The sequence below is a fragment of the Streptomyces sp. NPDC093225 genome (genome assembly GCF_044753805.1).
In the GTDB taxonomy this organism is placed as follows: domain Bacteria; phylum Actinomycetota; class Actinomycetes; order Streptomycetales; family Streptomycetaceae; genus Streptomyces.
Map to the genome: position 1 here is coordinate 129,826 of NZ_JBIVNX010000010.1, position 57,671 is coordinate 187,496.

Consider the following 57,671-nt stretch of genomic DNA (forward strand, 5'->3'; position numbering starts at 1 on the left):
GTGGACCACCCGTACGTCATCGGCGGCCTCTACAACGGGCAGGACAAGCCCTCCGCGCACGAGGGTCCGCTGGTCGACTCCACCAGCGGGCGGACCAACCGCCGTTCCCTGGTGTCCCGCACGGGCAACCGGCTGGAGCTGCTGGACGCCGCGAACGGGCCCAAGGGCGTGCGGCTGGCCACCGGTGACGGCAAGCTGACGCTGCACCTGGACCAGAAGGCGACGACCGTCACCGTGCACAGCGACGGCACGGTGGAGATCACCGCCAAGGAGAAGGTCACCGTCAAGGCCGAGTCGGGCATCAGCGTGGACGCGGGCACCGGGAAGCTCGAGCTCACCGGCCAGTCGGTGTCCGTGACCGCGAAGACCGGGGTGGAGGTGGACGGCGGCAGCGGCGCGCTGAACCTCAAGACCAGCGGCCAGGTCGACGTCAAGGGCGCCACGGTCGGCGTCAACGGCCAGGCGAGCACCGAGATCAAGGGCGGGGCCAGCTGCTCGATCAGTGCCGCCCTCGTACGCATCAACTGACCCGCACGACCCGCATCGCACAGAGGAGTGGTACGAGATGCCGCCTGCCGCACGCGTCGGCGACCCCACCGGGCACCCGGGGGTGATCGGGCCGCCCGGCGTCCCCACCGTCCTCATCTGCGGCATGCCCGCGGCCGTCGTGTCGACCCCGCACGTCTGCTCCTTCCCGCCCCCGGCGGTGCACCCGCCCACGGTGATCGCCCCGCCCGGCTGCCCGACCGTCCTCATCGGCGGCATGCCCGCGGCCCGCATGGGTGACCTGGCCGCGTGCGGCGCGCCGATCGTGATGGGCGCGCCGACCGTACTGATCGGCGGGTGAGGGGGCGGTGGCCGAGCAGTTCATCGGCTCCGGCTGGGCCTTCCCGGTCCGTACGGACGCCACGGGGGCGGTCGCACTGGTGGGCGGGGACGTGGAGATCGAGGAGAGCATGCGGCTGATCCTGGGCACGGCGCCCGGGGAGCGGCCGATGCGCCCGCAGTTCGGGTGCGCGATCCACGACTTCGTCTTCGCCCCGGCGGACGCGGCGACCGCCGCGCAGATCGCGTACGAGGTGCGGCTGTCGTTGGAGCGGTGGGAGCCGCGGATCGACCTGGTCGACGTGACGGTGACGTTCGACGCGGGTGACGAGGGCACCCTGTACATCGACATCCGGTACGCGCCGCGGGGCAGCAACGACCCGCGGAACCTGGTGTTCCCCTTCTATGTGATCCCCGGGCACGACGCACCCGACGACGACGACGGCGTGCGGGCCGGCGGGGCGCAGGGCGGGGGCGCGGGATGAGCCTGCCGCGGCCCAACCTGGACGACCGCCGCTTCCAGGACCTCGTGGACGAGGCCAAGCGGATGGTGCAGCAGCGCTGCCCCGAGTGGAGCGACCACAACGTGTCCGACCCCGGGGTCACGCTCATCGAGGCGTTCGCGCACATGACGGACCAGCTGATCTACCGGCTCAACCGGGTGCCGGACAAGAACCACCTGGCCTTCCTCGACCTGATCGGCCTCCAGCTGCACCCGCCGGCGGCGGCCCGTACGGACGTCACGTTCTGGCTGTCGGCGCCGCAGGCCGACGCGGTGCGCGTACGGGAGGGGACGGAGGTGGCCACCCGCCGGACCGAGACCGACGAGGCGGTGGTGTTCTCGACGGTCCGCGAACTGGACATCGTGCCGGTGGAGTTGGTGGTGGTGGCGACGCGCGCCGCCGATCCGCCGGGGTCGGGCGGCGTCCGGCTCCCGGCCGCCGGTGCCCAGGCCGCGCCCGCCGCTCCGGCGCGTCCCGCGACCGACCGGCGTGCGGAGCTGGCGGACGGGCGCGGGGTGCCGTGCTTCCAGCCCGTGCCCCGCCCGGGGGACGCGCTGCTGTTCGGCCTGTCGCGGCCCGCGCCGTCCTGCGTGGTGGCGCTGCGGTTGGACTTCCCCGTCGCCGGTCACGGCATCGACCCCGAGCACCCGCCGCTGGCCTGGGAGGCGTGGACGGGCGAGGAGTGGACGCGGTGCGAGGTGGACCGGGACGGCACCGGCGGCTTCAACCGGCCGGGTGACGTGCTGGTGCAGCTCCCGCCCGCGCACACGGCCTCCGCCGAGGCGCGTACGCGGGGCGGCTGGCTGCGCTGCGTCGTCCAGGACACCGCGGCGGGGCAGCGGGCGTACTCGGCGACCCCCGAGCTGCTGGCGGCCGAGGCGTTCACGATCGGCGGCACGGCCCCCGTCGTGCACGCGGAACGTCTCGGCGAGGAGCTGCTGGGCGTCTCCGAGGGGGTGCCCGGGCAGGAGTTCGTCCTCGACCGGGCGCCGGTCGCGGCCGGCGGGCCGCCGTTCGTGGTCGAGACGGCCGGTCCGGGCGGCGACTGGGAGGCGTGGAGCGAGGTCGGGCACTTCGCCGAGTCCGGTCCGCAGGACCGTCACGTCCGGCTCGACCGGGCCACCGGGGAGGTCGCGTTCGGGCCGGCCGTACGGGAGCCCGACGGGCGGCTGCGCCAGTACGGGGCCGTGCCGCCGAAGGGGGTGCCGGTACGGGTCCGCTCCTACCTGGCGGGCGGCGGGCGGCGCGGCAACGTGGCCCGCCGGGCGCTGTGCGTGCTGCGCAGCTCCATCCCGTACATCGCCCGGGTGGAGAACCGGCGGCCGGCGGGCGGTGGCGTGGACGGCGAGGACCTCGCGGACGCCCGGCTGCGGGGGGCGCTCGCGCTGCGCACCCGCGAGCGGGCGGTGACGGCCGAGGACTACGAGTACCTGACCCGGCAGGCGGCGCCGGAGGTGGCGCGGGTGCGGTGCGTGGACGCGGGTGGTGGCGGGGTGCGGGTGCTGCTGGTGCCGGCGGCCGAGGACGACGCCGGCGGCGAGGGGCGGCTGGAGTTCCACCGGCTGGCCTGCCCCGAGGAGCTGCTGGCGCGGGTCGGCGGGCACCTGGACGCCCGGCGGATGCTGGGGACGCGGCTGGTGGTGGAGCCCCCGTACTACCAGGGGGTGACGGTGGTGGCCGATCTCGTGGCGGTGCCCGGGGTGACCCAGGCCGGGCTGCAGCGGGACGCGCTCGGCGCGCTGTACGGGTACCTGCACCCGCTGACGGGCGGGCCGGACGGGCAGGGCTGGCCGTTCGGGCGGGCCGTGCACGGCGGGGAGGTGTTCGCGCTGCTCCAGCGGGTGCCGGGGGTGGAGGCGGTGGAACGGGTGCGGTTGTTCCCGGCGGACCTGGAGACGCACCAGCGGCAGGCGATGGCGGAGCGGATCGTGCTGGACGCGGGTTCGCTGGTGTTCTCGTACGACCACCAGGTCCGCGTCAGCGGCGGCCGCATCGGGGGGCCGCGGTGAGCCGGCGGCTGGTCCCCGGGCTGCCCTCGCGCTACCCGCTGGGCCTGCAACTGCCCGCCGTGTACGCGGAGGACGACAACGCCCAGCGCATCACCGAGGGCCTCGACGAGGTGCTCGCCCCGATCCTGACGGTCCTCGACAACCTGGCCGCCTACTTCGATCCGCGGCTGGCCCCGGCCGACTTCGAGGCCCTGCTCGGCGCGTGGGTGGGCGCCGAGGGGCCGGCCGCGCCCGGCACGGTGCTCGCGCACGCCCGGCGCGGGACGGCCGCGGGCCTGGCGGAGGGGGTGCGGGCGGCCTTCGGGGTGCTCCCGGAGATCGAGGAGAGCGGGGCCACCACCTGGTCGGCCACCGCCCGCACGCCGCTGCCGGGCGCGGCGGCGCCGGGCGTCACGGTGCGGCTGCGGGTGCCGGACCCGGCCGCCGTGGACGCGGCGGCCGTGACGGCGTACGTGGCGGGCGCCCGCCCGGTCCACCTGCCCTTCCGCGTCGAGGTCGTCCGCACCGACCCGCCGCCGCCCGAGCCGGGCCCACCGCCCCCGGCGCCCCCGCCGCCGCCCGCGCTCCCGTCCCAGCCGGGCCCGCCGGCCCCCGCGCCCCCGCCCGAGCCGGGCCCGCCGGACTCCCCGCGCCCCGTCGACCCGCGCAGCCGGTAGCACGAAGCCCCCTCCCGCTGAAAAAACGTGCCCCGCTCGTACAACCGTGCGGGGCTCCGGCGTGTCTCCCTTGCGAAAACGATCGAATCCAGCCACGGGGAGACCATGCGCCGCTCCTTCACCGTCCGTTCCCGGCGTTCGCTGGCAACACTGGTGGCCCTGGCCGCCGTTGCCGGCGCCGCGCCCGTCCTCGCGGGGCAGCCGGCCGCCGCGGCGGGCCTGGGGCCCTGGGTGGCCACCAAGACGCTCGCCTCGGCCCTGACCGACCCGCAGGACCTGGTCGTCACCGGCAACGGCACGACGGTCGCCCTCTGGAACCAGAAGGCCTCGGTCGACGCCCCCGAGCGCAAGCTCTTCGCCGAGGCGATGCCGGCCGGCCAGGGCTACTACACGGGACCGGCGAAGCTGCTCGCCACCACCCCCACCGAGGTGGGCGACGCCTCCCTCGCGGTCGCGGGCGACGACAAGGTCGTCGCGACCTGGACGGAGTTCCCGGAGAACACCGACCCGGGCGAGGACGGCAAGACCGCCGGCCGCATCATGAGCGCCACCCTCACCGGCTCCTACACCTGGTCGGCGCCCCAGCCCGTCCTCGGCACGGACCGGAACCGGTACGTGCTCGACCTGGACACCGCGGCCGCCGCCGACGGCCGGGTCCTGGCCGTCTGGGCGGACCGGGCCGTCGACTCGTCGCAGTGGGAGGTGTGGTCCGCGCTGCGCGGCACCGACGGCACCTGGTCCGAGCCGGTCCAGGTCAGCGCGGCGGAGGCGGACGGCCAGCGCGCCACCGCGCCCGAGGCCGCCTTCGACGCCAAGGGCACCGCCGTGATCGCCTATCGCCAGGAGGGTTCCTGGGGCGCGGACCCCAGCATCCGTACGGTGACCCGCGCCGCCGGCGCCACCGCGTGGTCCGCGCCGAAGCCGGTCGTGGCCGCCGCCACGGTGAGCGGCCTGCCGCGGCTGGCCGCCGGTACCGACGGGTCCGTCGGGCTGACCTGGACGGAGCGGGCCGACGAGGGCGCCGCCCCCGTGGTCCACACGGCCACCACGCCCGACGCGGCAGCCGCCGGCTGGAGCACGGGCAAGCCCCTCCCGGTGGGCGACAGCCTCACGGAGACCCCGGAGCCGCTGATCGAGCCCGACGGCGACCTGACGCTGGTCTGGGTCGACGCCGCGGGCGGCTTCGGCACCCGTACGGCCACTCGCGCCAAGGCCACCGGCGCCTGGACGGCCGTCAAGACCCTCTCCACCCAGTACGTGCCCGAGCAGTTCGACGCCGCCATCGGCAGGGACGGCAGCATCCGGGTGCTCTGGACCCAGGACAACGCCGCCGGAACCAGCCGCTACGTGTGGTCGGCCGGTCGCAGCGACGACACCTGGACCACGTCCGCCGTGATCCAGAACTCCGGCACGCAGTACGCCGTTCCGCAGGTCGCGGTGGGCGCCAAGGGCCAGGGCGGCGCGGTGTGGGCCGGCGCCCGCAGCGACTCCGACCCGAGCCTCTTCTACTCGTTCACCACCGCCTACGTGCCGCCGCTGGCCGTGGCGTCCGCGACCGTCCCCGCGACGATCGCCCTGGCCGGCACGACCAGCACCAGCAAGGCCTGGACGCCGGTGTGGCAGCTCAACCGCCCGGTCTCCTCCTGGACGCTGACCGTCACCGGTACGGACGGCAAGGTGCTGCGCACCCTGACCAGTGCGCGGGGCGCCGCCGCCTCGCAGACCGTCGCGCCCGCCTGGACCGGCCGCACCACCGACGGCGCCGTCACCCCCAACGGCCCGGTGAAGTGGACCCTCACGGGCGTCGCCGAGGGCGAGACCGCCACCGTGAACCTGGCCTCGGGCTCCGCCACCGTCACCGGCGGCGGCGCCCTCTTCCGCGACTACGGCAGCGCCACCGGCTCCCCCGACGGCACCGGTGACGCGCTCGTCCTGACCACCAACGGCGGACTGCGCTCCATCTACGGCGACCGCGCCACGGGTGCCTTCAAGGGCACGGCCACCGGCTACGGCTGGCCCGCCGGCACCCTGCCCGTGCCCATGAAGGACATGAACGGCGACCGCTGCAACGACCTCGTCGTGCGCAACAAGGCCGGCGAGCTGCGCCGGTACACCCCGGCCTGCGGCAAGACGGCCACGCCGGGCACCACGAACAAGCTCATCGGCGGGGGCTGGAACGTCTACGACGTCCTGACCTCGCCCGGTGACGTCACCGGCGACGGCCGGGCCGACCTGATCGCCCGCAACCCCGCCAACGGCTACCTGTACGTGTACGCCCGCACCAGCGCCGGCGTGTTCGCGCCGCGCGTGCAGATCCCCGGCGTCTACAAGCACTACAAGCGGATGGTCGGCGCCGGCGACCTCAACGGCGACGGCAACGGCGACCTGTTCGTGCAGGACACGTACAACAACGCGTGGATCATGTTCGGGATCGGCGGCGGGAGGTTCGGCACCCCCGACTACGTCGGCGCGAAGTGGGGCGCGACGTACAACGCCGTGGTCGCGGCCGGTGACATGAACGGCGACAACAAGGGCGACCTCCTCGCCCGTGACACCTCCGGCGCCGTCTGGCGCATCCCCGGCACCACGACCGGCGTCGGCTTCAAGCTCGGCGCACCCGTGAAGATCGCCACCGGCTGGCAGGTCTACGCCGGCCTGTACTAGGCCCCCGGTCGCCCGGTGCCGCCCCGCTCGCGGGGGGCCGGCACCGGGCAGGGCGGCCGGCGCCGGGGCGGCAGGCCCGCCCCGGCGGTCGCGCCCCGGCGGTCGCGCCCCGGCGGTCGCGCCCCTCAGAGGAACTCGGCCAGCCCGTCCAGCGCGCGCAGCACCTCCGGCTCGTCCGCCGCCGGCAGCTGCGCCACCACCTCCTCGATGCCCAGCTCCGCGTAGTGGTCGAGCTTCCCGCGCGAGGGGTGGATGGCGTACGGGACCACCTGGAGCGCCTTCGGATCCCGGCCGGCCTCCTCCCACGCCCCGCGCAGCACCGGCAGGCTCTCGGTCAGGCCCCGCCCGCCGATCGGCATCCAGCCGTCGGTGAACTCCGCGATGTGCGCGAACAGCTTCGGCCCGGCCGACCCGCCCAGCAGCGTGCGCGGCCCGTGCAGCGCCCGGCCGGCGCCCAGGTCGCGCGGGGCCCGGGCCGGCTTGGGGTGCGCCGAGCTGGCCCGTACGGACCCGAACTCGCCGTCGTACGGCATCGGTTCCGGCGCCCACAGGGCCCGCATCAGCGCCATCCGGTCGCGCACGAGAGCGCGCCGGGTCGACCACTCCACCCCGTGGTCGGCGGCCTCCTCGCGGTTCCAGCCGTAGCCGATGCCGAGCGTGAAGCGGCCGCCCGAGAGGTGGTCCAGGGTCGCGACGCCCTTGGCCAGGTCGATCGGGTCGTGCTGCGCCACCAGGGTGATGCCCGTGCCGAGGGCGAGCCGCTCGGTGACCGCGGCCGCCTGGCCGAGCGCGACGAGCGGGTCGAGGGTGCGCCCGTACTGCTCGGGCAGGTCCCCGCCCATCGGCGCGGGCGTCTCGCGGCTGACGGGGATGTGGGTGTGCTCCGGGAGATACAGGCCGTGGAACCCGCGCCGTTCCAGCTCGTGCGCGAGCCGGACGGGGGAGGGGGTCCGGTCCGTCAGGAAGATCGTCACGGCGATCCGCATGTGCTGACACCTCCGTTGAACGTCGTCGAACGTCGTCGAACGTCATCAAACGCCACCGGCTTTCACCCGGCCACGTCCTACCGGGTCCGACTGCTCCGGACGGTCGGAAACGGCCGCACTTCGAACCGTCTCCGGTCGGTCACCGGTCCGTCCCGGTCGGCCTGCGCCGAACATCGTCGAGTGCGGCACTCAACCTACGGCCCGCGCGGTCAAATGCCGAGGGGGGCACGGATGTTGCCAGCCAGGCCACGATTCGGTAAGCAGTAACTCGTTCATTGCGGAGAGTGAGCACCGATCCTTGTCCTGCTCGGTTGCAGGGGGGAGCATTCATGACCGTGCGGGACCGAATCGTGCCCGGACTGATCGGCGGGCCCGGACCGCTGGCACTTCTGGTTGCGCCGGCGGGCTACGGGAAGACCACCGTCCTCACCCAGGCCGCGGCCGCCTTCGAGGGCAAGGTGCTGCACTGGCACCCCAGCCGCGACACCCGTGGTGCCCCCGCCCTGCTCGGCCGCCTCGGCCGGCGGCTGCACATCGCCGTCCCGTCCGGCCCGGCCGAACGGGACGGCGGGGTGACGGTGGAGGCCGTGCTGCTCGCCGTCGAGCGCCACGCCGACCCCGTCCTCCTCCTCGTCGACGACGTGCACCTGGTCCACGGCAGCCCCGCCGAGCTGGTGCTGGAGGAGCTGGCCCTGCTCGCCCCCGCCAACCTGAGGCTGGTCCTGGCCGGCCGGCGGATGCCCGCCCTCAACCTCGCGCGCGCCGAACTGGCCGACACCTGCGTCCTCACCGCCCGCGAACTGCGCCTCGGCGAGGCCGAGATCGCCCGCGCCTTCCCCGACGCCGGCCCCGACCTGGCGGAGCTGACCGGGGGGTGGCCGGCCGTGCTGCGGCTGGGCGCCCCGCTGGTGCTGGCGGGGCGGGACCCGCTGGACTCGGCGGCCCTGCGGACGTACCTGGACCGCGAGGTGCTGGGCGCGCTGCCGCCCGGCTGCGCGCCCACCGGACCGGAGGCGGCCGAGGAGTACGGGATGGTGGACGTCCCGCTGCTGCGTGCCCACACCGCCCGCCGCCGGACCCCGGCCGCCCACCGCGTCCCCGCCCCGGTCGCCGCCGGGCCCGGCGGCGCGGCACCCGGCGCCGACGGCGCGACCGGGGGCGCGTACGGGCCCGGGGTCGGATCCGGGGTCGGATCCGCTGGTGCTGGTGCTGGTGCTCGTGTTGGTGTTGGTGCAGGTGTGGTGCCGGCGGGGGGTCCGCTGTCCGTGCGGTGCTTCCGGCGTTACGAGGCCACGGTGGGCGGACAGGCCCTGGACTGGTCCGCGACCCGGCCCCGGGTGCGGACGCTGGCCCGACTGCTGTCGGTGCACGCCGGGCGCCCCGTGCACCGCGAGGAACTCATGGCCGCCCTGTGGCCCGAGAGCCCGGCCCGCACCGCCGGGCGCGGGCTGCAGGTCGCCGTGTCGGCGCTGCGGACCTTCCTGGAACCGGGCACGGACCGCGGGCGGGCGCAGGTGCTGGTGCGCCAGGGCGAGGCGTACATGCTGGTGCTGGCCCCGGACGGCAGCAGCGACGTACAGCGCTTCGAGGCCGCCCTCGCCGAGGGGCTGCGGGCGGCAGCGGGTTCCGACGCGGACCGGGCCGTCTCCGCCCTCCAGCAGGCCCTGGCCCTCTACACGGGCGAGCTCCTGCCGGAGGACGGGCCGGCGGAATGGGTGGTGCCGATCCGCGAGCGGTACCGCGCCCAGGCGGTGCGGGCCGCGCACGTCCTGGCCGAGGTGGAGCTCGGCCGGGACCGCGCCGCGGCGGCGGTGACGGCGGCGTCGTTCGCGCTGTCGGTCGACCCGTTCCAGGACGCGGTCTGGCGGCTGCTCGTCGCCGCCCACCTGCGGGCCGGCGACCCCGTCGCGGCCCGGCACGCCGAGCGGCGGCACGCCCGTATCCTCGCCACCCTCTCGGCCCCTGACCCGGCCTGAATTCCCGCGGCCCGAATTCCCGGCGCGCGGGGGCGTGCTCGCCGCGTACGGAAAAGGCGCTTAACACACCGTGATTTCCCGCGACTTCCCGCTCGGGCCCCCGGCGTGTGGCGTCCGGCGTCCGGCGTGCCACTGGATACGCTCACCGCGTCGTACACGCCCGCTCACGAATTCGAGGCACGTATGAGTCTGACCAGCGGGAAGGATGCCGGCGGACGGCGCGGGGCCAGGACGGCGGCCTTCGTGGTCGCGGGGGCCGCCACCTGCGCCGCCCTCGCGTGGACGGCGGTCGCCCTGACGGACAGCACCGCCACCGACGCCAAATCCGCCTCCACCTGCACCTATACGCCGACCGGCAGTGCCACCAAGTCCGTGGGCGTACCCGCCTTCGACACCGTCACGGCCCGCCGGCCCGTCATGTACAGCCTCGTCACCAGCGAGGGGACGGTCACGATCCAGGCGCTGACCACGCAGGCGCCGTGCACCACCAATTCGTTCTCCTTCCTCGCCGGAAAGAAGTACTTCGACGGCAGCGAATGCCACCGCCTCACCACCCAGGGGATCTTCGTGCTGGAATGCGGTGACCCCGCCGGCAAGGGCACCTCCGACCCCGGTTATTCGTATCCGGACGAGAATCTGTCCGGGGCCGCCTATCCGACCGGCACCGTGGCCGTCTCCAAGGCCCAGCCGGGGCGCAACGGCGGCCAGTTCTTCCTCACCTACGGCGATCCCACGCTCCGGATGCCGCCCCAGTGGACGCCGTTCGGGAACGTCATCGACGGGCTGGACGTGCTGCGGAAGATCGCGGAGAAGGGCACGGTGAACGGATCGACCGACGGCAGGCCCAAGGAGCCGGTCGTCATCAAGTCCTTCACGGTGCAGGTCCTGCCCGCCTGACCTCCTTCCCCACCCCCACCCCGCCCCCCTCGCACGAACACGGGTGCCACGTCGCCGCTCGCGGCGCGTGGCACCCGTGTTCGTGCGGGCCGGTACCGGCGGGAGCCCCCGCCGGTACCGGCGGAGGGGTCAGCCGGTGCGGGCGGCCGTACGGCTCAGCAGGACGAAGCCGTCGCGCTCCACCACCGTGCGGTAGCCGTGGGCACGGGCGTCCTCGAGGGCGTACGACTCCTGCACCACCGACATCGGCCACCGCCACTGCGGCGCCACCTCGGTGTCCACCATGATCCATTCCGGGTTGGGGCGGCTGTCCCCCCAGCCGTAGAGGCTGACGCTCGTCCGGTCGGCGAGGTGGGGCACCAGGTAGTGCGACGCCTGGACGGTGGCGTCGTCCGGGATCTCGGCCATCACCTGGCGGGCCACCGCGGTGCGCGGGTGGTTGCGCCACGTGTCCGCCTTGACCAACTGCCAGAAGGGGAAGTGCGGCAGAAGCAGGAGGGTGACCCCCGCGCAGCCCGCCAGGTACCGGTACAGGCTGCGGCCGCCGGTGCCGCGCCGGTGCAGGGCGTCGACGAAGGCCACGAAGACGATCGGCATGACGAGCAGGGAGTAGTGGTAGCCGGTCCCCCAGTGGGGCGGGTAGTTGGAGGCGAGGCGCCACAGCACGGACGGCACCAGGACCAGGGCCAGCGGCGAGCGCAGGGCCAGGAAGAGGGTGGGCGCGAAGATCAGGATGAGGGTGGTGACCTTCTCGCGGGGCTCGATGAGGCCGATCGTCAGCCGCTCCAGCATGGCCGGCAGGCCGCCGCCGGCCGCGTCCTGCGGCCCGGCCGGGGCACCGCTGCCGGGGTTGTGGGACCCGAAGTAGCCCTCGAAGCCGCCCGGGTGGAAGGAGCTGAGCACCAGCAGCGAGAGGGCCACCGCCAGCACGCCGGCCGCCGCGGTGAGCAGTCCGGTCCGGCGGTTGCCGCGGCCGCCCTGCCAGGCGATGACCACGCCGATGGCGGCCACGGTCAGGCCCATGTCCTCCTTCACCAGCACCAGGGGCAGGGCCCAGGCCGCGGCGGCGCGCAGCCGGCCGGCGCTCAGTGCCGTGAGGGAGAGGGTGAGCAGCGGGAGGGCGAAGGCCCACTCGTGGAAGTCGGACTCGACGCCGCTCGCGAGCCCCCACGACAGGCCGTAGCAGGCGCCGACGACCGCGGCGGCCGGGGCGCCCAGTGCGCGGCGCGCCCAGAACGCCAGGGGCACCATGCTCCCGGCGACCAGTGCGGCCTGCGCCACGAGCAGCATCTTGACCGAGGGCCACAGCCAGTACAGGGGCGCGAGCAGGGCCAGGACGGGGGAGAAGTGGTCGCCCAGGACCGGGAAGTCGGGGCCCTTGACCTCGGAGACGGGCAGGTGCCAGGCCGCGTACGAGCGCACGACCTGGACGAAGATCCCCAGGTCGAAGCTGCGGGAGAGCAGGCGCTCGTGGACGGAGAGGGAGAGGATCGAGTAGCCGAGGAACAGCGCCGCCGCCATGGCCCAGATCCACCACGTGGTCCCGGGACGGGCTCGCGCCGCGGGTTCCGGCGCGGTTCGTGCCGCGGTGCCGGTCTGCTGCGGGGGGAGCGTGGCGGGGGCGTCGCCGGTGGGTGCGTGCATGGCTCCCCAAGATGCCAGCAACCGCGCTGGACGCCGCCGGAGTTGGCTCCCGGCCGGGCAGATTCCGTCGAATGGCGCACGTCAACGGGTGCCCGCGGGCGGGGAGACCGGGTCTGTCGGGTGTCGTGCCGGGGCGTGGTTCGGTGCGCTTGGGGGTGCTGGGGCGTTCGGGCGGGCTTGGGGGTGGCGGGGCGTTCGGGCTGGGTTGGGGGTGGCGGGGCGTTCGGGCCGGCCTGGGGGTGGGGTCCGATCGTGCCGGCCTGGGGTGCTGGCTTGGGTGTGCCGGCCTGGGGTGCTGGTTTGGGTGTGCCGGCTTGGGGTGCAGGTTTGGGTGTGCTGGTCCGGCCCGTGTCCGTTAGGAGCGCTTGAAGAACTCCAGTTCCGCTACGGCCACATGGCGGCCCGCCGCGGCGCCGGATGCCGACTCGATGGTGACCCGCACCCGCACGGCGTCGGACACCGGCACGTGGAAGCGGTGCGGGCCGGGCTCGTCCGGCACCCGGACCGTCTTCCGCGTCACGCGTCCGTCCCCTGCGGTGACCGTCACCAGCAGGGTGGCCGGCCGGGCCTGGGTGAGGAACTTCTCCGCCACGGGTGAGATCCCCGGGTGGACGACCACGTCGAGGAGCCGTACGGGTCCGGCGAACTCCGCCTCCAGGAACTGCCCGTGCGCGTCCCCCGTCGCGGCCGGCGCCCAGTACTTGTCCGTGGTGCCGTCGACGGCCAGGGCGGCCGCGTGCCCGGCCCCGGCGCTGGAGGCGGTCAGCCGTACCGCGTGCACCTGTTCGGCCTTGCCGATCCGGTCGCGTACGGACTCCACGGCCCCCGGGACCTGGCCGCGCAGCGCGTACCCGGCGCCGGCGAGGACGGCGAGCAGGACGAGCGGAACGAGGCAGGACGGGCGCCGCCACCGGCGCGGGCGTGGACGTTCACCGGCCGCCGGCGCCGCCTTCGGGCGGCGGGTGAACAGCCGCTTCCACCAGGGCGGTCGGGGGGCGACACGGGCGTCCTGCAGCGAGGAGCCGCAGCGGCGGCAGAAGCGGCGGGTGGGCACGTTGCCCGCCCCGCACTGGCCGCAGACGAGGTCGCCCGCCTGGGGCGGCGGCTCGTCGGGCTCGTCCCGGACCCGGACGGCCGGGCCCCGGTGCGGTTCGGCGCTGGGCTGGACCGCCCGTACCGGGTCCCGTCCGGGCGGTGGTGGTGCCGGGGTCCGCGGTACGGGGACCTGGCCGGCGGGCGGGGCGGCCTGCGCGGGCGCGCCGGGCGGTTGCGAGGGCGGGACCGAAGGTGGCACCGAGGGCGGCGGGGGCGCCGGCACCGAGGGCGGGATCGCGGGTGGTGGCGGGGCCGGCACGGCGGGCGCGGGCCGCCGGCCGGCGGAGGCGGTCTCCGCCGCGGGGGTGGGTGGGGAGACGGGGGTGGGGGTGGGGGTGGGTCCCGGGGTCTGGGTGGTCGGGCCAGGGGCGGCTGGGGCGGGGGCGCCTGAGCTGCTGTGCGCGCTGCTGCTCGTACTGCTTCCCGTGCCGCTGCCCGTCCCCGCACCTGCCGTCGGTGCCTCGTCCCACTCGATGAAGGCCCCGCAGTTCCCGCAGAACTGTTCCCCCGGCTCGCACCGGTGCCCGCACACCGCGCAGTTGACCAAGCCTCGCTCACCCCTCTCCCGGGGTTCATGCTCCGCCCCGCGGCCCTTCGGAGCCATGCCCGTAAGGGCAGCCGACACCCGGGCTTCCCTTGCCCTTTCGGGTCACCGCGCAGGCCGGGGGCGGGGCGCTCGGTCGACCGGGGTGGGGGTGGGTTCGCGTGGGTCGGGGTGGCTTCGCCGGTGTCGGGGTGGGATCGCCGGTGTCGGGGTGGCTTCGCCGGTGTCGGGGTGGGATCGCCTCCGGCGTCGGGGCGGGCACGCTTCGTGGGGCCGCCCCGTGGTGTGCGGGTCCCCTCGGCGCTTGACGCGGCACGGCCTGCAGGCCCTGCGGCAGGCCCACCCCTGGGGCTTCGGGGCTTCGCCCTGGCCTTCGGCCACCCCAGGCCCGGGCCTGCCTCCGGACCAGCTTGCCATGCCGCGTCAAGCGCCTCCCCCACACACCACGGGGCGGCCGGCTCCCGGGACACCACGGGCGGGCTTCCGATAGGCGTGCGATGGGGCGGTGGCTCGCGGGACATCACGGGCGGGCTTTCGGTACGCCATGGGGCCGGTGACTCCTGAGACACCTGGGGCGGGACTCCGCACGTCACGGGGTGGTGGCTTTCGCGGAGCGCAGGACCCCCGGGGGCCCGGAGGCCCGGAGGTCAGGACCCCAGGACCCCAGCAGGTCAGGAGCGCGGGTAGCGGGCCAGCCAGCCGGTGGAGGTGACGGTCGGGCCGTGCAGGGCCGGTCCCTGGGTCATCTCCATCGCGAAGTCGTCGGCCAGCTCCAGGATCGTCGCCCGCCCCTCCAGTTCGGCCAGCCAGGCCGGCGGCAGTGCCGTCTCGCCGTGCAGGGCGCCCAACAGGGCGCCGCACAGCGCGCCGGTGGCCGTGGAGTCGCCGCCGTGGTTGACCGCCAGCCGCAGGCCGTGCCGCAGGTCCTCGGCGACCAGGGCGCAGTACACCGCCACCGCAAGCGCGTCCTCGGCGTCCCGCCCGTCGCCGGGGGACAGGGACTCGACGAGCTTGGGGGAGGGCAGTCCCTGCCGTACGGCGCCCAGGGCGCGTTGCAGGGCGTCGGTGACCGGCTGGTGGCCGGGCCGGCCGCCGAGCATGCCGAGTGCCCGCTGCACGGCGGCGTCGAGGCCGTCGCCCCGGGTCAGCCCGTGCACGATCACGGCGAACGCGCCCGCCGACAGGTAGGCGGTCGGGTGCCCGTGGCTCTGGGCGGCGCACTCCACGGCGAGCTGGAGCACCAGCGCCGGCTCCCATCCGACCAGCAGCCCGAAGGGCGCCGAACGGCCGGTCGCGCCCGCGTCCCGCGCGGTGGGGTTCTTCGGCTTCTCGAGGGTGCCGAGGATCTCGTCGCCGAACCCCGTCATGCAGGCCCGGTCGGGGCCGCGGCGGGCGTACAGCCACTCCTCGCGGGCCAGCCAACCGTTGTCCTTGCGGCGTTCGTCCGGGCCCCAGTCGTGCTGGGTGGCGGCCCAGCGCAGGTACGCGCGGTGGACGTCCGTGGGCGGGTGCCAGGCGCCGGTGTCGCGCCGTACGTGGGCCCGTATCAGGCCGTCCACGGTGAACAGGGTCAGCTGGGTCGGGGAGGTGACGCTGCCGCGCCGTCCGTAGGCCGGGGCGAGCTCGGTCAGGCCCTCCAGGCCGTGCTTCTCGCGGATGCCGACGAGGGAGAGGCCGGCCACGGGCGCGCCGAGGGCGTCCCCGATCGCACCGCCGAGCAGGGCGCCGCGGACCCGGCTGCGGAAGTCCTGCTGCTCGGTCCTGCCCCAGACGGGCGTCGTCACTGTCGCTGAGCTCACGGAACCCCCCACTGGATCCCTCCTGGATCCGGGTCGGCACTGTAACGGACAGAGTCGATCGAATCCGGACGTGGTGGGCCACGAGGCGCGAAGGTGAGCGGAGAACGGCTGGAATGCGAACTCCAGCCATCCGTACACCGCTTCGGCGGCCCTTCCGGCGGTGGGTTCGTCCCCCGTAGGCGACGGCGGTCCGGCCGGCGGCGTCGCCGTCGGCCGCGTCCGCACCGGTCGGCGGCTTGGTCGGCGCGTTTCGCCCTGGTGGCATGCTTTGCCATTTGTCGTCATCCAGCCTGTCTCTTTCGGCCATGTTCCGTTCAGGGCCAGTTGTTCCGCGACTCGGAACCTCCCTTCCATGAAGACCGCAGCCCTCGCCACCGCGCTCGCCGGCGCCACGGCGCTCGCCCTCTCCCTCACCGCGGCTCCCGCCGTGGCCACCGACGCCCACGGCGCGCGGCACTCCCACCCCGCCATCCCCTTCACCGCCGCCGCCGTCACCGCCCGCGCCGACGGCTCGTTCACGCTCACCTGGGCCGCCGAGCGCGACGTCCGCCGCGTCGAGATCCGCGCGGGCGGCAAGGTCGTCGCCCGCGGCGGAGCCCGCGGCGAGGCCGTCGTCACCGGCCTGCCCGCCGCCGACCGCCAGTGGTTCGACTTCCGCGCCGACCACGGCCGGGGCCTGCGCCTGGCCGACCGCCTGGTCAAGCTCGACGGCACCGTCAACCTGCGCGACGCGGGCGGCTACCGCACCCGCGACGGCCACTGGGTCAAGATGGGCGAGGTCTACCGCTCCGACGCCCTGAACCGCCTCACCCCGAACGACGTCGCCAAGCTCGGGCGCCTCGGCATCAAGGGCGTCTTCGACCTGCGCATGCAGAGCGAGCGCGACAAGGACCCGGACGTCGTCCCGGCCGGCGCGGAGTACACCGTCGCCGACGTGTTCGCCGACTCCGGCGCGTTCACCACCATGCCCCGCACCCCCGACGAGGCCGTGGCGGCCATGGTCGGCGCCGAGAAGACCATGGTGAGCGCGAAGCCGGCCGGGAAGGCCTACCGCACCGTCTTCGCGGGCATCCGGCACTCCGACGCCCGCGGCACCGCCGTGCTCTTCCACTGCACCGCCGGCAAGGACCGCACCGGCTGGGCCGCCGCCTCGCTGCTCACCGCGCTCGGCGTGCCGCGGGAGACGGTCATGGCCGACTACCTGGCCAGCAACGACTACCGCAAGGCCGCCAACGACGCGGTCCTGAGCCACCTGCCCCCGGCCCAGGCCGCCGTCTACAAGCCGCTGCTCGACGTCCGCCCCGAGTACCTGAACTCCGGCTACGACGAGGTCCGCGCGACGTTCGGCACCTTCGACGCGTACGTCCGCGCCGGCCTCGGCCTCGACCGCAGCGAGCTCAAGGACCTCGAGCGGGACCTCCTCGTCGGCTGACACCGGCCGACGATTTCAAGGGAGTTGCCGTCCCGTGGTGTGTGGGGGAGGCGCTTGAGGCGGTAGGGCAGGCTGGTCCGGAGGCAGGCCCGGGCCAGGGGTGGCCGAAGGCCAGGGCGAAGCCCCTTGCCCCTGGGGTGGGCCTGCCGCAGGGCCTGCAGGCCCTGCCGGGTCAAGCGCCGAGGGGACCCACACACCACGGGACGGCCCCCCGACGCGAAAGCTACCCGGCGGGGCCGTACCGCGGTACGGGCCGCACCTCCCTAATCCAGCACCGGCAGCAGCTCCGGCAGGTGCCCGTCCGAGGCCGCGGCCGCCCGCAGCCGCTCCGCCGGCACCTCCCCGTACAGGGTCGTGCGCGCCCGCACCGGCCGGCCCGCCGCCTCCGCGATGGCCTCCAGGTCCCGGACGGACTTGTACGAGCCGTAGCTCGACCCCGCCATCCGCGAGATGGTCTCCTCCATCAGGGTGCCGCCCAGGTCGTTCGCGCCCGAGCGCAGCATTTCGGCGGCCCCCTCCGCGCCCAGCTTCACCCAGCTCGTCTGGATGTTGGGGATGTACGGGTGCAGCAGCAGCCGCGCCATCGCCGTCACGGCCCGGTTGTCGCGCACCGTCGGCCCCGGCCGGGAGATCCCCGCCAGGTAGACGGGCGCGTTGGTGTGGATGAAGGGCAGGGTGACGAACTCCGTGAAGCCGGCCACCCCCTTCTCCAGCGCCTCCCGCTGCATCCGGGCCAGTGTGCGGAAGTGCCCGAGCCAGTGCCGGGGCTGGTCCACGTGGCCGTACATCATCGTGGACGACGACCGGATGCCCAGCTCGTGGGCGGTCGAGACGACCTCGATCCAGTCGGCGGCCGGCAGCTTGCCCTTGGTGAGCACCCACCGCACCTCGTCGTCGAGGATCTCGGCCGCGGTGCCGGGGATCGAGTCCAGCCCGGCCTCCTTGGCCGCCGTCAGCCAGTCCCGCACGGACATCCCGGTGCGGGTCGCGCCGTTGACGACCTCCATCGGCGAGAAGGCGTGCACGTGCATGCCCGGCACCCGCTCCTTGACCGCCCGCGCGATGTCGAAGTACGCGGTGCCGGGCAGGTCGGGGTGGATGCCGCCCTGCATGCACACCTCGACCGCGCCCACCTCCCAGGCCTGCGCGGCCCGTTCGGCCACCTGCTCGAGCGACAGGGTGTACGCGTCGGCGTCCGTGCGGCGCTGCGCGAAGGCGCAGAAGCGGCAGCCGGTGTAGCAGACGTTCGTGAAGTTGATGTTCCGCGTCACGATGTACGTGACGTCCTCGCCGACCACCGACCGGCGCAGGTCGTCGGCGATGCGGGTGAGGGCGTCGAGCGCGGGACCGTCGGCGTGCAGCAGCGCCAGCGCCTCGGCGTCGCTCAGCCCGGTCGGGTCGTCGGCGGCCTGCCGCAGCGCCTGCCGCACGTCGGTGTCGATCCGCTCGGGGGCCATGCCGGGCGCCGCCGCCTCGCGCAGCGCCTCCCAGTCCCCGTACACGGCGTCGAAGTCGGCCCGCCGGTCCCCGGTGCGCCCCTCGCTGTCGATGGTGCGGTGCAGGTCCGTGCGGCCGCTCGCGGCGAACACCTCGTCGGGCTCCTGCCACGGCCGGCCCTCGACCACGGCGTCCGGCCGCGCCAGCCCGGTCTCCGGGTCGGCGAGCGCCCGTACGTGCGGCAGCAGGCGGGGGTCCAGCCAGGGCTCGCCGCGCTGCACGAACTCCGGGTACACGCAGAGCCGTTCGCGCAGCTCGAAGCCGGCGGCCGCGGACTCCTGCGCCAGCCGCTCGATCTGCGGCCACGGCCGCTCGGGGTTGACGTGGTCGATGGTGAGCGGGGAGACCCCGCCCCAGTCGTCGATCCCGGCCCCGATGAGCCGCGCGTACTCGTCCTCGACGAGGTTGGGCGGCGCCTGGAGGCACGCGGACGGCCCCATGATGTGCCGGGCCACGGCCACGGTCGCGACCAGGTCGTCCAGCTCGGCGTCCGGCATGCCGCGCATGGCGGTGTCGGGCTTGGCCCGGAAGTTCTGGATGATCAGTTCCTGGATGCCGTGGTAGGCGCGGGCGACGCGGCGCAGCGCGAACAGCGAGTCGGCGCGCTCCTCGTACGTCTCCCCGATCCCGATGAGCAGCCCGGACGTGAACGGCACCGAGGACCGGCCCGCGTCCTCCAGCACCCGCAGCCGGACGGCCGGCTCCTTGTCGGGGGAGCCGTAGTGGGGCATGCCCGGCTCGGACCACAGCCGGGTGGCGGTGGTCTCCAGCATCATCCCCATGCTGGGCGCGACGGGCTTGAGGCGCTGGAAGTCGGCCCAGCCCATGACCCCGGGGTTGAGGTGCGGCAGCAGGCCGGTCTCCTCGAGGATGCGGATCGACATGGCCCGCACGTACGCCAGGGTGTCGTCGTAGCCGTGCGCGTCGAGCCACTCGCGGGCCTCGGGCCACCGGTCCTCGGGCTTGTCCCCGAGGGTGATGAGCGCCTCCTTGCACCCGGCCGCGGCGCCCTTGCGCGCCACGTCCAGCACCTCGTCCGGGGACATGAACATCCCGTGGCCGTCGCGCCGGAGCTTGCCGGGCACGGTGGCGAAGGTGCAGTAGTGGCACTTGTCGCGGCAGAGCCGGGTGAGCGGGATGAAGACGCTCTTCGAGTACGTGATGACCCCGGGGCGCCCGGCGGCGGCCAGCCCCGCGTCGCGCACGCGGGCGGCGGAGGCGGTCAGGTCGTCGAGGTCCGCCCCGCGCGCCTGCAGCAGCACGGCGGCCTCGGCGAGGTCGAGCGCGACGCCGTCGCGGGCCCTTTTGAGGGCCCGGCGCATGGCGTTGGCGGTGGGGGGCTGCGGCACATCGGTGGTCATCTGAGGAGCATACGATCCAGTGATCGAGCCCCGTGCCCCCGTTCCCGGCCCGGCACCCGGTCGTCCCCCACCGGTCACCTCATCAGCTCGCCCGCGTTCACGAGCAGCGACTGCCCCGTGATGGCCCTCGCCCGGTCGGAGGCGAGGAAGGCGGCGGCGTCCGCGACGTCCCCGTCCGTGGCGAGCTCCGGCAGGGCCATGCGCGAGGTCAGCCGCTCCAGCACCGCCGCCTCCGGCACGCCCTCGCCGTGCGCGGTGAAGGTGACGTACGCCTGGACGGGAGGGCCCCACATCCAGCCGGGCAGCACCGTGTTCACCCGGATCCGGTGCGGGCCGAGCTCCCGGGCCATCGAGTACATGGCGGAGGTCAGCGCGCCCTTCGAGGCGGCGTAGGCGGCCTGCTGCACCTGCGAGGGCGCGGCCACGGCCGACTGCGTGCCGATGATCACCACCGATCCGCCCCGCTCCTTCAGGGCGGGCAGGCAGGCCCGGGTCATGCGCAGGGTGCCGAGCAGGTTCACGTCCATGACCTGCTGCCAGGTGCCGAAGTCCGCGTCCTGCAGCCCGCCGAAGTACGAGTCCCAGGCGGCCACGTGCACCACCGCGTCGATCCCGCCGAACCGCTCGGTCGCGAGCGCGGCCAGCGCCTCGCACTGCGCCTCGTCCGCGATGTCCGTCGGGCGGTAGGCGGTGTGGCGGCCGTCGGGGTCGATCTCGGCGGCGGACTTCGCGAGGTTGGCCTCCGTACGGGCGCCCAGCACCGCGTTGCCGCCGTCCCGGACGACCGTCGCCGCGACCTGGTGCCCGAGCCCGGCGCCCACGCCGGAGACGATCACGGTCTTCCCTTGCAGCAGCATGCGCAGTCGCCTCCCGGCACCGGAACCGTGTCTGATGGTTCGTCAGATTAGGGTGCGGTCCGCGCGGAGGGAAGGGGCGCGACCGGGGTGGTCGGCGGCGGGCGGCTCCGGCCGGATACTGCCGCCCCGGCCGAAATGTCGCTGATCAGCGCCGCAAACGCGGTCAACGTCAAGATCACCGTATCGAGGTAATCCGACCGGCTTCCAGGCGCTCGCAGGGGGCGCGGGCGCTTAGTGTGCTCCCGGATCTGAACGGAATGCCCGGGTATCTCACCTCTTTTTCTTCTCTCACCGCGACGCGCGGCGGCACTCGTGTGCCCGCGCGCCGCCGCCCCTGACGAAGGAGCCTCACCCGATGACCGTCGACACCACCCCGGAGCCGACGCCCACGCAGGCGGCGCAGCCGCGCCCGCAGGCCAGCCTCGGCACCGCAGCCGCCCGCAACCTCGCCACCACCACCAAGTCCGCCCCGCAGATGCAGGAGATCACCTCCCGCTGGCTGCTCAGGATGCTCCCGTGGGTGGAGACCAAGGGCGGTGCGTACCGGGTCAACCGCCGCCTGTCCTACACCGTCGGCGACGGCCGCATCGACTTCGTCCAGGACGGCGCCGCGGTCCGCGTGATCCCCCGCGAGCTCGGCGAACTCGCCCTCCTCCGCGGCTACGACGACGAGGACGTCCTGACCGCCCTCGCCGGCCGCTGCGTCCAGCGCGACTTCCGCGCCGGCGAGGTGCTGGCCGAGCGCGGCACCCCCGCCGACCGCATCCACCTCCTCGCCCACGGCCGCATCAGCCAGACCACGGTGGGCAAGTACGGCGACGACGTCGCCGTCTCCGTCCTCGCCGACGGCGACCGCTTCGGCGAGAACGCCCTCCTCGACGGCGACGCGACCTGGGACTACACCGCCACCGCCGAGACCTCCGGCACGCTCCTGACCCTCACCCGCGCCGACTTCGCCGCCGTCATGGCCCAGTCGCCGCACCTCCAGGAGCACATCCGCACCTTCAGCTCCCTCCCGCAGCAGCGCCAGAACAAGCACGGCGAGGCCGAGATCGCGATGTCCGCCGGCCACGTCGGCGAGGCCGAACTCCCCGGCGCCTTCGTCGACTACGAGGCCCACCCGCGCGAGTACGAGCTCTCCGTCGCCCAGACCATCCTCAAGGTCCACACCCGGGTCGCCGACCTCTACAACGGCCCGATGAACCAGACCGAGGAGCAGCTGCGCCTCACGATCGAGGCCCTGCGCGAGCGCCAGGAGCACGAGCTCGTCAACAACCGCGAGTTCGGTCTGCTCCACAACGCGGACTTCAAGCAGCGCATCCAGCCCCACTCGGGCCCGCCCACCCCGGACGACCTCGACGAGCTGCTCTGCCGCCGCCGCGGGACGAAGCTCTTCCTCGCCCACCCGAGGACCATCGCGGCGATCGGGCGGGAGCTCAACGCCCGCGGCCTGTACCCCGACCACGTGGACGTCGGCGGACAGGCGGTGCCGGCCTGGCGCGGCGTGCCGATCCTGCCGTGCAACAAGATCCCGATCAGCAAGGAGAACACCAGCTCCATCCTCGCCATGCGTACCGGCGAGGACAACCAGGGCGTCATCGGCCTGCGTCAGACGGGCCTTCCGGAGGAGTACGAGCCGGGCCTGTCGGTCCGCTTCATGGGCATCGACGAGCGGTCGATCATCTCGTACCTCGTCACCACCTACTACTCCGCGGCCATCCTCGTGCCGGACGCGCTCGGCGTGTTGGAGAACGTGCAGATCGCCCGTCGGCACGATTAGAGGACCTGCCCCGCCCCACGGTCACGACAGCCCGGTCGCCCCCGGGCCGGCCGGGCGTGCCCGGGCCGGGCCCCGGGCGTGAGCCCGGGGCCCGGCGTCGGCCGGGGGCCGGGGCCGGACCCCCGCTTCAGCGAGCCTCAGCAAGGAGCCACGGATGCCCGACCCTGGGCCTTCCCCCCTGCAGTCCGCCCTGCTTTCCGCCCTGCCGTCCGTCGTCCCCGATCTGCACGGGGGCCCTGACCCCGGTGCGTCTGGCGTGCCTGGCGCGCCTGGTGCGTCTGGCGCGTCCGGTGGGCCCGGTACGTCCGCCGCCGGCGTCGGTACGTCCGGCCTGGACGTGCTCACGTCCGCCTACCGGCGGGCCGCCGCACTCGCGGGGGCCTCCCTCGTGCTGCCGGCCCCGGCCCCGGCCCCCGTACCGCCCTCGGACGTCGAGGCCCCGGCCCCGGCCGACGTGTCCGCCCCGGCGGAGGCGGTGGCCTCCGTTGCGCCCCCGGCTCCCGTGGTGGCTCCGATGGCGGCTCCGACGGCGCCGGTCGGCGTGCCGGATACCCCGGTCTCCGCCCCGGCCCCTGCCCCGGCCCCCGCGTCGGCCCTGGGCCGCGTCCCGAGCCGCCCCGGCGGCCTCGGCACGAGCGGGCTGTTCCTCAGCCTGAGGGAGGCCCCGGCGGCCCAGGCGGCCCCGGCGGCCCCGGCGGTCCCATCGGCTGGCGCGGTGGAGCTCCCCGGGCCGGCCGCCGCGCCGTCGCAGGCCGAGGGCATCCCCATCCCGGGCCTCTACTTCCACCCCGTCCCGGAGCCCGACCCCGTCCGCGTGGCCGAGGTCAGCCGCAGGATCAAGGAGTGGGCGGTCCACGAGACCGAGATCTACCCCCCGGAGTGGGAGGACCAGTTCGACGGCTTCTCCGTCGGTCGCTACATGGTCGCCTGCCACCCGGACGCCCCCACCGTCGACCACCTGATGGTGGCCACCCGGCTGATGGTCGCCGAGAACGCGGTCGACGACATCTACTGCGAGGACCACGGCGGCTCCCCGGTCGGGCTCGGCGGCCGACTCCTCCTGGCCCACACCGCACTGGACGCCCTGCACACCACCAAGGAGTACGGCCCGGCCTGGCTGGACTCGCTGCAGTCCGACGCCCCGCGCCGTGCGTACACGTCCGCCATGCAGTACTTCGCCCGGCAGGCCACCCCCTCCCAGACGGACCGCTTCCGGCACGACATGGCCCGCCTGCACATGGGCTACCTCGCCGAAGCCGCCTGGGCCGAGACGGACTACGTCCCGGAGGTGTACGAGTACCTGGCGATGCGGCAGTTCAACAACTTCCGCCCCTGCCCGACGATCACCGACACCGTCGGCGGCTACGAGCTCCCGGCCGACCTGCACGCCCAGCCCGGCCTGCAGAAGGTCATCGCCCTGGCCGGCAACGCCACCACGATCGTCAACGACCTGTACTCGTACACCAAGGAGCTCAAGAGCCCGGGCAAGCACCTCAACCTGCCCGTGGTGATCTCCGAGCGCGAGCGCCTCTCCGACCGCGAGGGCTACCTCAAGGCGGTCGAGGTCCACAACGAGCTCATGCACGAGTTCGAGGCCGCCTCGGCCGAGTTCGCGGCCGCCGTGCCGCTGCCGACCGTGCAGCGCTTCCTGCGCGGCGTGGCGGTGTGGCTGGACGGCAACCACTACTGGCACATGACCAACACGTACCGGTACAGCCTGCCCGACTTCTGGTAGACCAGCGCACATGCGGGTGAGTCGTAGGAAACCCCCGTCAACACGGCATCCCGCCCGAACCGTGTGTCCCGCTTGAACCATGCATCCCCTTGAAATCCCCCAACTGACAAGAGGAATGGATCTGTCTGTGACCAGCACCGTCGACACCACCACGTTCATCCCCGCCCCCGTGACCCCCTACCAGGGCGACATCGCCCGCTACTGGGACGGCGAGGCCCGGCCGGTGAACCTCAAGCTGGGCGACGTGGACGGCCTGTACCACCACCACTACGGCGTCGGCGCCATCGACCAGGAGTCGCTCGGCGACCCCGAGGACAGCGAGTACGAGAAGAAGCTGATCGCCGAGCTGCACCGCCTGGAGTCCGCGCAGACGGACGTCCTCCTGGACCACCTCGGCCCCGTCGGCCGCGACGACCTGCTCGTGGACGCCGGCTGCGGCCGCGGGGGTTCGTCGGTCATGGCCCACCAGCGCTTCGGCTGCAAGGTCGAGGGCGTCACCCTCTCCGCGAAGCAGGCCGAGTTCGGCAACCGCCGCGCCGGCGAGCTGGGCATCGGCGACCACGTCGCCGCCCGCGTCTGCAACATGCTCGACATGCCCTTCGAGAAGGGCTCCGCCGCGGGCTCGTGGAACAACGAGTCCAGCATGTACGTGGACCTCGACGACCTGATGGCCGAGCACTCCCGCATCCTCCGCGTGGGCGGCCGCTACGTCACCATCACGGGCTGCTGGAACCCGAAGTACGGCCAGCCGTCAAAGTGGGTCTCGCAGATCAACGCCCACTTCGAGTGCAACATCCACTCGCGCCGCGAGTACCTGAAGGCGATGGCCGACAACCGCCTGGTCCCGCAGGCCGTCATCGACCTGACCCCGGACACCCTCCCGTACTGGAGGCTCCGGGCCACGTCGTCCCTGGTCACGGGCATCGAGGAGGCGTTCATCAAGTCGTACGAGGACGGGTCCTTCCAGTACGTCCTGATCGCCGCCGACCGCGTCTGACCACCGCTGCGTCGACCGCGAGTGCCGGGCCCGTCCGTCGACGGGTCCGGCGCCTCGCCGTGCCTATAGCGCCCGCGCGGAGGGGGCCTGCCCGTCCTGGGCCTCCTGGGCGCGGGCGGCGATCATCCGGGCCAGCGATTCGAGCGTCTCGACGTGGTAGTCGTCGTTGCTGCCCTGCTCCGAGGTGTAGACGACGACGGTGCCGACGCGTGCGTACGCCTGGCCCTCGCCGCCCGAGACCTCGACGGCCGAGGACTCCTGGCCGAGGGCGGGCACCGACAGCGGCTTCCCGCTCGTCTCCTGGGCCGCCATCTCGCGGTACACCCGCTCCGCGTCGGCGGCCGTGGCGCAGGCGACCACCCCGAAACGAGCCGACTGGTCGTACTGGTCGTGGAAGGACGACTGGGCCATGCTCAGCACCCCCTTGCATTTGTCGCCCGACCGGTCACACGCTCTGACGGCGGGCTCGGACTCGCTCGTCCAGCCCGACGGCATGCTGTGCAGGTCCGGAGTCACGGCCTTGACCAGCTCGGGGTCCTTGAGCGCCGTCACCTTGTGCCCGGAGCCGCCGGCGGACAGCGGTCCCTCGTCATTGCCGCCGCCCGTGAGTCCGGCGAGACCGTAGATCGCGAGCGCCAGTACGACGACCACGGCGACCAAGGACAGGAGGGCCATCGGGTCGCCCTTGCGGATCTTGGTGATCGCCTGGTCGCCGAGGACGAGGTTGCCGCGGGTGCGGGCGTTGCGGTCGATGTTGATGCTGCCCGTGATGGTGGTCGTGGTGGGCGGCTCGGTCGGCCTGGGCGGCGCCAGCAGGCTCGCCAGGTACGCGGCGAACGCCGGGTCCTCCGCCAGCACCTCCGCCAGCTTCTCGCGCAGGCGGGTGCGCGCGTCGGGGTCCTCGGGGGCCTGTTCGACCGCCGCGACGGCCTCCGGGCCCTGACTGATGCCGCTCAACCGGCCGCGCACCAGCTCGACGGCCATACCGCCGGCTGCGCTGCCGGCCGCGGTCGCCGCCGCGGCCCCCGCCCGTGTCACCGCGTCCACGGCTGCCGCCGCCAGATCCACCCCGTTCGACATGTCCCTGCCCCCCCAGGCATCTGTGTTTCCCAACTGCGGTGTTGGTGCGGGGGGTATCCCCGGTGCGGAGCGAATGCAACCGCACCGCGACGCGCGGGCACGCGACGAGGGCCGGCCCCGTCGGTGGCCGGGGCAGGCCTGCGGGAGCGTGACCGGAGGGGTCAGCCGTTGAAGACGACGGAGCGGAACTTGAGGTCGTCGCCCACCTTCTTGCCGGGGTTCAGCGTGTAGAACTCGTCGCCTTCGCAGTCGGCCTCGACGAAGACGGTGGCGGTGGCGTTCGTGTAGTTGCGGGGGGCGAAGACGGGTGAGCTCGAGTCGCCGGACGCCTCGGCGATGTTGATGCACTCCTCTCCGCCCGGGTCGGTGAGGCGGTTGTCCAGCCGTTGGCCGGTCTCGCCGATGAAGGTGTACTCGAAGTCGCCGACGGCGGCCGAGGCGGAGGTGGGGAGCGTCAGGACGAGGGTGAGGGCGCCGAGGGCGGCGGCCAGGGAGTTGCGCAGGCGCATGGTGCATCCCGTGAGGTGGGGTGGGGGAGGAACGAGCCCACCCTTGCGCGTCCAGGGCCTGCGGTAATGGGTCTGCGGCTGCCTTAACGTTCCGCCCTCACCCACCCGGCTCAGTGCGCGGAGGCGTACGCCACGAAGCCGGCCCAGGCGGTGGCGCCGAAGGTGAGGTGGGGGCGGGTGACGTCCTTGGAGTCGCGGACGTGGATGGTGGCGGGAGTGGTGGCCACTTCGACACAGTCGTTGATGTCGCTGCTGTCGCTGTAGCTGCTCTTGAACCAGTGGAGCTCGGGCTCACGGATCATGTCTCTCCCAGTACCTGCTCAATGAAGGCCAGGGACTCCCGGGGCGTGAGAGCCTGGGCCCGGATGATGCCATACCGCAGCTCAAGGACCTGGAGCTGCCTCGGCTCCGACACCGCTCGCCCGTGGAAGCTGCCCTCGGCCCGTCCTACAGCCGTGCCGTCACCGAACTTCAGCACCTGGATCAGACCGTCCATTCCTGCGTGCTCCTCGCAGTGGGTCGGCATCACCTGGAGCGTGACGTTCCGCAACGTCGCGACCTCTAGCAGGTGTTCGAGCTGTCGACGCACCACCATTGTCCCCCCGATGCGGCGTCGAAGGGTCACCTCTTCTTGGACGAAGCTGAGGGTGGGTGCTGGAGAGCGCCTGTAGATCGACTGGCGTGACAGACGCCCGGCGACCCCTCGCTCTATCTGCTCCGGCGTGTGGGCCGGCTGTGCCATCTGGAACAGGGCGGTGGCGTACTCCTTCGTCTGAAGCAAGCCATGCAAATTGTGGTTTCCGTAGGCCAGTAGCTCGACGGCTTTGGCCTCCAGCTTCGCCAGGTCGCGCACCGGCTTCGGATATCGCGCCGTCTCTACGTCCTGCTTCATGGCGGCAATGCGACCTCCCGCCTTCAGGGCCCTGTCCGCCTTGTCCAGGTACTCCGGGCGCGGGATCCGCGTGCCGCCCTCGACCTTCCGGACCAGGTCCTCCCCGTAGCCCATGGCCCGCGCGAGGTCGGCAACGCGCATCCCCGCAGCCTCCCGCCACACCTTCAACTGGCGCCCCACGGCAGCCACCACGGCCGCGCCCTGCTCGTCGTCCGGATCGACGTCCCAGCCGGACTCGTCCCTGTCCTCGTCGCCCTCGCTCATCCGCGCACCTCCCACGTGCCGACAACCTCAACGGCGCCGTACCCCTCCCGGCGCTCCGGACAGGCAGGACAGGACCGGACAAGCACCGGACGGTCTCCGTACACACGGGCGCCGTCACTGTCCACGGTAGGCACGCGTCGCCACGCTGAGTGACATGAATCTCGAAAGTCGCGAGCTCCTCCTCTTCAGCGTGCAGCTGTCCTCGACCCCGCGCGGCGCCCGCCTCGCCCGCCTTCTCGCGGTCGAACAACTCCGCTCGTGGGGGCTGCCCTTGGGGGATCCGGCGCACATCGTCGCCGAGCTCGCCGCGAACGCCATCACCCACGGCCGCGTCCCCGGTCGCGACTTCCAGCTCGGACTGGCTGTCTACGCGGACACGCTCCGTATCGAGGTGGCCGACACCCGGGCCGACCGGCTGCCGGCGGAGGGCGGGTCGGGGCTCGGACTGGTGCTCGTACGGGAGCTGTCCGACCGGTGGGGAGTCACCCTCGGGCCCGCTCCGCGCAAGACGGTGTGGGTCGAACTGGCCGTTCGAACCGCGTCGTGAGGACGTGCGTCCCGGTGGTCCGCCGGGCGGTCGCCCCCGGCGTCAAAAGACCAAAGAACCGGGGGAAAGAAACCAGACCAACCCCTCCAGCCTCCCCGTTCCGGCCGTGATCGCTCGGATGGGTGAACTCTGCCAACTCGGCTGGATTTGGAGTGGGTTGGCGGGCATATGCTCGCGCCACAACCGCAAACATGAGACGGCCCCCGGCGGGACTGGCATCCCGGCCGAGGGCCTGATCCACGAGGAAGCGATACCTTCCCGATGGTCTTCCAGAAGCCTAACGCCGGCACGCCCGCGTCGGCCCGGATTCCGGCCCGAACCGCTCGATCCGGTGGCCTTTCCGGCGTCACGCACTCCAACATCCCCCTTACGAGCCACTTCACGGTCGTCGCCAACCAGCTCGCCCAGCACGCGACCCTCTCGCTGCTGGCGATCGGCGTGGCCGTGCACGTCCAGTCGCTCCCCGAGGGCACCCCGGTCAGCATCAAGGCCCTCGCCGACCGCTTCCCGGAGACCGAGCACCGCATCGGCCGGGCCCTGCGGGAGCTGGAACAGGCCGGCTACCTGCGCCGCTCCCGCCTCCGCCTCCCCGCCGGCCAGGTGATCACGCGAACCGTGTCGTACAACGTGCCCTTGGGCGTGGTCCCGCCGGAGCCGCCGGAGTCCCCGGACCCGCCGCCTCCGCGCCCGCCGAGGCCGCCGGGCCCGAGGAGGCCCTCCCGCCCGCAGCCGGGGCCCGAGACTGCCGGTGAGCCGGCGCGGATCGCCCCGGACCGGGAGCCGGCCTCGGACTCGGGCTCGGCCCCCGGCCCGGCCTCGGGTCCGGCTTCAGACCCGGACCCCGCCCCAGAACCAGCTCCGCAGAGCTGTCAGCCCCAGCCCGACACCCGGCCCGAACCCGGATCCGCCCCCGAACGCCCGAAGCCGACGGACCGACCCCACTGGACGGGCTTCCCGACGCTCCTCCAGCGCGAAGCCGCCCACCTCCTCGCCGGCCTCCGCGCCCGCGAGCCCCGCCTCCTCCTCGCCGAACGGGACGTGGAACGCCTCGTCCCCGACGTCGTCCGCTGGCTGGAGACCGCCCCGCCCGAGGCCGTCCGCCGCTCCCTCACCGCCGACGTCCCGCCCGACCTCCGCAACCCGGCCGGCCTCCTCGCGTACCGCCTCAAGGCCTCGTTCCCGGTCCCCGTACCGCAGCGCCCGCCCCTCCCGGCGGGGCCGCTGCCACCGGATCGCCTCGTCCACCCCTTCCAGACCTGCGACGGCTGCGACCGCGCCTTCCGCAGCTCCACCCCCGGCCGCTGCCGCTCCTGTACCCACTCTCAACCCGAGGCCGCCTGACGTGATCGCCTCCCGCACTGCGTACATGGCCATGCGCCGACTCGTCGAGTCCCTTCCTGACACCGTCCCGGGCCTGATCGAGATCACGTGGGAGGGCCTGGTGCACGACATGCGCGCACCCAGTGCACCCCACGAACTCAGTACCGCTCTTCTCCGTCGCCGATGTGACGCAGTCCTTCCGGACGGGCTGGTGGCACACGCCGGGCGACCGGACGTCGAGGGCGAAGAGCAGGGCATCCTGCGAGTGCCGGACATCGTCCTGATCGCCGAAGCCGACATGGAAGGCGAGGGTTCCTTCGACCCCCGCACCCTCATCGCCGCGCTACGCGCCGTGAGCCGTGCCCGACGGCAGGCCCGTCGGACGGGACTGCCGGGGGCGCTTGCGTCCGGCAGTGGCGGCGATCAGGGCGGAGAGCGCGGCAGTGGTGGCGAGGCTCGCCACCGTGATCATGCCCACGCCGATCACGAAGAGGCCGCTGGCGTCGTCCGACCAGTCGTAGAAGGCGGCGAGGGTGAGACCGGCCGTGGTGCCGAGCGAGGCGGCCACGACGTGGTGCCGGGACGCGGCCCAGTACAGCGGTACCAGCAGGGTCAGGACGAGCCCGATCACCTGCCACGCCTCGTAGGGCCCGGTGACGGAGCCGTCGGGGTGCACGTCACGGTGCTGGTCCCAGCCGAGCCAGACGGCCCAGGCGGTGGCCGACGCGACGACGAGCGGCAACGGAGCGAGTTTCAGCAGTCTCTGGCGCATGGCCCAAGCGTCCCGAACGGTCCCGCGCCGGGGGAGGGCGTACGTACTCACCTCCCGCTGAGTAGCCGGACGCCCCACGGCCCCGATGCCCACGGCCGGCTACCGGTGAACCCCCCTTTGCGGCGCGTGGCGCGCCGCGAAGGGGGACGCGCTCACAGCCAGCCGCGCTGGGCGGCCTTGAGACCCGCCTCGAACCGGCTGGTCGCGTGCAGGCGTTCCATCAACCCGGCCATCTGCCGGCGCACGGTGCGCAGCGAGACGCCGAGGCGCTTGCCCGCGGCCTCGTCCGTCAGTCCCGACGCCAGCAGCTTCAGCAACTCGCGCTCGCCCGCGCTGATCCCGTCCTCCGCCGGCTGCCGCCGGTCGGCGCCGAGCGGTACCGCGGTCTCCCAGGTCTGCTCGAACAGCGTGACCAGCGAGGCGACGATGCCCGGTGCCGTCGTGCACAGCGCGCCGAGACGGGAGTTGGCCGGGTCGATCGGGACGACGGCCGTCGTCCCGTCGAACACCAGCAGGCGCGGCGGCAGCATCGGGCTGGTACGCACCTGGCCGCCGCGCTCGGTGGTCCACTGGGCGTAGGCGAGCGTGGCCGGGTCGTTGCGCGCGCTGTCCTGGTAGACGGCCCGCAACTCGACCCCGCGCGCCAGGGCGCGTTCGTCCAAGGGGCGCGAGGCGTCGAGGCTGGCCTGGGACTGGGCGCCGCCCGGGATGATCGCGAGGCACTGCTCGGTGAGGCCGTGGGTCAGGATCTCCAGCCGTGCCTGGATGGCGTCGATCCCCACCAACCGCTCGGTGCCGTCGGTCTCCGTGTTCGGCCGCAGGCCGGCGAACGCGGAGATGGCCCGCGCCGCTGCGGTCTTGTTCGCGGCGAGTTGCTGCTGGCGCCGCGCGAGGTCCTCCTCCTGTCGGCGCAGGATCAGCTCCAGGCCCACCTCGGGCGAGACGGCGCGCAGCCCGCCGGAGGTCTCGCGCGAGGAGGTCAGGAGGTTCAGGTCGGCGAGTTGGTCGAGCGCCGCCCGTACGCGGGCTTCCGACAGGCCGAGCCTTGCGCCCAGTTCGGCCAGCCCCTCCGACGGGCACTCCAGCATCCCCCAGTACACGGCCTCTACGTCCCCGTCGAGCCCCAATGCTTCCAACATGCCCAGCTCCCCCAGCTGTTCCGTGGACGGACAGGTCAGACCGTCCTCGGATGATCCTAAGCAACCCCCGGGATGCCGCTCGGGAGGCACCAAGGTGCCAGGCAGCAGGGTGCCAGCCGGAACCCCTTCCGGGCCCCTGACCTGGGCGGCAAGCTATTGATCACCGGGACGGCGGGGCACGGACGCCCCACCCGAGGCCAGGGACGAAAGGCCGGACCGGAGCAGCGCGCAGCACCCGCACCGCAACCGCCTTCGCATTCAGGGGATCCCGTCATGTCTCGCTCTCGCACCGCGCACCTCGTCGCTGCCGCCGGCCTCACCGCCCTCTTCTCGGTGGGTGCCGCCTCCGTCGCCGCCGCCGCGCCTGCCGCCGGTACCGGCGTGATCGGCTGGGACTCGTACCGCCCGGTCTCCGCCGGCGCTCCCGTCATCGGATGGGACTCCGCGGCCGCCGACAAGCGCGTGATCGGCTGGGACTGACGACTTGTGCGGGTGATCCAGGCATCGCTGCAGCGCACGCTGCCCGAACCGGCCCCCCAGGGGTCCTCCCACCTCATCCATGACCTGCTCTGGGCGCACGCCACCCAGGCGGACGGTCTGGAGCACATCAGGCCCTGTCCCACCGAGCACGGCCTGAACCTCTACTTCTTCGTACGGGCCCACTGCGACACCTCGGCCCTCGAGCAGGTGCGCACGCTGCTCGACCGGGCGGACACGCCCATCGCCGCACACGGCTACACCGTCGCGGCCCCCTGACCCGACGGTCTCTCATTAGCCTTACCTGCGGTTGGCGATCAGATCCGAGCCACCTCCGCAGCTGGGCCGGCCACGGCGACGGCCGCTTCGCGGGCCCCACCACCTCGACGGGCGGCTGGTAACCGGCCTACGCGCTCGGGCTCGGGCGGGTCGGGGGGCGTGGCCTGGGGTGGGGCTTACGGCGTTGGGGTTGGGCGGGGTCGTGGTGGGTGGGCGGTGTCGGGCCTGTCCGCCTGCCGAGGGTTTCCGGGCCGGGTCGGGGCGTCAAGGGCGCCCTTCGGGCGTCGCCTGCGGCGATTGCGCTGCGCTCCACCCTTGACCCCCCGACCCGGCCCGGAAGGGCAAAACCTCGGCGGACAGGCCCCGGAAAAGACGCCCGGGGCAGGTGTGAAGACTCCGGCCTGTCGAGTCCGGCCGGCGGGGTCAGCGCCTCGGATCGCTACGCCCCTCCGGTTCGGGTGGCGGGTGCGGGTGGGTGGGGGCCGGACATAAGCCGCCCACGATCGCTACGCCCCACCGGGCGGTTCGGCGGGGGCGGGCCGGTCGTGGCCTTGGGCGTCCCGCCGTTCCCCGTGCGCCGAGGTACGGGCCGGCGGGAGGACGGCATCCGGGATGAGGCCCCTCTTGTCCTGCTCCGGCCGGTGCGCCACGGACATGCTCCTGAGAGCTTGGGGGTGCGCTCCGCCGGAGGAGTGAAGGCGGTCCGCGCGGAGCGGGCGTCCATGGCCGAATTGGATCAAGGGAATTCGTCACGTGTGGACGGATTCGATCCAAGGGAGCTGTTCATGGCCAAATCGATGGTTTTCGGCGAGTTGGAGCTCGCCTTCACCGATCAGTACAGCTGGCGGTGGGACGACGAGAGCACGGGAGGCAAGTACTACGTGAGCTTCTGGCACCCCAAGCCGCCGGAGGGGTTCCATGCGCTCGGTTCGGTCGCGCTGCCCGCGTGGGGGGCGGAGAACCTGCGCCCCGACGCCAGGTCCACGGTCAAGGAGCACGTGGTCTCGCTGTGCGTGAAGGACGGTCCGGCCGAGGCGAGCCAGGGGAAGAAGCCACCGCTGGTGCACCCCGAGGACTACGCCGTCGTGTGGAAGGACGTGGGCAGCGGTGGCAAGCACTACGGCGCCTGCTGGCGGCCGGTCGCGCCCGGCGGCTACGTGGCGCTGGGCTGCGTCATGTCGGAGAACACCTACGACAAGCCCGCGCTGACGGACGTGATGTGCGTGCGGGAGGACCTCACGCACATGGCGGACCTGAAGTGGGCCTACGAGGACAAGGGTACCGGCGCGAAGGACTACTTCAGCGTGTGGGCGAACCAGGTGCCGCCCACCTACTTCGACGGAACCGACGATGGGCGCCGGGCACTGGTCGCACCGAACACCTTCACCGCAGCGTCGAGCTGGGACGAGCCCTCCCGGGGGGCACCGGAGCGGCGGGTCCTGTGCGTCTCGATGCCGGTGGAGGAGAAGCCGCACCCGGACACGTTCCCGGAACTGACGAACAGGAACCGACCGGCCGACCGTACGCCGGAGGCCACGGTCAACGCGGTGTGGGTGCCCTTCATGGCCGTGAAGGACGACGAGCAGACGGCGTCCTGGAAGCTCAAGAACTCCCCGTTTTACCGGATCGAGCGCCGGGCGTCGTGGTACATGCACCGGTTCATCAACAACACGACGAGCATCCCGCAGTCCGCTGCGGAGACCGTGACGGTCGGCGTGGAGAAGGAGAGGAGCGACACCTTCAGCGTTGAGGTGGGCATCTCCCTCAGCGCACAGGTGGGCGTCAGCTCGGGCGTCGCGAGCGCCTCGGTCACCACCACCTACAGCCTGGCACTGGGCTACTCACGCAGCACCGCGACCAAGAACCTCGAATACAAGGCGGTGACCCACACCCTGACGGCGCCCCCGAACAAGGCCGCCGCCATGTGGGTCGGCGACCACACCATCCAGGTCACGCGTCAGGACGGCACCTTGGTCGGCACACCCCTCACCTTCCACGGGGACAGCACGCACTTCGACGAGTTCCCCAACTAGGCGGGCACCACGGCACCACCGGCGTAGGCCCCCGCGCCGGCGCGGGGGCCTGCCTCTGCGCCGGCGGCTGGCCACGGGTGGGCCCCAGGTGTTCGAAGGGTCGTACGATGCCCGCCATGGATGGCGCACACGACGACTGCCGCTGCGGGCTCTGTGGGCAGCACGAGGAACCGCAGGTCGGCGGGGGGCGGCGGGTGGAGTACGTGGTGGTCGAGATCCGTGGCGCCACTGCGCACTACCAAGCCGCCGATGACTCGTCCGGCACCTTCAAGACCGGGGCCGACTTCTTGTCGCGGGAGCTCGGGATCGACCAGGCCGATCTCCTCGGCCGGCACTACAGCTGCTGGGTGACGCCCACCGAGTACGGCGTGATCGAGAACCGCTTCGAGCTCTCCTGACACCCCTCTCTTCCCGTTCCGTGGTCCGAACCTGCCTGGGGCGGAGGGGAGGGTCGTGCGGGGTGCTGTTCGTCCCTCTGGGGGAATCCGTATCGGTGAGGTGCGGCGAGGTGTCGAGAAACGGCGGGCGGCTCCGACGTCTCCTGTGCAAGCGGCCCGCACGGGGCGAAGCACGGAGGAGACGACCATGAAGTATCTGGTGATGGTGCAGGGCGCGCAGGCCGACTACGACGCGATGAACGGCAAGGCGTCCGCGCAGAGCCCGGCCTGGAGCGAGCAGGACCTGCGGGCGATGTTCGCCCACATGAACGCGATCAACGACGACCTGGCCGAGAGCGGGGAGCTCGTCGACGCGCAGGGGCTGACCGAGCCCGGCCGGACGCGGTTCGTCACCGCGGACGGGCAGGGGCGGCCGGTCGTCACCGACGGGCCCTACGGCGAGACGAAGGAGGTCCTCGCCGGGTACTGGGTGCTCGACTGCGCGAGCCTGGAGCGGGTGACCGAGATCGCCGCGCGGGTGACGCAGTGCCCGCAGCCGGCCGGAGCCCCCGTCTACCCGGTCGTGATCCGGCAGATCGACGAGAGCGGCGGCGCGGACCTCGGCGGCGGTGAGGCCGCTTGACCGCACCCGCGACCGTCGAGGACCTGCTGCGCCTGCACGCGCCGCAGGTCCTCGGCGCGCTCGTGCGCCGGTACGGCCACTTCGACGACGCCGAAGAGGCCGTACAGGAGTCCCTTCTCGCCGCCGCCGACCGGTGGCCCCGGGACGGCGTGCCGGCCAACCCCCGCGGCTGGCTCATCCGGGTGGCCTCCCGCCGGCTGATGGACGCCCTGCGGTCGGAGGCGGCCCGCTCCCGCAGGGAGCGGGCCGCGGTCCGCCTCGCACCGCGCGAGGTCCGGGCCGCCCCCGCCGACGACGACACCCTGACCCTGCTGTTCCTCTGCTGCGACCCGGCGCTCCCGCCGCCCGCCCGGGTCGCCCTCACCCTGCGCGCCGTGGGCGGCCTGACCACGGCCGAGATCGCCCGCGCCCACCTGGTCCCCGAGGCCACGATCGCCCAGCGCATCAGCCGTGCGAAGGCGAAGCTGAGGGACCACCCCTTCCAGCCCCCCGGCCCGCAGGACCGGGACTCCCGCCTGGCCTCGGTGCTCCAGGTCCTCTATCTGATCTTCAACGAGGGCTATACGGCCACCTCCGGACCGGCCCTCCACCGTGCCGAGCTCGCCCGCGAGGCGATCCGCCTGACCCGGGCCGTCCGCCGCCTGCTGCCCCGCGAGGGTGCGGTGACGGGCCTGCTCGCCCTGATGCTGCTCACCGAGGCCCGCAGCGCGGCCCGCACGGGCCCGGACGGCGAGCTGGTCCCCCTCGCCGAACAGGACCGGAGCAGGTGGGACCGGGCGGCGATCGCGGAAGGGACCGCCCTGGTCGAGGAGTCCCTCGGGGAGGGCCCGCCCGGCCCGTACCCACTCCAGGCCGCGATCGCCGCCCTCCACGACGAGGCCACGGGCCCCGACACCACGGACTGGCCCCAGATCCTCGCCCTCTACGACGTCCTGGTCGCCCGTTCGCCCGAGGGCGACCCCATGGCCGAACTCGGCCGCGTGGTCGCCCTGTCGATGGTCGAGGGACCCGGAGCCGGCCTGACGGCCCTGACCGCGCTGGAACCCGGGTTCCCCCACACCCACCGCCTGGCCGCCGTGCGCGCCCACCTCCTCGAACGCACCGGTGACCGCAAGGCCGCCGCCGAGGCCTACCGCGCCGCCGCCCGCACCACCCTCACGCTCCCGGAACGCCGCTACCTCCAGACGCGCGCCGCCCGCCTGGACCCCTGACGGGCGCCCGCTGACCGGAACCGTCCGACGCCGGTTGCGTCCAGCGGTGGGCCCTTCCGCCCGGTTCGGCGGGCCGGAAGACTACTGATCACCGGCAGGGAGGGCCACCGGGGCCCGGCCCGGCCGGGACTTCGACACCGAAGGCCCTTGCGGGCGTACGAGCCGGATCCCAGGACTCCGCTGCTCACGCCACGCCGTGCCGAGGGCTGCTCCTGCAGGGCAGCCAGGCGGCGCGCGGTCAACGGGGGGATCCACACCGACGCCTCGCGAGCCCACGCGCTCGTCCGGCATGCCACCGAACTGGAGTGACCGTGTCCGCTACCCGCTTCCGCCTCGCCGCTTCCGCCGCCGCCACCCTGCTCGCCGCCTCCGGCCTCGGCATGCTGACGGGCACCGCTGCCCACGCCGACACCCTCGGCGACGCCATCGCCGCCACCGCCGCCGGCCAGCTGGGCAACAACGCCTGCGGAATCGGGGGCTACTACGCCCCGGGCACGAACCAGACCTCCAGCTGCTCCGGCGGCTCCACCGCCCACGCCTGGTGCGCCGACTTCGCCGGCTGGGTCTGGTCCCGCAACGGCGTCAGGAACCTCGGCACGCTGAACAACCTCGCCAACAGCTTCCAGACCTACGCGAACAAGTACGACGGCGGGCTCTCCTCCACCCCGCACGTCGGCGACGCGGTGTTCTTCCACCCCAAGGGCTTCAGCGGCACGTCGTACGACCACGTGGCGATCGTGACCGCAGTCAACGGCGACGGCACCATCAGCTGGGTCGGCGGCAACCAGGGCGGGGCCCCGGGCAAGGTCACCCGCAACTCCGGATCCGCCCAGATCGGCGCCCACCAGTGGACCAGCGGCGGCTACTCGGTCGGCATCGCCGGCTACGCCAGCCCCGTCGGCGCCACCACCCCGCCGCCCACGCCGGCCCCCGCCCCGGCGCCGGGCGTCACCGACGCCGCGCCCGCCGTGGTCTACAACACCGACACCAACACGGCGGAGGCGTTCGCGATCGGCACGGACGGCGTGCTGTCCCACGCCTACAGCACCGACGGCGGCGCCTGGAGCGAGTGGAGCACGATCGACTCCTCCTTCCGCTTCACCGGCCGCCCGACCGCCGTCTACAACCCCTCCAACAAGACGACCGAGGTCTTCGCCGTCGGAACGGACGGGGTGGTCTCCCACGCCTACAGCGTCAACGCGGGCCCGTGGAGCTCCTGGAGCACCATGGACGACGGCTGGAAGTTCACCGGCTCCCCGTCCGCGGTCTACAACCCGGCCGTCAACGCCGTGGAGCTGTTCGCCGTGGGCAACGACGGCCTGCTCAGCCACAAGTACTACGCGAACGGCGCCTGGTCGTCCTGGAACACCATGGGCAACTGGAAGTTCGTCGGGTCCCCGACGGCCGTCTACGAGCCCGGCCTGAAGACCGCCGAGGTCTTCGCGATCGGCTCCGACGGCGTGATGTCGCACTCCTACAGCACGAACGGCGGCGCCTGGAGCGACTGGAACGCCCTGGACTCCTCGTTCCGCTTCACCGGCTCCCCGTCCGTGGTCTTCAACCCGGACACCAACACGGCCGAGGCCTTCGCGATCGGCTCCGACGGCGTCCTGTCCCACTCCTACAGCACCAACGGCGGCAGCTGGAGCGGCTGGACCACCCTCGACAGCACGTTCCGCTTCGACGGCACCCCGTCGGCCGTGTACAACACGACGACCAAGGCGGTCGAACTGTTCGGCACCGGCACCGACGGCAAGCTGAACCACGCCTACTACATGGGCGGCGCCTGGTCCGGCTGGGAGACCATGGGCGACTGGAAGTTCGCCGGCTCCCCCGCGGCCCTCAACGAGCCGGGCGGCCGGGCCGCCGAGGTCTTCGGCATCGGCACCGACGGCTCCGTCAACCACTCCTACAGCGCGAACGGCGGTCGCTTCAGCAGCTGGTACTCGGTCGGCACCTGGAAGTTCGCCACCAACTGACCCTCCCGCCCGGCCCCGTGCGCCGGCCGTGCCACCGTCCCTCTCCCCCCTCCGGGACGGTGCGCCACGGCCGGCGCACGGGCGTTCCGACTCCGTTCCTCCACACGCCCTCCCTGAACGGAGGGGCCAGTTTCGGACTTTCGGTTTTCGGCCGTCCTTCCGTACGGTCGGGCCGGTCGGACGGCGGACGCGATCCGCGGCTGCGAGGCGCAACCGCATGCGAACGCGCCGTCGTCCTCCGTGCGGACCTGTTCGAGACCCGAGAGAGGAACCCCGTGCGAATAACCCGTAGGGCGTTCGTACCGACCGCCGCGGCGGTCCTGCTCACCGTGACGGCGATGGGGGCGCAGGCCACGGCCGCGACCCCCGCCGCCCCGGCCGCCGTCACCGCGAAGGCGTCCCCCGCCCCGGTGGCCGGTGCGACCAGCGCCGCCACCGCCGACGACGCCACCATGGCCGCGGCCGCGGCCTACTGGACCCCCGAGCGCATGCGGAACGCGATTCCGCTCGACTCGGCGCCGCAGGCCGCCGCTCCCGCGGCCCGCGAGGCGGCCGCCGCCGAGCGCCCGGTGGCCGGCAGCCCGTTCACCGTCGAGCCCGTCGAGCCCACCGTGGCCGACTCCGGGCGTCCGGAGCGGGACGCCATGGCGTCGATCCCGTCCTCCAAGGCCGCCGGCAAGGTGTTCTTCCGGAACCCCAAGGACGGCCGCAACTACGTCTGTTCCGCCAGCGCGCTGAACAGCCGCTCCCGGCAGCTCGTCACGACCGCCGGTCACTGCGTCCACGGGGGACGCGGTGGCAAGTGGATGACGAACTGGGTGTACGCCCCGCGCTACGCCAACGGCCGCGCGCCCTACGGCGTCTTCCCGGCCAAGTCGTGGCGGACGTTCACCGCGTGGATCACGAGCAGCAGCTTCGCCCGTGACGTCGCCATGGTCACCACCGCCAAGGTCAACGGCCGCAAGCTGGTCAGCGTCACCGGCGGCCACGGCATCTCCGTGAACTACGACCACACCCAGAACGTCTACGTCCTCGGCTACCCGAGCAACAAGTACCGGGGCGAGGTCCAGATGTGGTGCCACGGCAACACCCGGCGCGAGACGGGCTCCAACCGGCTGGCGATCCGCTGCACGTTCGGCCCCGGCGCGAGCGGCGGCCCCTGGCTGCGCAAGTACAACACCCGCACCGGCCTCGGCTACGTCAACAACGTCATGAGCACCTGGAACCCCAACACCGGCTGGAACCAGGCCGCGTACTTCGACACCGCCGTCCTGAACCTCTACAAGGCGCAGGCCAACGTCACCTGACCGGCCCCCGGCGCGGTCACCCGGTTCACACCGGGCGCAGCGTCCAGCGCGCGTAGCGCTGGTTCCACCGGGACGAGGGGAACATCGCGAGCACGGGTGACCCCAGGCCGATGTTCCCCATGTAGAGCGACCGGTCGTCCGCCTTGGTGGTGAAGAACGTCCCGTCCCACCCGAAGCGTTGGTTGTTCTGGAAGCTGCAGTCCCAGAGTTCGACCGTGGCGAGGTCGTACGGGTTCGCGCCCGCGAGGTCGAGGCACTTCTCGTTGAGATCGCTGCGGATCTGGTCGCCCACCCAGTGCCAGTGCTGGTTGGCGCCGCCGTTGCACGTCCACATGTGCACGGCGGCGCCGGCCTCGGGGTTGGCGTCGGCGACGTCCAGGCAGTTGTCGTTCACCTGGCTGCGGATCTCGAAGCTGGTCTGCAGGGGCGCCCGGGCGGGTTCCTCGGGTGCTCGGGGGGTGCCGGCGGCGGCCGCGGGGATCACCGCGGGGACGACCGCCCCCGAGGTCATGACCAGGGCCGTCACGGCCCCGAGAAACCTTCGCACGATGCGCTCCTCCTCAACAGCGGGCCGTACGGCCGCACAGCCGTCGACATCACCGCACCCGAGGAGCCGCAAACGGTTCGCCCACCCGAACCGCCCGATCCGCCGATTTCCCCGAAAACCACACGACCGTCAGCCGGCCAGCGCCTCGCGCAGGCGGCGCAGCCCCTCGCCGATCTCCGCGGGCGTGTGCGTCGTGAACGACAGCCGCAGGGTGGCCGGGTCCGGCTCGCTCGCGAAGAAGGGCGCCCCCGGGACGTACGCCACGTCGCACGCCACCGCCGCCTTCAGCAGCTCACCGGCGTCGTGACCGGCCGGCAGCCGGGCCCACACGAACATGCCGCCCTCGGGCCGGTTCCACACCGAGCCCGCCGGCAGGGCCTCGCCCAGCCCGGCCAGCAGCGCGTCCCGCCGCTCCCGGTAGGCCCCGCGGACCTTGTCGAGGTGCACCTCCAGGTCCACCGCCGCGAGGTACCGCGCGGCGGCTATCTGGTCGATGGTCGAGGTGTGCAGGTCGGCGGACTGCTTGGCGCGTGCCGCCGCGCGGCGCAGCGCGGCCGGGGCGCGCAGCCAGCCGAGCCGGAGCCCCGGCGCCATGATCTTCGAGAAGCTGCCGAGCAGCGCCGTACGGTCCTCCGCCCCCGGGTGGGCCGCCAGCCAGGGCACGCGCTCGCCCTCGTAGCGCAGGTCGCCGTACGGGTCGTCCTCGACCAGCCACAGTCCGAGCCGCCCCGCCAGCGCGGCCACGGCCGCCCGCCGCTCGCCGGGCAGGGTCCGGCCGGTGGGGTTCTGGAAGGTCGGGACGGTGTAGAGCAGTTTCGGCCGCTCCCGCAGCACGAGTTCCGCCAGCGCGGCCGGGTCGATGCCGTCCTCGTCGCAGGGCACCGGCACGACGCGGACGCCCGCCATGCCGAAGCACTGGAGGGCGGCCAGGTAGGTGGGGTTCTCCACGAGCACGGTGTCCCCGGGCTCCAGCAGGGTGGTGGCGATCAGGGTCAGCGCCTGCTGCGAGCCGGTGGTGATCAGCACGTCGTCGGCGGCCGTGGGCAGGCCGTGCGCCGTGGCGCGGGCGGCGACGGCCTCGCGCAGCTCGGTCGCGCCCTCGGTGACGGAGTACTGCAGGGCCCGGCCGGCGCAGTCCGCGAAGGCGGAGTCGTACGCGGCCCGCAGCCCGGCCGCGTCGAAGAGCTCGGGCGCCGGCAGGCCGCCGGCGAAGGAGATCACGCCGGGCCGCTCGGTGAGGGCCAGGATCTCCCGTACGGGCGAGGCCGCGACCGAGGTCGCACGGGCGGCGAACGGGGGCAACTCAGCGCGCACGGGGGCTCCTTGGCGGTGTGGGGGCTCGGCGTCCAGTCAACCGGCCGAACGCGCGGCCGGACAGATGGCCGACACCCTAACCGAAACATTTGTATCTGCCATCTATTTGTCCAGGACCCGGAACGGAGTGCCGCTGGAGCCGCTCGGGCCCACCCCCTCCCCATCTGACGCACTATCAGCTAAACCGGTCCCATGACCCCACGCCGCGAGAACGACGCAGAGGACACCCGCCCCGAGACCTACGCCGAGCTGGCCGCCGTCGGCCCGTACGGCGTGCACCCGGGGCACGCGCTGATCACCATGGTCGAGCCGCACCCGGGCCACGAGTACGCGTACAACCGCTGGTACGAGGACGACCACTACTACGCCGGCGCGATGGCCATGCCCTGGATGTACGCGGGCCGGCGCTGGGTGGCCACCCGCCCGCTCCAGGAGCTGCGCTACCCGGAGAAGTCGGCGGTGGCCCAACCGGTCACCGCCGGCTGCTACCTCTCGACGTACTGGGTGACCGAGGGCCGCTACGGCGAGCACATGAAGTGGACCGTCGGGATCAACAAGCGGCTCAACCGGGACGGCCGGGTCTACCAGGACCGCACCCACGTGTTCACGTCCTTCCAGGACCACGGGGCCACGGTCTACCGGGACGGGGCGGCCGGCCCCCGGGACTTCCACGCCCTCGACCACCCGTACGCCGGGCTGGTCCTCCAGGTCATCGACGCGGAGGGCCCGGAACGGCGGGCCGAGCTGCTGGAGTGGCTGCGCTCGCGGCACCTGCCGCGGCGGCTCGCGGGCGGGCCCGCGGCGATGGTCACGATCTTCCGGCCCACCCCGCTGCCGGGGGACCGGATGACCTACGTGAAGCAGGTCGAGGGGGTCGACACCCGGCTGACGCTGCTGTGGTTCCTGGAGCGCGATCCGCGCGAGGTGTGGACGGATCGGTTCACCGGCCTGGACGCGGAGGTGACCGCGTCGGGGCTGGGCCGGGTGGAGCTGGTGGCGCCGTTCATCCCGACCGTTCCCGGCACCGACCGGTACGTCGACCAGCTCCGCTGAGGCCGGTAGGCCGGCCACCCGCGCCGGGACACGGCCGAGCCCCCTCGGCCAGGACGGCGGACCAGTCGAGAGGGCTCATGTGAGTACCGTGTCGTGACGGTCGTCCGGGGTTGCGCCCGGACGCTCAGCCGAGGTGCCCAAGCGGGCCCCGGGTCACTCCGGCGACGAAAGAGGTCCACGAGGTGGGCGCGAAGGTGAGGGACGGGCCGTTCGTCACCTTCGAGTCCTGTACGGCGATCTCCGCCACGACGGGGGACTTCACTTCGACGCACGCGCCGTTTCCAGCGGAGTACGAGGACTTCGTCCAGTTCTCCGTGGCGCCCTGAAGAATAGCCATGTTCACTCCGGTCCAGCGTGTCGTGTTGATGTGGCGCCAACCTGTTCTTGATTGGCGTGATCGACGCTACTCGCCGGGCCGCTCGGGTGAAGCGGCCTTTCACTCGACCGGATGGCATATTCCAGATGGGGCTTCCGTGCTCACCCGTTCCTCGTGTACCGTGCGGCGCTCTTGTCGTGGGCCTGTCCGGTCGCCGTCCGGTCCCCGGCCGGAGACGGGGGGCCGGACGGCCCGGTCACGCCGCGAACGGCCTGGTCGGCGCGGTCACCGGCCCGCGCGCTCGTGCTCCTGGATGGTCTTCGCGATGAACGCCCGGGTCTGCTCGACGTTCAGCGCCTGGGCGCGCAGGTGCTCGTACATGACGCTGTACTTCTGGACGTCGTTGGCCTTCTCCAGGTAGAGGTCGCTCGTGACGCCCTCGATGTAGACGACGGTCGAATCCGCGGCGTCCGGGAACTCCAGGATCGCGTACTGGCCGTTCACGCCCGGATGGGCGCCCATGCTGAACGGCATCACCTGCACGGTCACGTGCGGCAGCTCCGACTGCTCTATCAGGTGCCTGAGCTGGTTCGCCATGACCTGCGCGTCCCCGACGCGGCGCAGCAGCGCCGCCTCGTCGATGACCGCCCACAGGCGCAGCGGGCCGCGCTCGGTCTCGTTCTCGGAGTCGGAGACACGTTCCTGCCGGCGCATCCGCACCTGGACCCGTTTGTCGATGTCCGCCTGCGCGGTCTCCGGAAGCGCGCCTCGGATGATGGCGGTGGCGTACTCCGGCGTCTGCAGCAGCTCCGGGATGATCTGGGGCTCGTACACGCGCAGCGAGGCGGCGTCGGTCTCCAGGCCGATGTAGACGCTGTACGGGATGTCGCCGAAGGCGTGCCACCAGCCCTGCTGGCGCGAGTCCTTGGCCATCTGCATGAGCGAGTCGACCAGGCGGCGGTCGTCGACCTCGTACACCTCGCACAGGTCGCGGACGTCGCGCTGGCTGATGGAACGGCGGCCGTTCTCCAGGCGGCTGATCTTCGACTGGGACACCAGGAGGCGCTCGGCGACCTGCTCGGCCGTCATGCCCTTGTCCTCGCGGAGCTTGCGCAACTCCATGCCCAGTCGGCGGCGTCGGACGGTGGGATTGACATTGGACGCCACGGGAACGGCACCTCCGGTCTGCGTTTCAGTCTGTGTTTCGGTCGGTCTGCGTTGTCTTCGTGTCTGTTTGTAGCGTCTGCGCGGTACCTCTGCGTATCCGCTGATCAGCAGATTGCCACCGAACTGCCGGGCGGCGCTGGGAAAGTCGCAGGAAAACGCAGACGCGCGGGGCGGCGGGGACCGGCTGTCCGGCCCCGCCGCCCCGCGCGTACGGGCGTGCGGTCGTGCTGCGTTGCGGTGCTACGGCGTGACGCGGGCCGATCGGCGGCCCGGGGGCGGACGACCGGTCGACCGGTGGGTCAGCGGTGGTTCAGTGGGCGGCGGCCCGGGCCATCGCCGCGCCTCGGCGCGGTTGCATGGGCACGCCCGCGGCCGGCCGGCCGGGTGCCGCCTGCGCGGGATGCGCAGCGTGCGCGGCGGCGCGGCGCGGCTGTGCCGCCACACCGTTCTGGACGTCCATCACGGCGTGCGCCACGAGGCCGCCCATGGGGTCGTGCCGGATCAGGTCCCGCAGCCGGGACCTGGAGGAACGCCCCTCGTTGCCGGGGTAGAGGTGCTTGCCGAGACCGACCGCGTGGGCCAGTGCGGCGAGCGCCGCGGTCCGCGGGTCCGGGGGTACCCCGGTGCGGATCGCACTGTCCAGCCGGGCCCTGATCTCCCGGCTGATCGCCGTGTCCGTCGCCTGGTAGCGAGTCGTCGGCAGCACCCCGCACATCTGGCCGGCCACGGCATGGACCATGCCGCACCGTTCCAGGTGCGAGAGGTACGTCTGGCGGAGCCCCAGCCGGGGTCCGCCGATCCAGTGGACGGCCCTCACCGGGCTGCCGCGACGGCGCAGCAACTCGAGTGCGGAGTCCAAGGTCGGATCTCCTGTCGGCCGTGGCATCACCACGGCGATACGATCCCCGTCTGGGGCTATCCGTCCTGCCAGAGCCAGCTCTACTAGCTGGGCCCCGGCAAGGCCGAGGTCGAGCGACTGCGGCTGCGCCGTGGTACCCGTGGTCGGGTCCAAGGCGAGCAGCAGAAGCTCCTCCGGAAGTGTTCTGCGGCTCCTGCCCATCCATGCCTCCCCGCGTGGATGAATGACAGGGTGACCCCTCTCACATTCATCTGTCGAGAGTGCCTGGTCGCTTTGTGCGGGAACCGGCAGCTATGTCGTTCTCGTCTAGCGCGGGGGCGATGCCCCCGAGACGGGACACTGTTAGCGGTTCGGACAGTCGGACAGCGAACGAGGAGGAAGTGGTGGCGGGCGAGTCCCCCGACAAGTCGGTACAGCAGGGTTCGTCGGGGTCGGCGAGGGTTCCTGAGGACCAGGATCCGCGCCTCTCGGCCTTCCATCCGACCCCTGCGGCGCCGTCCGACCCCGCCGGTTCCGGGGACGCGGACGCGGATGCGTCCGGTTCCGCGGAGTCCGGTGACGCGGACGTGGACACGGACCCCGGGGCGGGTTCCGAGGCGGCCGCCGATGCGGGCGCCGGTACGGACCGCACGGACGACGCGGACGACGCGGACGACGCGGACGACGCGGAAAGCGCGGACGGCGGTGAGGACGCCGACGTGACCGCCGGGTCCGCCGCGGACGCCCGCGCGGACGACCGGGACGCCGCGGACGTCCGGGAGTCCGGCGACGTCGACGCCGGTTCCGCGGTTGCCGAGGCCTCCGCGGCCTCCGAGGACCGCGAGGCCGCCGAGGAGCCCGCGGCCGGGGCTTCCCCCGCCGCGGGCGCCACGGACGCCCAGGACCCTGCCCAGAAGGCTGCGGAGGAGTCCGCGGAGGAGTCCGCCGCCCCGTCCACCTCGACGCCGGAAAAGGCGGCCCCGAAGGGTGACGCCGCAGCTCCCGCCGTTGACCGTCCGGCCGCCGCGCCGGCCGAGGGGGCCGGCCCGGGCCCCGAGGCCGGGTCCGACCCCGAGCCCCGGACCGGTCCGAAGCCCGACGCGGAGTCCGACTCCCTCCCCGAGCCCGAGCCCGAGTCGGACGCGAAGTCCGACGCGAAGCCCGAGCCCGACTCCGACGCGAAGCCCGGTTCCGACTCCACGCCGGCGCCCGGCTTCGACGTGTTCGCCCCCCGCGTGCGGCAGGGCCGGCCGGTCGGCGATCCGCGCGTGGTGCCCGGACAGGGCGGTGCCCCCGGCGACCAGGCGGCCCGCGAAGCCGCCCGCGAGGCCGCCGTCGCCGCCGGGACCGGCCGGCCCGTCGGTACCGACCGGACCGATGCGAATGCGAAGCCGGAGGCCCGTGCGGCCGACGAGACGTCCGTGTTCACCCGGGTGCGCCCCGACGCCCGCAAGGCACCCGCGGCCCCCGCGGCCCCCGCGGCCCCCACCGGGCCCGCGGCCCCGCAGCGCCCGGCCGCCCCGGCCGACGACGAGTCCGAGCGGACCGCCGTCTTCCGCGTGACGAAGCCCCCGGTCGCCCCGAAGCCCGCCCCGCCGGCCGAGGACGAGTCGGAGCGGACCGCCGTCTTCCGCGTCGCGAAGCCGCCGACCGCCCCGAAGCCCGGCACCCCCGCCCCGAAGCCCGGCACCCCCGGCGCCCCGGCCGAGGACAAGGCCACCGCCGTGTTCCGCTCGCCGGTGCGCCCGGACGGCACCCCGCGCCCGGGCGCGGACGCCCCCGCCCCCGGCACCTCCGTACGCCCCGACGGCTCCCGCCGCCCGAAGCTGCCCGACACCCCGGGCACGGGCACGGGCAAGGGCACGGGCGCCCCCGGTCGGGACCGCGACCGGGCCGCCGCCGACCAGGGCCCCGCCCGCGGCAGCACCTTCGTCCCGCTCAAGGGCGACGGGGCCCCGCCCGTACGCGACCCGCGCGCGACGCCCGGTGCCCCGAAGCCGGCGGCCGGTCCGGCCGCACTCTCCGAGGCCGAGCGGACCAAGCAGCAGCCGCTGCCGCCCAAGCCCCCGCTCGAGCTCCTCGCCGAGCTGTCGAACAACCCGCCCCCGCCGCCCAGCCCGCTGCGCACGGCGGCCCGCCGCGTCAAGATCTGGACCCCGCTGGTGGTCCTGCTGGCGGTCGTGTTCGTCGTCGTGCAGCTCGTCCGGCCGCTGCCGGACCCGCGCCTGGTGATGACGGCGGAGGGGTCCTACACGTTCGCGGGTGGGAAGCCGGACCTGCCGTGGCCGACCCAGGAGGGCTCGCAGGCCTTCATGGCGGCGTCCGGCCTGGGCACCGTCGGCTCCTCCGGCGAGCAGAAGCCGGTTCCGATCGCCTCCGTCACCAAGTCGATGACGGCGTACATCATCCTTCGCGACCACCCGCTGAAGCCGAAGGAGAAGGGCCCGATGATCGACATCGATCAGACGGCCGAGGACGAGGGCCAGAAGGACAAGACGGACAACGAGTCCACCCTCAACACCGTCCGCAAGGGCCAGCAGATCTCCGAGTACGACGCGATCGCCGCACTCATGATCCCGTCGGCCAACAACATCGCCCGGCTGCTGGCCCGCTGGGACGCCGGCTCCCAGGAGGCGTTCGTCAAGAAGATGAACGACACCGCCAAGGAGCTCGGGATGACCAACACCACCTACACCGACCCCTCGGGCCTGGACGCCACCACCGTCAGCACCGCCGAGGACCAGGTGAAGCTGGGCCTGAAGCTGGTCGAGATCAAGGCGCTGACCGACATCACCCGGCTGCCCAAGTGGACGGACCCCTCCGGCAAGTCCTGGCGCAACTGGAACGACCTCGTGCCCTTCAACGGCGCGCTGGGCATCAAGACCGGCTCCACCACGGCGGCCGGCGGCAACCTGCTCTTCGCGGCCCACAAGAAGGTCGGCGGCACGGACCAGCTGATCGTCGGCGCGGTGCTCGCCATGCACACCTCGCACATCCTCGACGACGCCATCGCGGCCAGCAAGAAGGTCATGCTGGCGACGCAGGACATGCTGCAGAACGCCAAGGTCGTCAAGAAGGGCGACGTGGTCGGGTACGTCGACGACGGCCTCGGCGGGCGCACCCGGATCGTGGCCACCGCCGACGTGGAGGCCGTCGGCTGGCCGTCCGTCAGCGTGGACATCAGGCTGAACGCGGGCTCGGTGCCGCACGCGGCCAAGGCCGGCACCCAGGTCGGCACGCTGACCGTCGGCTCCGGCCGGAGCCAGGTCAAGGTTCCCGTCGCCCTCGAGGGCGAGCTGGCCGAGCCCGGCTTCGGCAGCAAGCTCACCCGCGTCGGCTGACCCACCGCCGACCGCACGCGCCGCGCGGTGCTCCGGGCAACCCCGGAGCACCGCGCCGCGTCTGACCCCACACACCTCAGCAGCGCACGGGAGGGGCCCCGAGTGACGGCCACCGAGCACATCGACCCGGTGTCGCCCCCTGCCCTGCCCCCCGCGCCCCGCACCCCCGGCCCGCTGCGCCGGCACCCGGTGCTCGCCACCACCGCGCTGGCGGCCGTCCTGCACGTGGTGTGGTTCTTCCTCCTCGCCAACAGCGGCGGCGACCTGGCCGCCCAGGACGCCTGGGCCGAGTTCGTCGGCCGGCACCCCGACTCGGCGTACAACCTCGCCTGGTACGGCGGGATGCACCCGGTCTCCTACAGCGTGGTCTCGCCGTACGTGATGTCCCTGCTGGGCGTCCGTACGACGATGATGCTCGCCGGCACCGCCTCCGCGGCCCTGCTCACCCTCGTCCTGTGCCGCTGCCGCGGGGCCGTGCGCGATCCCCTGCCGCCCGCGCTGGCGGGGGTCTTCGCGCTGCTCTGCAACGCGCTCTCCGGCCGGGTCACCTTCGGCCTGGGCCTGATGTTCGCGCTCGGCGCCGTGGCCGCCGTGTTCTGCTGGCCCCGCAAGTGGATGCACCGCCGCTGGGGCAAGGCCGCCGTGGCTGCGCCGCTGGCCGGGCTGGCCACCGCCGCGAGCCCGGTGGCCGGGCTTTTCCTCGGCATCGTCGCGGCCGCGCTGTTCCTGAGCGGGCGGCGGCCGGGGGCGTACGCGGTGGGCCTGCCGCCGGTGGTCGTGGTGGGCCTGTCGGCCTGGCTGTTCCCCTTCTCCGGCACGCAGCCGCTGTCGGTGGGTTCGGCGTCCCTGCCGTTCCTGTTCGGCGTGCTGGTGCTCCTCCTGGTGCCTCGGGAGTGGACGACGGTGCGCGTCGCGGCCGGCGTGTACGCGGCCGGGGTGCTGCTGTGCTGGCTGGTCGACTCGCAGATCGGCTCGAACGTCACCCGCTTCGCGATGCTGTTCGCGGGCGTGGTGCTGCTGGCCGCCGTCCCGTACACGGTCCCGCGGACCCGTCGCCGGTACGCCCTGCTGGCGGCGTTCCTGGGGCTCAACGCCTGGATCTCCGTCAACAGCGTCAGCGACGTCGTCCGCACCACCCCGAAGGCCGCCTGGGCCCGCGAGCTGGCCCCGCTGGTGGACCGGCTGCAGAAGGCCGGGGCCGAGCGCGGCCGGGTCGAGGTGGTGCCGGTCAGCAGCCACCGCGAGTCCTCGGCGATGGCCACGTACGTGAACCTGGCCCGCGGCTGGAACCGGCAGGCGGACCTGGAGCGCAACCCGCTCTTCTACGACGACACCCTCGACGCGGACAACTACCGCGAGTGGCTCGACCGCTGGGCCGTGCACTACGTCGTCCTCCCGCAGGACCCGCCCGACTCGGGCGGCAAGGACGAGGCCGCCCTCATCCGGGCCGGGCTGCCCTACCTCAAGCAGGTCTGGGCGGACGAGAACTGGCACCTGTACGAGGTGACCGCGCCGACCCCGCTGGCGGACCCGCCGGCCACCGTGCGCCGGGCGGACGCGGGCGAACTCGTGGTGGACGTGAAGGCGGCCGGGCGGGTGCTGATCCGGATCCCGTACTCGCCGTGGCTGGGCCTGGTGGACGAGCGCGGCAAGGGCGTCGAGCCGCCGCGGGAGACGGACGCGTCGAAGGCCCGGGACGGCGACCCCCGGGAGTTCGTCAACGTGGCCGGGTGCCTGCTGCGGGCGCCCGAGGACGACGACGGGGACGAGTGGACGGTGCTGCTCGCGCCGGCTCCGGGGGAGTACCGGCTGGCGGCCCCGTACCAGCTGCCGCGGGGCACGGCCTGCCCGGAGGAACTGGTGGGCCCGGCCCCGCGGCCGGAGCCGGCCCCCGGGTCCTGACCGACCGGGCCCGGGAACGGCTCCGCCGCCGGCCCCTGAGGGGGCTCGGCGGCGGAGTGCGGGCCGCGGTGTCGCGGCGACGCGTCAGATGCGCTTGGCGCTGCGCAGCGTGGCCGCGTAGTAGCCGTTGCCGTCCAGGCGGGACGTGCCGCCCTTGTCGCCGATCGTGGGGCCGTTGGCCTCCTCGCGGCTGGATATGAAGATCAGGTGGCCGTCGGTGTCCTTGCCGAGCACCATGCCGGTGTGGTCCAGGCGCTGGCCGGTACGGGCGTCGAGCTTGAAGTACAGCAGGTCGCCCGGCTGGAGCACGTCGATGTTGGTCGGCCGGTCGGCGGCGGTGATGCCCTTGAGCGGGATGACGTCCACGCCGACCTTGGAACGGGCCATGCCGTTGGCGGTGCGCGGCAGGCCGTCGCCCTGGCCGTCGAGCGGGGCCAGCGGGAAGCGGGCGCGGTAGCCGAAGACCGTGCGGATGAAGCCCGAGCAGTCCATGGCCCGGTACTTGGCGGGCTCCGGGGACATCGTGGTGCCGTTGCGGAAGGTGTAGGACTGGCCGAGGTAGTCGTAGAAGTCCGACTGCTCCAGGCGCAGGTCGTTGCCTGCCGAGCCGTTGGGGTTGATCGGGCCGAAGGCCGCGTCGCCGGCGTAGGGCGCGCCTTCGGCGTCCTTCTTGACCGGGGCCCCGTCGACGTACTGGAAGGCGAAGGCGAAGATGTCGTCCTCTTCGCTGCCGTTGTACTGCTTGAACCACTCCTTGAACCACTGCTCGCGCTCGGCGCCCTCGCGCCAGGGCTCGGGCATGAGGCGCACCCAGTCGGTGGTCACCACGCGGGTCTTGGTGTTGGCCGGCTCGGTGAAGGTGCGGCTGGGGCCGGTGAGGGTGGCGGTGCGGGCGCCGTCGGTGAACATGGCGAGCACGTTGCCGTCACCGCCGCGGAGGACGGAGCGGCTGGGGTTCTTCAGGCGCTCCCACTTCTGCTCGCCGCTGGAGGCGTTCTTGCCCGACGAGTCCACGTTGTCGGTCACGCTCGCGACCGCAGGGGCCTTCTGCTGCTCGTCCTTGCGCAGCTCGAAGGTGAAGTACGCGCTGCCGGCGAGCAGCGCGACCACGGTCACGGCATGCAGGACGGGACGCTTTTTTTTGGGCTTGAGCTCGGCCATGGGACGCTCCGGGCGGATCGGTTCAGAAGGTACTGCGGGCGGGTTGCGGTGCGGGGCGGTGCTGGCGCGCGCGAGCCGGTACGTGATCCGTACCGGCTCGTGCGCGGGGCGGGCGTGCGGGTGTTCGACGCCCAGCCTTACACGTGGGGCATGAATCCGAGCAGGATTCCGGCGGTCAGCACGACGTACGTCATGAGCGTCGCGGAGCCGGTGGCCAGCAGGGTGGCGCCCTTGGGCTGGCGGACCAGCTGGTAGGCGATCAGGCCCGGGACGATGAAGCCCAGGGTCTGGTTGGCGTACAGCAGCGGGAACTCCATCTGCAGCACGATGACCACGGTGGCCTGGAGGAGCACGCCGATCAGGACGACCGCGGCGAACAGCCGCTTGCCGTAGAGGATGACGAACTTCTGGGTGAGCAGCGTCAGGAGGTACGTCATGACGGTGACGCCCACGACGAGCGCGGCGCGCTGGAGGTCCTCGATGAGGGTGAGGGCCAGCCAGCCCGGGGTGATCATGCCGCCGGGCGACAGGTTCGTCGTCAGGTAGCACATCAGCGAGAACAGCAGGCCCAGCGCGATGCCGATCGCGGCGATCTCGGGGGTGAGTACGGCGGGGATCAACGGGGCTCTCCTGGGCTCTGCCACTGCTGGGTCGACGGGTGGGGCTGGTGCTGCTGCGGCGGCCGCGGGGGCTGCTGCTGGAACGGGGGCCACGGGGCCTCGGGGCGCTGCGGACGGCCGTACTGGTCCTCGGGAGCGCCCCGGTCGTACTGCGGCTGCTGCGGCGGCTGCTGCTGGTGCTGGGGCGCGGCGGGCAGCGCCGGGCGGGCCGGCTGCTGCGGGCGCACCGGCTGCATCGGCGGCAGGGGCTGGACCGGCGGCAGGGGCTGGACCGGCTGCATCTGGTGCTGCATCTGCTGCGGCGGCTGGTACTGCTGGGGCTGCTGCGCCGGCGGGTAGCCGTAGCCGTAGCCCTGCTGGTCCCCGCCCTGGCCCGGCTGCTGCGGGTAGCCGTACCCGGCCTGCGGCTGCGGCTGCTGCTGGTACGGGTAGGACTGGCGCTGGCGCGGCACGGCGGCCTGGGCGGCCTGCATGCGGCGCGCCTCCTCGGCGGCCGACATGTTCGCGTACGGGTCCAGGTGCTTGACGGCGTACAGCGCCATGGTCTGGTCGTGGCGCGGGTGCTGCGCGGCGGCGGCGTCGCCCGGATTGCCGGGGGTGCCGGCGGAGCCCATGGACGGGCGGTCGTCCGCGTCGTCCTCGAAGTTGGGCAGCTCGGCGAGGTGCTCCAGGAGGATCTCGCCCTGGCCGTGGATGTTGCCGATGGAGACCAGCGAGGACTCCTGGTCGAGCATGCCGAGCAGCTCGTGGACGAAGTCCTCGCCCTCGCCGCCGAGGTCGACGGCCCGGTCGCGCCACTCGGCCGGGATGGCGTCGATGGCGGACTTGGACGGGTGGCCGATGACGAAGACCTTCTCCGGCTGGAGGTCGGGGACGATCTGGCCCATCTGGCCGTTGCGCTCGACGCGGTCGGGGCGGCAGTTGATGACCACGTTCAGGGGGCGGCTGATGGCACCGAGGTCGAGCAGCTGCTGGATGTTCATCAGCGTCGACTCGGGGTCGTTGGCCGCGAAGATGTTGCCGAAGCGGAGCTTCTTGTCGCCGGGCACGATGTAGCGCTCGACGGAGAGCACGCCCGGGTCCGGCGGGGCGTCGTACATGCCCTGCAGCGCGGTCTCGCGCTCGATGCCGAGCAGGTCGGCGACCACCAGGGCGATCGCCACGTTCTCCTTGAACGTGAACCAGGAGAAGCCGCGCAGCTCCTCGTCGCTGACCATCTCGGGGTCGGCGTAGATGAGCTGGCAGTTGCGGGCGTCCGCCTCCTGCTGGAGCACGTGGAAGCGCTCCTTCTCGGCGGTGACGCAGATGCCGCCGACCGGCATGGAGCGCGACAGCGAGCGGCCGATGTCGTCCAGGGTCGGGCCCATCTCGGCGACGTGGTCCTCACGGACGTTGCACAGCACGCCGATGGTCGACTGGATCAGCTTCTGCTGGTTGAGCTCCTGGAGCGGGGGCATGACCGCCATGCACTCCATGACCAGCGCGTCCGGCTGGTACGCGGCCGCGCGGCGCACGATGCCGATCTGCTCGACGACGTTGGCGAGGCCGAACTTGCGGTAGACCGGCTCCTCGGTCGCGTCGGGGTGGATGAAGCGGGCCGCCGTGCCGGTGGTCTTGGCGACCGTCACCAGCCCGCCGCCGCGCAGGGCGCCGGCGACGAGGCGGGTGATGGAGGACTTGCCGCGGATGCCGTTGACGAGGACCCGGGTGGGTATCTCCTCGAGGTTGGCGAAGTGCCGCCGCTGCTCGATGATGCCGGCGACGAGCATGACGGCGCAGCAGGCCATCAGCACGAAGTAGAGGAAGAGCACGGCGGTTCAGTTCCTTCCGGCCGGGGTGGCCTTGCCGGCCGTTCCGGCGCTGCCACTGGCTTCCCGCTTGCGCAGCTCCACGAGCTGCTGCCGGATGACCTCCAGGCTGCGGGTGACGGCGCCGACCTCGTCGTGGTGGGTCGGGAAGAGGACAGTGCGGCGGTCGCCGTCGGCCAGGGCCTCGGCGCGCTTGGCGAGCTCGCGCAGCGGGCGGACCACGATGATGTGCATCCAGCCGAGGCAGGCGCCGACGGCCGTGATGCCGAGCAGGCCGGCGAGCACGGTGCGGTTCTGCAGCTTGTACTCGGCGATGGCCAGGCCCTTGGCGGGCTGCGAGCTGACCACGGTCCAGTCGAGGGGCTTGGCCGCGCCGCCGCCGTCGAACGGGGCCGCGGCGGCGATGGTGACGCCGTCGCCGTCGCGGTTGACCACGCTGCTGGCGTGCGGGCCCTTGCCCGACTTCTGGTTGGCGGCGGTCACCAGCGCGTTGAGCTTGTCGCCCGACAGGCCCTGGAGGGCGCGGTAACCGGTGCTGCTGCCGATCACGCGGTGCTTGCCGTCGACGACCTTGATCTCGCCCAGGCCCGGACGCTTGAGCAGCGCGTTCAGGAAGTCGATCTTCAGCTCGCCGACCACCGCGGCGCCCTTGAGGCCGGGGGCCTCGGCGTACTCGGTGATGACGGGCTTGTTGCCGGCCTCGCGCAGGACGACCGGGACGGTCTCGGGGGCCTTGCCGGCCGGGTGGTGCGGCGCGGAGCCGGCCTTGGCGGTGACGGTGCCGTCCGCGGTTACGACGTACAGCGACTCGTACCGGCCGTGCTCGTTGCGGGTGCGCTCCAGGATCTGGCCCATCTCCTCCGTGGTGGTGGAGGCGCCGAGCATGGAGGCGACCGAGGTGAGGTCGGCGTGGCCCTCGTTGAGGGCGCGGCGGACGCGGTCGGCGAGGGTCTCGGTGCGCTCGCGCTGGTCGCTCACGATCGCCTGCGGGACCTTGACGCTTCCGTCGGCGCGGTTGATCAGCAGCACCAGCGGGGCCGACCACACCAGGAGGAGGGCGGCGCAGGTGCCGACCAGGGCGCGCATGCCGATCCGGCCGCGGCGGCCGCGCTCGACGTCGTCGGACTGCTGCTCCTCGGCGGGCTCGCCCAGCAGCTGGCGGCGCAGCCGCTCCAGGGCGGCGCCGACGCGGGAGGCCTCGCCGTACTTGGGCAGGGTGACCGGGCGGGTCAGGTCGCCGCGGCTGAGCCGACGGCTCTCCAGGAACAGCTGGAGCAGCGGCTTCTGCACGGTGCCGATGAGGAGGGCGATCGCGAGGGCGCCGATCAGGAGCAGCGCGCCGGCGGCGGCGACGCCGAAGAAGGTGCTGACGGCGGTGTCGGCGCCCTCGGTGACCTCGACGCTGGAGACGACCGTCAGGCCGAGGGCGGTGGCGGCGGTGCCCTCGCCGGGGGTGGAGCCGGACAGGGTGGCGTAGCCGGCGACGGAGCGCTCACCGCCGCGCGAGTCGCCGAGCAGGCTGCCGCTGATGCCCGGGAAGCCGCCGGAGCCGGGCTCCTTGGCCTTCAGGGGGTGCTGCTCGGCCTTGCGGGCGGCGGACTTGGCGAACCTGGTGAGCTGCTTCTTGGACTGCTTGGCGGCGCCCTTGGCCTCTTCGTTCTCGGCCTGGGAGGGGTCGGCGAGGCCGTCGCTGCTGAGGATCGCGCCGGCGGAGTCGACGACCGCGATGGCGCGGAACCGGCCGAGGCTGACGCCCGGGAACTTCAGGCTGCTGGAGGCGACCAGCAGCTGCTGGGGCTTGTCGGGCCAGGAGAGCACGCCGAAGGTGAGCAGCCGGGTCTCGCCGTTCTGCAGGCGGACCATGCGCGGGGCGAGGCCGTTGTCGTCGGTGAGCTTGGTGCGGTCGATGGCGGTCAGCGGCAGGTTCTCACCGCGCTGTGCCTCGAGCTTGCCCGACTTGATCTCCAGGACGGCCGTGCCGCGCCACTTCTGGTAGACGTTGCCGAGCTTGTCCAGGACGGTGTCCGCCGACACCGGCTTGCCGGCGTTGAAGAGGGCGGCGGTGCGGCTCAGGTCGGTGATGCTCTCGTCCAGCGACGCGCGCAGGGCGATCGCCCCGTCCTCCGCGAAGTGCTGCTGCGAGGTGAGCACCGCTTCGGGGACGGCCTCCTGGCCGCTCCTGCCGAACTGGATCGCGGTCAGGGCGGCGAGGGCGAGCAGGGCTGCGGACAGCGCCGCGATGGGCGGGCGTATGCCACCCAGCAGCGACATGTCCGCCCTCCGGCGGACCTTGTGCCGCCGCTTCGTGCGCGACGCGGCCAACGGACGCTCCTCTTCACTACGTCCCGGGAGTGGGGTGGTCCCGGAATTCGGTCTCGGTACGGACACGGGGGATCTTGTCAGGGTGGTGTCGGGGGGTGGTGCGGCGGGGCGCCCATAGCCGCGGCCGCGCTCCGCGCGCGGCCGTCGGTGCACCCCCCGCCCGCTCAATCGGGCACGACCTCCAGCGGGCGGAGTCCCTCGTCGGCTCCACCTCTGTTGAGCAGCGTGCCCGTGGTCCGCTCAGCGGCGAGGCGGTAGCGGGCGCGCTGCTCCTCGGTCAGTCCGGTGCCGGTGGCGAGGGCGTCGGCCACGTTGACGACGCGGACGTCCCGGACGGTTCCGGGGGCCGGCTGCGGGAGCGGGCCGGGGTCGGTCCCGGAGTGCTCGGCGTCGGCCGGTATCTCGATGAGGGTGGGGGCGTACCGGGCGCGGACGGTCCAGCTGCCGCCCTGCTCGGTGAAGTCGAACCAGCCGATGGCGCCCTCTTCGGAGAGGCCGGTGGGCGCGTCGTGGCGGGAGAGCTGGTTGCCCAGGCCGTAGGCGATCCAGGTGTCGCCGATCTTCTCCATGGGCTGCACGACGTGGGCGTGGTGGCCGATGACGAGGTCGATGCCGGTCTTCTCGGCGATCTTGCGGGCCAGCCGGCGCTGCGCGGCGTTGGGGTCCGGTTCGAACTCGGTGCCCCAGTTCATGCTGAGGACGACGACCTCGGCGCCGGCGGCGCGGGCCGCCTTCTCGGCGGCGGCGATGCGGTCGAAGGAGGTCTGGTTGACCAGCCAGGGCTTGTCGGCGGGGAGCTTGGCGCGACCGGTGAAGGTGTTGGTGAAGGCCAGGTGCGCGACCTTGACGCCCTTGACGTCGAGGATCAGGGGCCGCGCGGCTTCCTCGGGGGAGCGGGCGGAGCCGGTGTGCTTCAGGCCGGCCGCGTCGAGCGCGCCGAGGGTGCTGCGGATGCCGCCCGGGCCGTGGTCGAGCGCGTGGCTGGCGGCCGTGGAGCAGCTGTCGTAGCCGATGCGCTTGAGGGTGGTGGCGATCTGCGGGGGCGCGACGAAGTCGGGGTGCCCCTTGAACGGTCCGCCCGATTTGCCCAATACTGGCTCTATGTGGCAGATCGCCAGATCTGCCTTGCTTATGACCGGTTTGATGGAGCTCATCATGGCGTCGAAGGAGATCCCGCGGACGGCTCCGTTGGCGTT

The 57,671-nt window shown here is 73.2% G+C and carries 46 protein-coding genes and 1 pseudogene (2 of these 47 only partly in view); 25 read left to right on the plus strand and 22 right to left on the minus strand.

Annotated elements, in window-relative coordinates:
- The 6 genes from ACIQCH_RS12250 to ACIQCH_RS12275 form a co-directional block, all read left to right on the plus strand.
- Positions 1-528, plus strand: partial view of a VgrG-related protein gene (locus ACIQCH_RS12250; RefSeq protein WP_402580574.1) — the 3' end only. It extends 1,329 nt beyond the left edge of the window; only the last 528 of its 1,857 coding nucleotides appear in the window; the start codon falls outside the window, past its left edge; the stop codon is at positions 526-528.
- 37 nt (positions 529-565) lie between these two features.
- Complete coding sequence (locus tag ACIQCH_RS12255) at positions 566-847, plus strand: PAAR domain-containing protein (RefSeq protein WP_402580575.1); 282 nt, start codon at positions 566-568, stop codon at positions 845-847.
- 7 nt (positions 848-854) lie between these two features.
- Positions 855-1,310 carry a GPW/gp25 family protein gene (locus ACIQCH_RS12260; RefSeq protein WP_402580576.1) on the plus strand — a complete coding sequence of 152 codons (456 nt, stop codon included), beginning with the start codon at positions 855-857 and terminating at the stop codon, positions 1,308-1,310.
- Positions 1,307-3,337 (plus strand): putative baseplate assembly protein, encoded by a 2,031-nt coding sequence (locus ACIQCH_RS12265; protein WP_402580577.1) that lies wholly within the window; start codon positions 1,307-1,309, stop codon positions 3,335-3,337. Before ACIQCH_RS12260 ends, ACIQCH_RS12265 begins: the two co-directional genes overlap by 4 nt.
- Positions 3,334-3,993, plus strand: a complete 660-nt coding sequence (locus ACIQCH_RS12270; protein ID WP_402580578.1) for a phage tail protein — start codon at positions 3,334-3,336, stop codon at positions 3,991-3,993. Before ACIQCH_RS12265 ends, ACIQCH_RS12270 begins: the two co-directional genes overlap by 4 nt.
- Positions 3,994-4,098: 105 nt before the next feature.
- The gene (locus ACIQCH_RS12275; RefSeq protein ID WP_402580579.1) at positions 4,099-6,657 is read left to right on the plus strand and encodes an FG-GAP-like repeat-containing protein; all 2,559 of its coding nucleotides are present in this window, start codon (positions 4,099-4,101) and stop codon (positions 6,655-6,657) included.
- 125 nt (positions 6,658-6,782) lie between these two features.
- On the opposite strand, the gene ACIQCH_RS12280 is transcribed toward ACIQCH_RS12275, so the two are convergent.
- The gene (locus ACIQCH_RS12280; RefSeq protein WP_402580580.1) at positions 6,783-7,643 is read right to left on the minus strand and encodes a TIGR03619 family F420-dependent LLM class oxidoreductase; all 861 of its coding nucleotides are present in this window, start codon (positions 7,641-7,643) and stop codon (positions 6,783-6,785) included.
- Between the two features lie 329 nt (positions 7,644-7,972).
- Between ACIQCH_RS12280 and ACIQCH_RS12285 the strand changes: the two genes are divergently transcribed.
- Positions 7,973-9,619 carry a BTAD domain-containing putative transcriptional regulator gene (locus tag ACIQCH_RS12285; protein WP_402580581.1) on the plus strand — a complete coding sequence of 549 codons (1,647 nt, stop codon included), beginning with the start codon at positions 7,973-7,975 and terminating at the stop codon, positions 9,617-9,619.
- 183 nt (positions 9,620-9,802) lie between these two features.
- Complete coding sequence (locus tag ACIQCH_RS12290; RefSeq protein WP_402580582.1) at positions 9,803-10,516, plus strand: peptidylprolyl isomerase; 714 nt, start codon at positions 9,803-9,805, stop codon at positions 10,514-10,516.
- Positions 10,517-10,645: 129 nt separating this feature from the next.
- On the opposite strand, the gene ACIQCH_RS12295 is transcribed toward ACIQCH_RS12290, so the two are convergent.
- From ACIQCH_RS12295 to ACIQCH_RS12305, 3 genes are all read right to left on the minus strand, one after another.
- Positions 10,646-12,160 (minus strand): DUF2079 domain-containing protein, encoded by a 1,515-nt coding sequence (locus tag ACIQCH_RS12295; protein WP_402580583.1) that lies wholly within the window; start codon positions 12,158-12,160, stop codon positions 10,646-10,648.
- Between the two features lie 355 nt (positions 12,161-12,515).
- Entirely contained in the window at positions 12,516-13,454 is a 939-nt protein-coding gene (locus ACIQCH_RS12300; RefSeq protein WP_402580584.1) for an NADase-type glycan-binding domain-containing protein, read from the minus strand.
- A 1,016-nt stretch (positions 13,455-14,470) separates the two neighbouring features.
- Positions 14,471-15,598: an ADP-ribosylglycohydrolase family protein gene (locus ACIQCH_RS12305; RefSeq protein ID WP_030197552.1), complete on the minus strand. Its 1,128-nt coding sequence runs from the start codon at positions 15,596-15,598 to the stop codon at positions 14,471-14,473.
- Between the two features lie 352 nt (positions 15,599-15,950).
- Here ACIQCH_RS12305 and ACIQCH_RS12310 point away from each other — a divergent pair, with 352 nt between their 5' ends.
- Complete coding sequence (locus ACIQCH_RS12310) at positions 15,951-17,030, plus strand: tyrosine-protein phosphatase (RefSeq protein WP_402580585.1); 1,080 nt, start codon at positions 15,951-15,953, stop codon at positions 17,028-17,030.
- A gap of 263 nt (positions 17,031-17,293) precedes the next feature.
- On the opposite strand, the gene ACIQCH_RS12315 is transcribed toward ACIQCH_RS12310, so the two are convergent.
- Positions 17,294-19,888, minus strand: coding sequence for a bifunctional FO biosynthesis protein CofGH (locus ACIQCH_RS12315; RefSeq protein WP_402580586.1), 2,595 nt, complete (start codon positions 19,886-19,888; stop codon positions 17,294-17,296).
- Between the two features lie 74 nt (positions 19,889-19,962).
- The gene (locus ACIQCH_RS12320) at positions 19,963-20,745 is read right to left on the minus strand and encodes an SDR family oxidoreductase (RefSeq protein WP_402580587.1); all 783 of its coding nucleotides are present in this window, start codon (positions 20,743-20,745) and stop codon (positions 19,963-19,965) included.
- Between the two features lie 355 nt (positions 20,746-21,100).
- Here ACIQCH_RS12320 and ACIQCH_RS12325 point away from each other — a divergent pair, with 355 nt between their 5' ends.
- The 3 genes and pseudogenes from ACIQCH_RS12325 to ACIQCH_RS12335 all read left to right on the plus strand — a co-directional run bounded on the left by ACIQCH_RS12325 (position 21,101) and on the right by ACIQCH_RS12335 (position 25,257).
- Positions 21,101-22,525: a family 2B encapsulin nanocompartment shell protein gene (locus ACIQCH_RS12325; protein ID WP_402580588.1), complete on the plus strand. Its 1,425-nt coding sequence runs from the start codon at positions 21,101-21,103 to the stop codon at positions 22,523-22,525.
- Positions 22,526-22,770: 245 nt separating this feature from the next.
- A pseudogene (locus ACIQCH_RS12330) lies at positions 22,771-24,260 on the plus strand (family 2 encapsulin nanocompartment cargo protein terpene cyclase).
- Between the two features lie 115 nt (positions 24,261-24,375).
- Positions 24,376-25,257: a geranyl diphosphate 2-C-methyltransferase gene (locus tag ACIQCH_RS12335; RefSeq protein WP_402580589.1), complete on the plus strand. Its 882-nt coding sequence runs from the start codon at positions 24,376-24,378 to the stop codon at positions 25,255-25,257.
- Positions 25,258-25,320: 63 nt separating this feature from the next.
- On the opposite strand, the gene ACIQCH_RS12340 is transcribed toward ACIQCH_RS12335, so the two are convergent.
- The 4 genes from ACIQCH_RS12340 to ACIQCH_RS12355 all read right to left on the minus strand — a co-directional run bounded on the left by ACIQCH_RS12340 (position 25,321) and on the right by ACIQCH_RS12355 (position 28,002).
- Positions 25,321-26,337, minus strand: coding sequence for a hypothetical protein (locus ACIQCH_RS12340; protein ID WP_402580590.1), 1,017 nt, complete (start codon positions 26,335-26,337; stop codon positions 25,321-25,323).
- Between the two features lie 161 nt (positions 26,338-26,498).
- On the minus strand, positions 26,499-26,846 hold the full coding sequence (locus ACIQCH_RS12345; RefSeq protein WP_402580591.1) for a hypothetical protein: 348 nt from the start codon (positions 26,844-26,846) through the stop codon (positions 26,499-26,501).
- Positions 26,847-26,956: 110 nt separating this feature from the next.
- Positions 26,957-27,148, minus strand: coding sequence for a DUF397 domain-containing protein (locus ACIQCH_RS12350; protein WP_402580592.1), 192 nt, complete (start codon positions 27,146-27,148; stop codon positions 26,957-26,959).
- Positions 27,145-28,002 carry a helix-turn-helix transcriptional regulator gene (locus ACIQCH_RS12355; protein WP_402580593.1) on the minus strand — a complete coding sequence of 286 codons (858 nt, stop codon included), beginning with the start codon at positions 28,000-28,002 and terminating at the stop codon, positions 27,145-27,147. The genes ACIQCH_RS12350 and ACIQCH_RS12355 overlap by 4 nt, the downstream gene beginning before the upstream one ends.
- Positions 28,003-28,156: 154 nt before the next feature.
- Here ACIQCH_RS12355 and ACIQCH_RS12360 point away from each other — a divergent pair, with 154 nt between their 5' ends.
- Both ACIQCH_RS12360 and ACIQCH_RS12365 read left to right on the plus strand, forming a co-directional pair.
- Positions 28,157-28,549, plus strand: coding sequence for an ATP-binding protein (locus ACIQCH_RS12360; protein WP_402580594.1), 393 nt, complete (start codon positions 28,157-28,159; stop codon positions 28,547-28,549).
- Between the two features lie 261 nt (positions 28,550-28,810).
- Positions 28,811-29,890, plus strand: a complete 1,080-nt coding sequence (locus tag ACIQCH_RS12365) for a helix-turn-helix domain-containing protein (RefSeq protein WP_402580595.1) — start codon at positions 28,811-28,813, stop codon at positions 29,888-29,890.
- A 322-nt stretch (positions 29,891-30,212) separates the two neighbouring features.
- On the opposite strand, the gene ACIQCH_RS12370 is transcribed toward ACIQCH_RS12365, so the two are convergent.
- Positions 30,213-30,641 carry a hypothetical protein gene (locus ACIQCH_RS12370; protein WP_402580596.1) on the minus strand — a complete coding sequence of 143 codons (429 nt, stop codon included), beginning with the start codon at positions 30,639-30,641 and terminating at the stop codon, positions 30,213-30,215.
- Positions 30,642-30,793: 152 nt separating this feature from the next.
- Positions 30,794-31,780, minus strand: a complete 987-nt coding sequence (locus ACIQCH_RS12375; RefSeq protein WP_402580597.1) for a LuxR C-terminal-related transcriptional regulator — start codon at positions 31,778-31,780, stop codon at positions 30,794-30,796.
- Positions 31,781-32,053: 273 nt separating this feature from the next.
- On the opposite strand from ACIQCH_RS12375, the gene ACIQCH_RS12380 reads away from it, so the two are divergent.
- The 8 genes from ACIQCH_RS12380 to ACIQCH_RS12415 all read left to right on the plus strand — a co-directional run bounded on the left by ACIQCH_RS12380 (position 32,054) and on the right by ACIQCH_RS12415 (position 40,086).
- Positions 32,054-32,260, plus strand: a complete 207-nt coding sequence (locus ACIQCH_RS12380; RefSeq protein ID WP_402580598.1) for a hypothetical protein — start codon at positions 32,054-32,056, stop codon at positions 32,258-32,260.
- Between the two features lie 12 nt (positions 32,261-32,272).
- A complete protein-coding gene (locus ACIQCH_RS12385; RefSeq protein ID WP_402580599.1) occupies positions 32,273-32,536 on the plus strand; it encodes a hypothetical protein in 264 nt (87 codons plus the stop codon).
- A 785-nt stretch (positions 32,537-33,321) separates the two neighbouring features.
- Positions 33,322-34,569 (plus strand): Vps62-related protein, encoded by a 1,248-nt coding sequence (locus ACIQCH_RS12390; RefSeq protein ID WP_402580600.1) that lies wholly within the window; start codon positions 33,322-33,324, stop codon positions 34,567-34,569.
- A 116-nt stretch (positions 34,570-34,685) separates the two neighbouring features.
- Complete coding sequence (locus ACIQCH_RS12395) at positions 34,686-34,967, plus strand: hypothetical protein (protein ID WP_402580601.1); 282 nt, start codon at positions 34,686-34,688, stop codon at positions 34,965-34,967.
- Between the two features lie 187 nt (positions 34,968-35,154).
- Positions 35,155-35,589, plus strand: a complete 435-nt coding sequence (locus ACIQCH_RS12400) for a YciI family protein (protein WP_402580602.1) — start codon at positions 35,155-35,157, stop codon at positions 35,587-35,589.
- Positions 35,586-36,800, plus strand: a complete 1,215-nt coding sequence (locus tag ACIQCH_RS12405; protein ID WP_402580603.1) for an RNA polymerase sigma factor — start codon at positions 35,586-35,588, stop codon at positions 36,798-36,800. Before ACIQCH_RS12400 ends, ACIQCH_RS12405 begins: the two co-directional genes overlap by 4 nt.
- Before the next feature lie 311 nt (positions 36,801-37,111).
- On the plus strand, positions 37,112-38,779 hold the full coding sequence (locus tag ACIQCH_RS12410) for a CHAP domain-containing protein (protein WP_402580604.1): 1,668 nt from the start codon (positions 37,112-37,114) through the stop codon (positions 38,777-38,779).
- 275 nt (positions 38,780-39,054) lie between these two features.
- Positions 39,055-40,086, plus strand: coding sequence for a trypsin-like serine peptidase (locus ACIQCH_RS12415; RefSeq protein ID WP_402580605.1), 1,032 nt, complete (start codon positions 39,055-39,057; stop codon positions 40,084-40,086).
- A 25-nt stretch (positions 40,087-40,111) separates the two neighbouring features.
- On the opposite strand, the gene ACIQCH_RS12420 is transcribed toward ACIQCH_RS12415, so the two are convergent.
- Together ACIQCH_RS12420 and ACIQCH_RS12425 are read right to left on the minus strand one after the other, a co-directional pair.
- On the minus strand, positions 40,112-40,633 hold the full coding sequence (locus ACIQCH_RS12420; protein WP_402580606.1) for an RICIN domain-containing protein: 522 nt from the start codon (positions 40,631-40,633) through the stop codon (positions 40,112-40,114).
- A gap of 129 nt (positions 40,634-40,762) precedes the next feature.
- The gene (locus ACIQCH_RS12425) at positions 40,763-41,947 is read right to left on the minus strand and encodes a PLP-dependent aminotransferase family protein (RefSeq protein WP_402580607.1); all 1,185 of its coding nucleotides are present in this window, start codon (positions 41,945-41,947) and stop codon (positions 40,763-40,765) included.
- 192 nt (positions 41,948-42,139) lie between these two features.
- On the opposite strand from ACIQCH_RS12425, the gene ACIQCH_RS12430 reads away from it, so the two are divergent.
- Positions 42,140-43,000, plus strand: coding sequence for a hypothetical protein (locus ACIQCH_RS12430; protein ID WP_402580608.1), 861 nt, complete (start codon positions 42,140-42,142; stop codon positions 42,998-43,000).
- A 124-nt stretch (positions 43,001-43,124) separates the two neighbouring features.
- Here ACIQCH_RS12430 and ACIQCH_RS12435 read toward each other — a convergent pair whose 3' ends face one another.
- From ACIQCH_RS12435 to ACIQCH_RS12445, 3 genes are all read right to left on the minus strand, one after another.
- Positions 43,125-43,337, minus strand: a complete 213-nt coding sequence (locus ACIQCH_RS12435) for a DUF397 domain-containing protein (protein ID WP_402580609.1) — start codon at positions 43,335-43,337, stop codon at positions 43,125-43,127.
- Between the two features lie 264 nt (positions 43,338-43,601).
- On the minus strand, positions 43,602-44,483 hold the full coding sequence (locus ACIQCH_RS12440) for a helix-turn-helix domain-containing protein (RefSeq protein ID WP_402580610.1): 882 nt from the start codon (positions 44,481-44,483) through the stop codon (positions 43,602-43,604).
- 310 nt (positions 44,484-44,793) lie between these two features.
- Positions 44,794-45,543 carry a GPP34 family phosphoprotein gene (locus ACIQCH_RS12445; RefSeq protein WP_402580611.1) on the minus strand — a complete coding sequence of 250 codons (750 nt, stop codon included), beginning with the start codon at positions 45,541-45,543 and terminating at the stop codon, positions 44,794-44,796.
- 182 nt (positions 45,544-45,725) lie between these two features.
- On the opposite strand from ACIQCH_RS12445, the gene ACIQCH_RS12450 reads away from it, so the two are divergent.
- Together ACIQCH_RS12450 and ACIQCH_RS12455 are read left to right on the plus strand one after the other, a co-directional pair.
- Entirely contained in the window at positions 45,726-48,662 is a 2,937-nt protein-coding gene (locus ACIQCH_RS12450) for a hypothetical protein (protein ID WP_402580612.1), read from the plus strand.
- Between the two features lie 120 nt (positions 48,663-48,782).
- The gene (locus ACIQCH_RS12455; RefSeq protein ID WP_402580643.1) at positions 48,783-50,564 is read left to right on the plus strand and encodes an MFS transporter; all 1,782 of its coding nucleotides are present in this window, start codon (positions 48,783-48,785) and stop codon (positions 50,562-50,564) included.
- An 84-nt stretch (positions 50,565-50,648) separates the two neighbouring features.
- Here ACIQCH_RS12455 and ACIQCH_RS12460 read toward each other — a convergent pair whose 3' ends face one another.
- The 5 genes from ACIQCH_RS12460 to ACIQCH_RS12480 form a co-directional block, all read right to left on the minus strand.
- Positions 50,649-51,725 (minus strand): hypothetical protein, encoded by a 1,077-nt coding sequence (locus ACIQCH_RS12460; RefSeq protein ID WP_402580613.1) that lies wholly within the window; start codon positions 51,723-51,725, stop codon positions 50,649-50,651.
- A gap of 137 nt (positions 51,726-51,862) precedes the next feature.
- Positions 51,863-52,345: a poly-gamma-glutamate biosynthesis protein PgsC/CapC gene (locus ACIQCH_RS12465; RefSeq protein WP_030209715.1), complete on the minus strand. Its 483-nt coding sequence runs from the start codon at positions 52,343-52,345 to the stop codon at positions 51,863-51,865.
- On the minus strand, positions 52,342-54,156 hold the full coding sequence (gene pgsB, locus ACIQCH_RS12470) for a poly-gamma-glutamate synthase PgsB (RefSeq protein WP_402580614.1): 1,815 nt from the start codon (positions 54,154-54,156) through the stop codon (positions 52,342-52,344). The genes ACIQCH_RS12465 and pgsB overlap by 4 nt, the downstream gene beginning before the upstream one ends.
- A gap of 6 nt (positions 54,157-54,162) precedes the next feature.
- The gene (locus tag ACIQCH_RS12475; protein WP_402580615.1) at positions 54,163-56,424 is read right to left on the minus strand and encodes a HAMP domain-containing protein; all 2,262 of its coding nucleotides are present in this window, start codon (positions 56,422-56,424) and stop codon (positions 54,163-54,165) included.
- A gap of 215 nt (positions 56,425-56,639) precedes the next feature.
- On the minus strand, positions 56,640-57,671 hold the 3' portion of the coding sequence (locus tag ACIQCH_RS12480; protein ID WP_402580616.1) for a CapA family protein. It continues 216 nt past the right edge of the window; only the last 1,032 of its 1,248 coding nucleotides appear in the window; its start codon lies off the right edge, out of view — the gene reads right to left on this strand; the stop codon is at positions 56,640-56,642.

Bases quoted from the DNA above. Each gene is read 5' to 3' on its own strand.
- ACIQCH_RS12460 (WP_402580613.1), bottom strand. From the start codon at position 51,725: ATGGCCGAGCTCAAGCCCAAAAAAAAGCGTCCCGTCCTGCATGCCGTG.
- ACIQCH_RS12325 (WP_402580588.1), top strand. From the start codon at position 21,101: ATGACCGTCGACACCACCCCGGAGCCGACGCCCACGCAGGCGGCGCAG.
- ACIQCH_RS12355 (WP_402580593.1), bottom strand. From the start codon at position 28,002: ATGAGCGAGGGCGACGAGGACAGGGACGAGTCCGGCTGGGACGTCGAT.
- ACIQCH_RS12365 (WP_402580595.1), top strand. From the start codon at position 28,811: ATGGTCTTCCAGAAGCCTAACGCCGGCACGCCCGCGTCGGCCCGGATT.
- ACIQCH_RS12335 (WP_402580589.1), top strand. From the start codon at position 24,376: ATGGATCTGTCTGTGACCAGCACCGTCGACACCACCACGTTCATCCCC.
- ACIQCH_RS12295 (WP_402580583.1), bottom strand. From the start codon at position 12,160: ATGCACGCACCCACCGGCGACGCCCCCGCCACGCTCCCCCCGCAGCAG.
- ACIQCH_RS12390 (WP_402580600.1), top strand. From the start codon at position 33,322: ATGGCCAAATCGATGGTTTTCGGCGAGTTGGAGCTCGCCTTCACCGAT.
- ACIQCH_RS12475 (WP_402580615.1), bottom strand. From the start codon at position 56,424: ATGTCGCTGCTGGGTGGCATACGCCCGCCCATCGCGGCGCTGTCCGCA.
- ACIQCH_RS12360 (WP_402580594.1), top strand. From the start codon at position 28,157: ATGAATCTCGAAAGTCGCGAGCTCCTCCTCTTCAGCGTGCAGCTGTCC.
- ACIQCH_RS12285 (WP_402580581.1), top strand. From the start codon at position 7,973: ATGACCGTGCGGGACCGAATCGTGCCCGGACTGATCGGCGGGCCCGGA.
- ACIQCH_RS12435 (WP_402580609.1), bottom strand. From the start codon at position 43,337: ATGGCTATTCTTCAGGGCGCCACGGAGAACTGGACGAAGTCCTCGTAC.
- ACIQCH_RS12445 (WP_402580611.1), bottom strand. From the start codon at position 45,543: ATGGGCAGGAGCCGCAGAACACTTCCGGAGGAGCTTCTGCTGCTCGCC.
- ACIQCH_RS12375 (WP_402580597.1), bottom strand. From the start codon at position 31,780: ATGTTGGAAGCATTGGGGCTCGACGGGGACGTAGAGGCCGTGTACTGG.
- ACIQCH_RS12255 (WP_402580575.1), top strand. From the start codon at position 566: ATGCCGCCTGCCGCACGCGTCGGCGACCCCACCGGGCACCCGGGGGTG.
- ACIQCH_RS12400 (WP_402580602.1), top strand. From the start codon at position 35,155: ATGAAGTATCTGGTGATGGTGCAGGGCGCGCAGGCCGACTACGACGCG.
- ACIQCH_RS12280 (WP_402580580.1), bottom strand. From the start codon at position 7,643: ATGCGGATCGCCGTGACGATCTTCCTGACGGACCGGACCCCCTCCCCC.
- ACIQCH_RS12320 (WP_402580587.1), bottom strand. From the start codon at position 20,745: ATGCTGCTGCAAGGGAAGACCGTGATCGTCTCCGGCGTGGGCGCCGGG.
- ACIQCH_RS12310 (WP_402580585.1), top strand. From the start codon at position 15,951: ATGAAGACCGCAGCCCTCGCCACCGCGCTCGCCGGCGCCACGGCGCTC.
- ACIQCH_RS12380 (WP_402580598.1), top strand. From the start codon at position 32,054: ATGTCTCGCTCTCGCACCGCGCACCTCGTCGCTGCCGCCGGCCTCACC.
- ACIQCH_RS12345 (WP_402580591.1), bottom strand. From the start codon at position 26,846: ATGCGCCTGCGCAACTCCCTGGCCGCCGCCCTCGGCGCCCTCACCCTC.
- ACIQCH_RS12340 (WP_402580590.1), bottom strand. From the start codon at position 26,337: ATGTCGAACGGGGTGGATCTGGCGGCGGCAGCCGTGGACGCGGTGACA.
- ACIQCH_RS12350 (WP_402580592.1), bottom strand. From the start codon at position 27,148: ATGATCCGTGAGCCCGAGCTCCACTGGTTCAAGAGCAGCTACAGCGAC.
- ACIQCH_RS12370 (WP_402580596.1), bottom strand. From the start codon at position 30,641: ATGCGCCAGAGACTGCTGAAACTCGCTCCGTTGCCGCTCGTCGTCGCG.
- ACIQCH_RS12430 (WP_402580608.1), top strand. From the start codon at position 42,140: ATGACCCCACGCCGCGAGAACGACGCAGAGGACACCCGCCCCGAGACC.
- ACIQCH_RS12315 (WP_402580586.1), bottom strand. From the start codon at position 19,888: ATGACCACCGATGTGCCGCAGCCCCCCACCGCCAACGCCATGCGCCGG.
- ACIQCH_RS12265 (WP_402580577.1), top strand. From the start codon at position 1,307: ATGAGCCTGCCGCGGCCCAACCTGGACGACCGCCGCTTCCAGGACCTC.
- ACIQCH_RS12395 (WP_402580601.1), top strand. From the start codon at position 34,686: ATGGATGGCGCACACGACGACTGCCGCTGCGGGCTCTGTGGGCAGCAC.
- ACIQCH_RS12275 (WP_402580579.1), top strand. From the start codon at position 4,099: ATGCGCCGCTCCTTCACCGTCCGTTCCCGGCGTTCGCTGGCAACACTG.
- ACIQCH_RS12290 (WP_402580582.1), top strand. From the start codon at position 9,803: ATGAGTCTGACCAGCGGGAAGGATGCCGGCGGACGGCGCGGGGCCAGG.